The 44,019-nt window shown below is 60.7% G+C and carries 48 protein-coding genes and 1 pseudogene (1 of these 49 only partly in view); 26 read left to right on the top strand and 23 right to left on the bottom strand.

Going from position 1 to position 44,019, the window contains the following annotated elements:
* Positions 1–206: 206 nt before the first annotated feature.
* Positions 207–1,091, top strand: coding sequence for an AAA family ATPase (locus ABD059_RS09860; protein ID WP_343879545.1), 885 nt, complete (start codon positions 207–209; stop codon positions 1,089–1,091).
* Between the two features lie 49 nt (positions 1,092–1,140).
* The gene (locus tag ABD059_RS09855; RefSeq protein WP_343879543.1) at positions 1,141–1,341 is read left to right on the top strand and encodes a hypothetical protein; all 201 of its coding nucleotides are present in this window, start codon (positions 1,141–1,143) and stop codon (positions 1,339–1,341) included.
* A 301-nt stretch (positions 1,342–1,642) separates the two neighbouring features.
* Here the strand turns inward: ABD059_RS09855 and ABD059_RS09850 are convergent, their stop codons facing one another.
* From ABD059_RS09850 to ABD059_RS09840, 3 genes are all read right to left on the bottom strand, one after another.
* Positions 1,643–2,110, bottom strand: a complete 468-nt coding sequence (locus ABD059_RS09850) for a DUF2975 domain-containing protein (RefSeq protein ID WP_343879541.1) — start codon at positions 2,108–2,110, stop codon at positions 1,643–1,645.
* Between the two features lie 134 nt (positions 2,111–2,244).
* Positions 2,245–2,451 carry a helix-turn-helix domain-containing protein gene (locus tag ABD059_RS09845; protein ID WP_343879538.1) on the bottom strand — a complete coding sequence of 69 codons (207 nt, stop codon included), beginning with the start codon at positions 2,449–2,451 and terminating at the stop codon, positions 2,245–2,247.
* A complete protein-coding gene (locus ABD059_RS09840) occupies positions 2,451–2,933 on the bottom strand; it encodes a DUF2975 domain-containing protein (protein WP_343879536.1) in 483 nt (160 codons plus the stop codon). The genes ABD059_RS09845 and ABD059_RS09840 overlap by 1 nt, the downstream gene beginning before the upstream one ends.
* Positions 2,934–3,180: 247 nt before the next feature.
* Between ABD059_RS09840 and ABD059_RS09835 the strand changes: the two genes are divergently transcribed.
* Entirely contained in the window at positions 3,181–3,717 is a 537-nt protein-coding gene (locus ABD059_RS09835) for a GNAT family N-acetyltransferase (RefSeq protein ID WP_343879534.1), read from the top strand.
* Between the two features lie 94 nt (positions 3,718–3,811).
* On the opposite strand, the gene ABD059_RS17760 is transcribed toward ABD059_RS09835, so the two are convergent.
* The 3 genes from ABD059_RS17760 to ABD059_RS09830 all read right to left on the bottom strand — a co-directional run bounded on the left by ABD059_RS17760 (position 3,812) and on the right by ABD059_RS09830 (position 6,831).
* A complete protein-coding gene (locus ABD059_RS17760) occupies positions 3,812–4,273 on the bottom strand; it encodes a GNAT family N-acetyltransferase (RefSeq protein ID WP_377959657.1) in 462 nt (153 codons plus the stop codon).
* 255 nt (positions 4,274–4,528) lie between these two features.
* Positions 4,529–5,863, bottom strand: coding sequence for a DUF6297 family protein (locus tag ABD059_RS17755; protein WP_377959656.1), 1,335 nt, complete (start codon positions 5,861–5,863; stop codon positions 4,529–4,531).
* Positions 5,864–6,132: 269 nt separating this feature from the next.
* Positions 6,133–6,831 carry an ABC transporter ATP-binding protein gene (locus ABD059_RS09830; protein WP_343879532.1) on the bottom strand — a complete coding sequence of 233 codons (699 nt, stop codon included), beginning with the start codon at positions 6,829–6,831 and terminating at the stop codon, positions 6,133–6,135.
* A 378-nt stretch (positions 6,832–7,209) separates the two neighbouring features.
* On the opposite strand from ABD059_RS09830, the pseudogene ABD059_RS09825 reads away from it, so the two are divergent.
* Positions 7,210–8,476 (top strand): annotated as a pseudogene (locus ABD059_RS09825) (IS3 family transposase).
* A gap of 62 nt (positions 8,477–8,538) precedes the next feature.
* On the opposite strand, the gene ABD059_RS09820 reads toward ABD059_RS09825, so the two are convergent.
* The 3 genes from ABD059_RS09820 to ABD059_RS09810 all read right to left on the bottom strand — a co-directional run bounded on the left by ABD059_RS09820 (position 8,539) and on the right by ABD059_RS09810 (position 10,502).
* Positions 8,539–9,051, bottom strand: a complete 513-nt coding sequence (locus ABD059_RS09820; RefSeq protein WP_343879530.1) for a GNAT family N-acetyltransferase — start codon at positions 9,049–9,051, stop codon at positions 8,539–8,541.
* A gap of 111 nt (positions 9,052–9,162) precedes the next feature.
* The gene (locus ABD059_RS09815; RefSeq protein ID WP_343879528.1) at positions 9,163–9,957 is read right to left on the bottom strand and encodes an alpha/beta fold hydrolase; all 795 of its coding nucleotides are present in this window, start codon (positions 9,955–9,957) and stop codon (positions 9,163–9,165) included.
* An 89-nt stretch (positions 9,958–10,046) separates the two neighbouring features.
* Complete coding sequence (locus ABD059_RS09810; protein WP_343879526.1) at positions 10,047–10,502, bottom strand: AAA family ATPase; 456 nt, start codon at positions 10,500–10,502, stop codon at positions 10,047–10,049.
* 185 nt (positions 10,503–10,687) lie between these two features.
* Between ABD059_RS09810 and ABD059_RS09805 the strand changes: the two genes are divergently transcribed.
* Entirely contained in the window at positions 10,688–11,158 is a 471-nt protein-coding gene (locus ABD059_RS09805; protein ID WP_343879524.1) for a hypothetical protein, read from the top strand.
* Positions 11,159–11,237: 79 nt separating this feature from the next.
* Here the strand turns inward: ABD059_RS09805 and ABD059_RS09800 are convergent, their stop codons facing one another.
* From ABD059_RS09800 to ABD059_RS09785, 4 genes are all read right to left on the bottom strand, one after another.
* Positions 11,238–11,660 (bottom strand): NUDIX domain-containing protein, encoded by a 423-nt coding sequence (locus ABD059_RS09800; protein ID WP_343879521.1) that lies wholly within the window; start codon positions 11,658–11,660, stop codon positions 11,238–11,240.
* A 131-nt stretch (positions 11,661–11,791) separates the two neighbouring features.
* Positions 11,792–12,217 carry a VOC family protein gene (locus ABD059_RS09795; RefSeq protein WP_343879519.1) on the bottom strand — a complete coding sequence of 142 codons (426 nt, stop codon included), beginning with the start codon at positions 12,215–12,217 and terminating at the stop codon, positions 11,792–11,794.
* A 239-nt stretch (positions 12,218–12,456) separates the two neighbouring features.
* The gene (locus tag ABD059_RS09790) at positions 12,457–12,966 is read right to left on the bottom strand and encodes a DUF7793 family protein (protein ID WP_343879517.1); all 510 of its coding nucleotides are present in this window, start codon (positions 12,964–12,966) and stop codon (positions 12,457–12,459) included.
* A 287-nt stretch (positions 12,967–13,253) separates the two neighbouring features.
* Entirely contained in the window at positions 13,254–14,093 is an 840-nt protein-coding gene (locus tag ABD059_RS09785; protein ID WP_343879515.1) for a hypothetical protein, read from the bottom strand.
* A 1,031-nt stretch (positions 14,094–15,124) separates the two neighbouring features.
* Here ABD059_RS09785 and ABD059_RS09780 point away from each other — a divergent pair.
* Entirely contained in the window at positions 15,125–16,084 is a 960-nt protein-coding gene (locus ABD059_RS09780; RefSeq protein WP_343879513.1) for a response regulator, read from the top strand.
* A 54-nt stretch (positions 16,085–16,138) separates the two neighbouring features.
* On the opposite strand, the gene ABD059_RS09775 is transcribed toward ABD059_RS09780, so the two are convergent.
* A complete protein-coding gene (locus ABD059_RS09775) occupies positions 16,139–16,726 on the bottom strand; it encodes a TetR/AcrR family transcriptional regulator (RefSeq protein ID WP_343879511.1) in 588 nt (195 codons plus the stop codon).
* Positions 16,727–16,797: 71 nt separating this feature from the next.
* On the opposite strand from ABD059_RS09775, the gene ABD059_RS09770 reads away from it, so the two are divergent.
* Positions 16,798–17,505, top strand: coding sequence for a CPBP family intramembrane glutamic endopeptidase (locus ABD059_RS09770; protein WP_343879509.1), 708 nt, complete (start codon positions 16,798–16,800; stop codon positions 17,503–17,505).
* A gap of 84 nt (positions 17,506–17,589) precedes the next feature.
* Positions 17,590–18,780, top strand: coding sequence for an acyl-CoA dehydrogenase family protein (locus ABD059_RS09765; RefSeq protein ID WP_343879507.1), 1,191 nt, complete (start codon positions 17,590–17,592; stop codon positions 18,778–18,780).
* 69 nt (positions 18,781–18,849) lie between these two features.
* Here the strand turns inward: ABD059_RS09765 and ABD059_RS09760 are convergent, their stop codons facing one another.
* Together ABD059_RS09760 and ABD059_RS09755 are read right to left on the bottom strand one after the other, a co-directional pair.
* On the bottom strand, positions 18,850–19,155 hold the full coding sequence (locus tag ABD059_RS09760; RefSeq protein ID WP_343879505.1) for a peptidoglycan DD-metalloendopeptidase family protein: 306 nt from the start codon (positions 19,153–19,155) through the stop codon (positions 18,850–18,852).
* Positions 19,156–19,162: 7 nt separating this feature from the next.
* Positions 19,163–19,390, bottom strand: a complete 228-nt coding sequence (locus tag ABD059_RS09755) for a hypothetical protein (RefSeq protein ID WP_343879503.1) — start codon at positions 19,388–19,390, stop codon at positions 19,163–19,165.
* Positions 19,391–19,780: 390 nt separating this feature from the next.
* On the opposite strand from ABD059_RS09755, the gene rpsB reads away from it, so the two are divergent.
* The 6 genes from rpsB (at position 19,781) to ABD059_RS09725 (ending at position 24,906) form a co-directional block, all read left to right on the top strand.
* Positions 19,781–20,710 carry a 30S ribosomal protein S2 gene (rpsB, locus tag ABD059_RS09750; RefSeq protein WP_343879501.1) on the top strand — a complete coding sequence of 310 codons (930 nt, stop codon included), beginning with the start codon at positions 19,781–19,783 and terminating at the stop codon, positions 20,708–20,710.
* A 107-nt stretch (positions 20,711–20,817) separates the two neighbouring features.
* Positions 20,818–21,654, top strand: a complete 837-nt coding sequence (tsf, locus tag ABD059_RS09745; protein ID WP_343879499.1) for a translation elongation factor Ts — start codon at positions 20,818–20,820, stop codon at positions 21,652–21,654.
* 165 nt (positions 21,655–21,819) lie between these two features.
* Positions 21,820–22,560, top strand: a complete 741-nt coding sequence (pyrH, locus tag ABD059_RS09740; protein ID WP_343879559.1) for a UMP kinase — start codon at positions 21,820–21,822, stop codon at positions 22,558–22,560.
* A 108-nt stretch (positions 22,561–22,668) separates the two neighbouring features.
* A complete protein-coding gene (gene frr / locus ABD059_RS09735) occupies positions 22,669–23,226 on the top strand; it encodes a ribosome recycling factor (protein ID WP_343879497.1) in 558 nt (185 codons plus the stop codon).
* Positions 23,227–23,369: 143 nt separating this feature from the next.
* On the top strand, positions 23,370–24,293 hold the full coding sequence (locus tag ABD059_RS09730; RefSeq protein WP_377959655.1) for a phosphatidate cytidylyltransferase: 924 nt from the start codon (positions 23,370–23,372) through the stop codon (positions 24,291–24,293).
* Between the two features lie 34 nt (positions 24,294–24,327).
* A complete protein-coding gene (locus tag ABD059_RS09725) occupies positions 24,328–24,906 on the top strand; it encodes a DivIVA domain-containing protein (RefSeq protein WP_343879495.1) in 579 nt (192 codons plus the stop codon).
* A gap of 36 nt (positions 24,907–24,942) precedes the next feature.
* Here ABD059_RS09725 and ABD059_RS09720 read toward each other — a convergent pair whose 3' ends face one another.
* The 4 genes from ABD059_RS09720 to ABD059_RS09705 all read right to left on the bottom strand — a co-directional run bounded on the left by ABD059_RS09720 (position 24,943) and on the right by ABD059_RS09705 (position 28,819).
* Complete coding sequence (locus tag ABD059_RS09720) at positions 24,943–26,418, bottom strand: sodium/solute symporter (RefSeq protein ID WP_343879555.1); 1,476 nt, start codon at positions 26,416–26,418, stop codon at positions 24,943–24,945.
* A gap of 15 nt (positions 26,419–26,433) precedes the next feature.
* The gene (locus tag ABD059_RS09715) at positions 26,434–26,817 is read right to left on the bottom strand and encodes a DUF485 domain-containing protein (RefSeq protein ID WP_343879493.1); all 384 of its coding nucleotides are present in this window, start codon (positions 26,815–26,817) and stop codon (positions 26,434–26,436) included.
* A 10-nt stretch (positions 26,818–26,827) separates the two neighbouring features.
* Positions 26,828–27,562, bottom strand: coding sequence for a LytR/AlgR family response regulator transcription factor (locus ABD059_RS09710; protein WP_343879491.1), 735 nt, complete (start codon positions 27,560–27,562; stop codon positions 26,828–26,830).
* Between the two features lie 69 nt (positions 27,563–27,631).
* Positions 27,632–28,819 carry a sensor histidine kinase gene (locus tag ABD059_RS09705; RefSeq protein ID WP_343879489.1) on the bottom strand — a complete coding sequence of 396 codons (1,188 nt, stop codon included), beginning with the start codon at positions 28,817–28,819 and terminating at the stop codon, positions 27,632–27,634.
* A 236-nt stretch (positions 28,820–29,055) separates the two neighbouring features.
* On the opposite strand from ABD059_RS09705, the gene ABD059_RS09700 reads away from it, so the two are divergent.
* Complete coding sequence (locus tag ABD059_RS09700) at positions 29,056–29,439, top strand: DUF485 domain-containing protein (protein WP_343879487.1); 384 nt, start codon at positions 29,056–29,058, stop codon at positions 29,437–29,439.
* Entirely contained in the window at positions 29,436–31,058 is a 1,623-nt protein-coding gene (locus ABD059_RS09695) for a solute symporter family protein (protein WP_343879485.1), read from the top strand. The genes ABD059_RS09700 and ABD059_RS09695 overlap by 4 nt, the downstream gene beginning before the upstream one ends.
* Before the next feature lie 137 nt (positions 31,059–31,195).
* On the opposite strand, the gene ABD059_RS09690 is transcribed toward ABD059_RS09695, so the two are convergent.
* Entirely contained in the window at positions 31,196–31,675 is a 480-nt protein-coding gene (locus tag ABD059_RS09690; protein WP_343879483.1) for an Lrp/AsnC family transcriptional regulator, read from the bottom strand.
* Between the two features lie 201 nt (positions 31,676–31,876).
* Between ABD059_RS09690 and pdhA the strand changes: the two genes are divergently transcribed.
* Genes pdhA through ABD059_RS09675 form a run of 3 tightly spaced genes read left to right on the top strand, consistent with a single transcriptional unit; the run spans position 31,877 to position 35,504 of the window.
* Complete coding sequence (gene pdhA, locus ABD059_RS09685; protein ID WP_343879481.1) at positions 31,877–33,031, top strand: pyruvate dehydrogenase (acetyl-transferring) E1 component subunit alpha; 1,155 nt, start codon at positions 31,877–31,879, stop codon at positions 33,029–33,031.
* The gene (locus ABD059_RS09680) at positions 33,031–34,038 is read left to right on the top strand and encodes an alpha-ketoacid dehydrogenase subunit beta (protein ID WP_343879479.1); all 1,008 of its coding nucleotides are present in this window, start codon (positions 33,031–33,033) and stop codon (positions 34,036–34,038) included. The genes pdhA and ABD059_RS09680 overlap by 1 nt, the downstream gene beginning before the upstream one ends.
* 8 nt (positions 34,039–34,046) lie before the next feature.
* A complete protein-coding gene (locus tag ABD059_RS09675) occupies positions 34,047–35,504 on the top strand; it encodes a dihydrolipoamide acetyltransferase family protein (protein WP_343879553.1) in 1,458 nt (485 codons plus the stop codon).
* A 5-nt stretch (positions 35,505–35,509) separates the two neighbouring features.
* On the opposite strand, the gene ABD059_RS09670 is transcribed toward ABD059_RS09675, so the two are convergent.
* Positions 35,510–35,977, bottom strand: coding sequence for a GNAT family N-acetyltransferase (locus ABD059_RS09670; RefSeq protein ID WP_019483495.1), 468 nt, complete (start codon positions 35,975–35,977; stop codon positions 35,510–35,512).
* A gap of 50 nt (positions 35,978–36,027) precedes the next feature.
* Positions 36,028–36,636, bottom strand: coding sequence for a TetR/AcrR family transcriptional regulator (locus tag ABD059_RS09665; RefSeq protein ID WP_343879476.1), 609 nt, complete (start codon positions 36,634–36,636; stop codon positions 36,028–36,030).
* 162 nt (positions 36,637–36,798) lie between these two features.
* On the opposite strand from ABD059_RS09665, the gene ABD059_RS09660 reads away from it, so the two are divergent.
* The 7 genes in view from ABD059_RS09660 to ABD059_RS09630 are tightly spaced (at most 34 nt apart) and all read left to right on the top strand, a layout consistent with a single transcriptional unit that may run on beyond the window.
* Positions 36,799–38,403, top strand: a complete 1,605-nt coding sequence (locus ABD059_RS09660) for a carboxyl transferase domain-containing protein (protein ID WP_343879474.1) — start codon at positions 36,799–36,801, stop codon at positions 38,401–38,403.
* 14 nt (positions 38,404–38,417) lie between these two features.
* Positions 38,418–40,508: an acetyl/propionyl/methylcrotonyl-CoA carboxylase subunit alpha gene (locus ABD059_RS09655; RefSeq protein WP_343879472.1), complete on the top strand. Its 2,091-nt coding sequence runs from the start codon at positions 38,418–38,420 to the stop codon at positions 40,506–40,508.
* A gap of 16 nt (positions 40,509–40,524) precedes the next feature.
* A complete protein-coding gene (locus ABD059_RS09650) occupies positions 40,525–41,685 on the top strand; it encodes an acyl-CoA dehydrogenase family protein (RefSeq protein WP_343879470.1) in 1,161 nt (386 codons plus the stop codon).
* Positions 41,686–41,719: 34 nt separating this feature from the next.
* Positions 41,720–42,583, top strand: a complete 864-nt coding sequence (locus tag ABD059_RS09645; protein ID WP_343879468.1) for a CoA transferase subunit A — start codon at positions 41,720–41,722, stop codon at positions 42,581–42,583.
* A 3-nt stretch (positions 42,584–42,586) separates the two neighbouring features.
* Positions 42,587–43,240, top strand: coding sequence for a CoA transferase subunit B (locus ABD059_RS09640; RefSeq protein WP_343879466.1), 654 nt, complete (start codon positions 42,587–42,589; stop codon positions 43,238–43,240).
* Positions 43,233–43,739: a MaoC family dehydratase gene (locus ABD059_RS09635; RefSeq protein ID WP_343879464.1), complete on the top strand. Its 507-nt coding sequence runs from the start codon at positions 43,233–43,235 to the stop codon at positions 43,737–43,739. Before ABD059_RS09640 ends, ABD059_RS09635 begins: the two co-directional genes overlap by 8 nt.
* Positions 43,736–44,019: the start of an HpcH/HpaI aldolase/citrate lyase family protein gene (locus tag ABD059_RS09630; protein ID WP_343879462.1), read on the top strand. Its footprint extends 544 nt past the window's final position; only the first 284 of its 828 coding nucleotides appear in the window; the start codon lies at positions 43,736–43,738; the stop codon falls past the right edge of the window. Before ABD059_RS09635 ends, ABD059_RS09630 begins: the two co-directional genes overlap by 4 nt.

The following is a 44,019-nucleotide window of genomic DNA, read 5'->3' as shown; positions in this document are numbered from 1 at the left end:
TCCACTACAGTTACCAACAGCCAGCCATGGCAGCGTAGAGAAAACCATCAAATCCGCCGTCCGAAATCACCACAGCAGCTCAATCCACACGGTTCCCGACATGGGGCTGAAAGTGTCTCGCCAACGATGGATTCAGGGACACCATCGGTGAGACACATCCAGATGCCGGGAAACGGGTAGCGTCAGCGGCATGATGATCTGGAACTATGGCACCTTCGGGGTGGGGGAAAACGACTGCCGGAACGCTGCTTGCAGAATCGAGGTCTGATCTCAGGTTGTTTGATCCCGAAGTTGTTGGCTACATGCTCACACATATGTTGAAGGACCAGACCTTCACCGATTTTCAGGATCTACCAGCTTGGCGGGCGCTAGTCCCGCCTACTGCCGTGGCGATTCAGCATCAAACCGGGAAGCACCTGGTGGCAGTTCAAACCGTGCTGCGCAAAGACTATTGGGATGAGATAAAGGCGAAGTTTGAAGAGCTGGACGTTCAGCTCATTCAGGTCGTATCGGACGCGGATGAGAGGACCATTCGGGCGCGGGTCGAAAATGATGAGGTCGAAGCATCTGCCAAGCAGTGGAGGCTAGATCACCTAGAACGGTATGCATCGGCGCGGAGTTGGCTGTTCGAAGAAGCTAACCTTGTTATCAACACGTCTAACCTTGACGCTGATGAGGTTGCCGCTCAAATAACTAACCGAGTTCGCGCAGGACTAGGCCAGTACGTGAGGTACCAGGCGACAGAACCCAACGAACGTGGAAAATTCCCGGGTATCTTCGGGTTAGCTAACGGACTTGCCCAGGACGGGGTATTGAGCCCCACCGATTACGCATGGTGGTGCAATGCCAACGACTGGTGCAACGCGACCTACCTGGATCCCAGCAGTGTTGACCCGAGTGTCTACGACAGGGCAACAAACCCTGAAGCGCAAGCTTGGTTCAAAGCTTCGGCGCAGCATCTCATCGGGAAAGTAAAAGGCTACGGATCCCTACTAGATCGCTATGGCGTCGGCTGTGAAGAAATCTGGTCAGAGGATCCAGGAAAGATTCTTTACCAAGACGAGTTGCAAATAGTGGTTGCACCTCATTAGGTGAGGCGCCCCGTCCGCTAACGATCGTTTCCGGGCATAGGCTGAATGTATGGAAACTGAAGCCGAACCGGGCTACCTCGGAATGTCCAAAACTTGGTTCTATCGTGCTCTGATTGCTGGTCTAATCTTCGGCGGAATCTTCGCAGCTGTCGCTCAACAATGGTGGCTAATGCCCATTGCTGTTGTAGTAGCCGTGGCACTCAGTAGCGGCTGGGCTGCTTTGCAACGTCGCCGCGAGTCAGCGGAATAGATGGAGCTGACGGGAACTGTGTGCGGCAACGGTGAGACTGAGGCGTGTCGGATCGCTGCTAGAGGTTACGGTAAATATGATCGGTATCTGGCGGCGTTTTCCTCAGTAGTAGCCAGCGGTTAGGGTGCACATCGCGCATGACCCCGCCATTTACCGTTCACGGAACACCGCCGCTATACGATTAAAACCACGCGTCGTGTCTCACTTGTCGGTGGAACGACATCAACAATCCGCTCCTTTTCACATAAAACCAGTGTAATAAGCGGGACCCCTATCAGCTAACGGGGAACCAACCACTGTGTTAGTTAGCTCTGTGTAAAGTATCGGCCGTTTTCAGCCAGCCCGTCACCCGATGCCTTATGGAAAAAGTCATGAGGATAAGCGCGAGGGAGACGAGGAGTCCGAACAACATTGCTGGGCCGCCGACTCCCGCGATGGACCCCATGTAGAAGAAAACGCCCGCGAAGATCGCTGCCATGAGGATTAGGGATACTGTCATGATTCTGGCCCATTGCCTTGACTGGAGTGTCGACGCCTTCCCCGCCACTGCGATGGCGACTAGCCGCCAGGCAGCCAGTAACGCCACCTCGAAACCAATGAGTGCAATCACAAGTGCGGTGACGGTCGGGGGCGCTAGATACGCTACCTCTGGGTACGCCTTGGCGTAGGTTGCCGCCGTCCGTGGAATAACGACAAGTTGAGCGAGCAAAATCGTGAGGGCAAATACGACGAGGAAAAAATGGAACCGGAAAGCCTTCTGCTTGGTCATATCGTGATCCTCTTCTCATCAATGGTGGGAGTTAGAAGTGTTGAAGTATTTACCTGCTCGACCTGAGTTTTCGGGCACGACTGCGGCTTGGGCTGAACTAAACCGCTGCATTCTAGTGATGTCCCTCGCGGTAATCAGTCATCCTCCCAGAGCAGGATCTCCCCTGGTTGGCAGTCGAGCACTCGGCAGATCGCATCAAGGGTTGAGAACCTGACCGCTCTGGCTCGTCCGTTCTTGAGGACGGCCACATTTGCGGAAGTGATTCCGATCTTCTCTGCAAATTCACCTACCGACATGCCACGTTCGGCTAGGAGCGCGTCGATCATCACTCTGATGGCCATCAGACGACCTCGTCGAGTTCCACCCGCATGAACGCAGCTCTGTGGAGGAGGGAACGAAGCACCAGAAGGAGGAGGGTAAATGTTGCCCCCACAAGTGCACTCCCGAGAAGTAGGAGACCAAGCGCTGGTGGGCCAGGAATGAGAAACAGAGTGCTCACAACAATGACGGTCGCTACAGCAAGGGTGCCCGCCATGATGTCGACTAATCTGAGCGACGAGGAGCCGAAGATACGGCCATCTTGGATATACCCGACAAGGATCCCGGTGATAACAAGAATGACTTGCACGCATACCCCGAATATGACCCCCGCGGTGACGAGGGGGACCTGGAGGTTAGCAAACTCGGGGTAGGTACTCGCAAGTGACTGTGCAGTTATGAAGACAGCTATCTGTCCAACAACGACAGCGATTAGAAGCAAGGCAAGCGCCGCTCGCGTCACCAGGATCGTGGTGGGACCAACGTGTTTTGGTGGGTACTCCATGATCGAAGTATCGATTATCAATCGATTGTTTGTCAATAGGTCAGGTTGAGTTAGCTGCACGATCATGCCACGGATACGCTGAAGGTTATGGGGGCAGACGAGTCGGCGTGTGATCATATTTTTCCTAAACCGAAGTCGCTACTTGACGTCCCGCGTGAAGCCGCGTTGATCGGAGGAAGCGCTGCGGCAGTCCGATAACGATGGATTCAGAGACATCCATGAGACGGCCACATGGAAAGCTGTTGGGATGACAGTTAGTAACCAGCCATGGCGGCACCCAAAGCATGAGGCGTCAGATCTCTCGTTGATTGTTGTTCCAGCACCTGTACTGCACAGCCTGGCTCAGAACGAGGTCCTCCCAGAAGGAATTTCTTTGACGCCCTACCTAGTGGGCGATGAGTGCATTGGTCTCTGGCGAATGAGGAGCCTTCAAGTTCGAAATACGGCGTCAGATATCCCTTGGATCACCCGATTCGTATGCATTACCGGTATTGCCGTGCCTATCGGATTAGCAGGTTTCCATGGAGTGCCGGACGCCGACGGAATGGTCGAGGTCGGATACAGGATTGACCCCAACTACAGAAGAAGAGGTTACGCGCGGCGAGCCCTTGAGATATTGCTTTCGGTTGCCCAAGCTCAATCGGAGGTCCGAACCGTTCGGGCAACCATCAGCCCTGAAAATACTGCGTCCCGCACTCTTATAGAGGACTACGGGTTCCAAGCAGTCGGAGAACAGTGGGATGAAGAAGACGGTTTAGAGATCATCTTTGAGGCTGCCGCTTAGAGTCGTCTCGGCGTCCGCAAAGGATGGTTTATAAGACGCCGCTGGGCCGGTCAGGACTGTTTTGTGGATTTGATCGCTATTTGGCGGCGTTCTGTCAGTGGTAATCAGCGGCTCTCGTGCAACATAAGGCGACGGAGGGATAGAGAGCGGGGCTCGGCGAATCCCAAAGACAGGTAGAGCTCGGTTGCTTGGGGGTGGCGTGCAGATCGACTACCTCAGCGCCTCTAATATCCAGCCATGACAGTCCGGCGGAGACCACTAATCGCGCGTATCCGCGTCCACGATGTGTCGGTTCAACAAACACTGACGACATTGATCCGCTGAGTCCACGGGGAAATCCTGGCCCAGGTAGGCGTTCCTCCAGAGTTGCTATCGCGCACGCAGAGAGCGACCTTCCAGAAGTATTGGCAGAAGACCGGGACGATGGTTCAGCATCGATAACGAAAACACATAGTGTGCCGCTGTTGATCTGGGCGGCGATTGCTTCCTGTGCTTTGGTGTACCACGACGAGTCTTCGATTTCCTCTGGTCGGCCCGCAGCACCAGCGCTGGCCATCGATCGGAACATCGCGTGCCTCATCCTCACCAGCTCGGGGGCGTCTTGTTTGCCTGCACTTCTTACCTTGATCGAATGCGTCACATAAACAGTGTGCCGATTGATTGCCGTTCCGACGTAATCAGGTGCCCGTAGGCGTCGATCCCCTTGTGATCCAATGTGAGGGCGAGACAAACTTCATCGCCCACGGAATGTTGCCAGGTTGGGACGGGGGCTGCCCGATCTCAAGCTTCCTAGTCGCCGATGGCGAGGACTCTAATCCGCCCGTGTTCCCCTCCAGAGGCAGAACGTGCTGAGCGCTGCTTGGGAGGCGAGTAGCCACCCTGAGGGGTCGGGAATGAATAAGGCAAGAAGGGCAGGGAGCATCGCGAGGATGATGAAATCGGGTCCTCGTACAAAACTGGTTTCGACTCCGGCGGGCATCAGCTTGTTGTTGCTACTGCCACCCATGGTGGTCCAGTCGGGGCTAGGTTGAAAAGCACCCCGGATTGTTGCTCCAGCTAATCCGGCACCAGCCACTACCCCAAACACAGGCAGTTCGAAGCTGCTCGGGCCCATGAGTGAGAGAAGGCCAAAGGCAAGTAGACCCCAGAGTGTGAGGCAAAGGAGGGGCACCACAGTATGGGCTCGTCGGGTCTGTGATGGGGTTAGTGGCAGCATCCCGTCTAGTACCGGTCTCTCAGCATGAACACGGGCTACAGCGGCACTCGTCGAAGAGGCTGCCAACCCACAAGCTAACAACACAGCGGCCATCACTAAGGCACTGCCAACACCGCTGATGCAAGCAACGGCTGCTGGGGTGACTGCCCACAGTAGGAGGTGGAGCGCTTTGCCGGGCGTGCGCATGAAAGCAACGAGGTCGGCCCGGACCAAGACGGCAAAAGCCGAGGTGGGACGCCCCTTAGAGATTCCGAATTTCCGACTTGCTCGTCTGTCCTTAAGAGCGAATCCCAGCTCTCTGAAGTCACCAAAGTAGAAGGCTCCGGCCGCGTGTCCAGATATTCCACCCCTGGCTGTCAGCTCCGAAGTCGGCAGACGGTCAAGCGACAAGTACAGAGCCAGAAACCCGGCCACGATAGCGGTTATTGAGAACCATAAGGGCCACATCGAACCCTGCAGGACCGCTAGTGGCCACCCCGAGGGGAGTGAAAGCAGAACCTGAGTGGGCACTCCTCCAAGAATGTCAGAGTCAAGCCTCCCGGCGGTTAGCAGTGGCAGAAGCAAAACCGCCATGCCAACCATGACGACTGCGCTGGCAACGCGGGTCATCAGACCAGTGCATCCGACGACTTGCGCTAAACCGGCAAAGAGAAACAGGCCGACGCCGAGAAGGGCAGCCATAGCGCTGCCCAGCATGACGGAAGCCAGACCATCGGCCGGATTAGACAAAGCTGCAATGGGCACAAAGACTATGCCGACGCCGGCTCCTGTCTTGAGCATCTTCAATGACGCTGGACCGACCAGCGCCCGGCGACGATTGATGGGTAGCCTCAGCCACCAATACCCTTGAGCCGCTGTTGCCGATACTGGGCCGAGCCGAGTTAGTAGTAGAAGACCACTGGCGACCGCGATCAACAGAACGATAGCCATCGCGGTCGCTGAAGGGATCTGCGCGAACCGGTCGGAGACGACTGCTCTGGTGAACACCGAACCCGCGCCAACCAGAAGTTCCTCGCGAACGCCATATAGCAAGCTGCCAATATAGGTCAAAACTACAACGGCTCCGAGAAATGCTTGATATGCCCCGCCTATCGCGCTCCATCGGCTTTCGAGGGGGTGACGCGATGAGACCAAACGGGAAAACGAAGATGGGTTGAAGCGGACACTTCTCTCGATGGGCGCAGTGGATGCCGTCGGGTTCACCTGGAAATCGTTTCGGCCGCGTGACCAGGCGCCACGAAGGCTACCTCGTCGCCATCCAGGAGGGCGCAACGGTCAGCCGCTGCAGAAAGTAGCAACGGATCGTGGGTGGCCATCAGAATTCTTGCTCCGGCCGCGGTGCTCCTGACCATCCGTTCGGCCAGACGATGCCGCATCGTTTGGTCGAGCCGCTGCTCCGGTTCGTCAAGGACCAGGAAGGAAAACGGTCGTACGAAAGCCGAAGCAAGTAACAACCGGCGTCGTTGTCCGGATGAAAGAGAGTGAGGAAAAGCTTCAGCGTGATTGGTCAGTCCAAAGAAGTGGAGTTCGCTATCGACAGCCGCGGCAGCGTCCACTCGCCCGTGGCCCAGAGCGATCATTAGTAGATGCTCATTGACTGTTAAGGAAGGGAAGAAGGCATCGTCGTCGAAGACAGCGGCAACCCGAAGCCGATAGTTTAGGCTGCGCTCATCGATCGGGGCTTGATCCATACGAACCCGTCCTTTGACCGGCTTCTGGCGGCCACTGAGTGTCCGCAAGAGCGTGGACTTACCGCTTCCATTAGCCCCGGCCAGCGCTAGCGCAGATCCCGAATGCAGCTCGACGTTGAATTCCCCGCAGACCGCTGTGCCATCATAGCCAGCCAACAGCCCTTCGGACTCAAGATGCCAGTTTTGGTCTTGCGGTGCCGAATCCATGTTCCCCCAAAGTTGCTTAGCAAAGCTGCTTCTAAGCTGTCTCAATATCCTTTCAGCCTAACTTGAAGCCGAAACGACCTGTTCCTAGCAACATGATCTGTCAAAACTGTTCCAGCTCAGTGCGGCAGGCTTTCGATATTCCATGCGGCTGGGTTTCGGAAGAACAAGGCGAAAAGTATTCATCCTGAACTCCTTCCAGCTCCATGCCAGGATCCCAAACTAAAAGTTGCCTCTTCCAACCACTAACGCTAGTAAACACACTGTTGAATCACTTCAGCCCAAAGAACGATCTTCGTTCTCCTCCTATCGGCCGATGTGTCGGTGTGAACCGCCCTGGGTTTGTTGGAGACTCCTGATCTTGGAAACGAGAATAGAGTCATGGCAAAGAGTCAGGGATCTGGGAAGTCGACGGCACGTCGGTATTCGCCGGAGGAGAAAGCCGCAGCGGTGCGGATGGTGCGGACCTTGCGGGCGGAGCTGGGTACCGAGCACGGAACGGTGCATCGGGTAGCGTCGCAGCTGGGATACGGGACTGAATCTTTACGGGCGTGGGTGCGGCAGGCAGATGTTGATGATGGCCAGAGCCCCGGGGTGAGTACCTCGGAGGCCAGGCGGGTGCGTGAGCTTGAGCAGGAAAACCGTGAACTGCGGAGGGCGAATGAAATCCTCAAGCGCGCCGCGAGTTTCTTCGGGGCGGAGCTCGACCGCCAACATCGGAAATAGTCTCGTTCATCGACGCGAACAAGGACGACGTCGTTGAGGGACGCCGGCTGAAGAGTCGAGCCCATGTGTACGCTGCTGCAGGTGGCTCCGAGCACCTACTACGCCGCGAAGAACCGCGCACCGTCGGCGCGAGCTGTCAGCGACGCGGTCCTCACCTCGGATCTGATCACCCTGTGGGAAGACAACTATCGTGTCTACGGGGTCCGCAAACTCTGGAAAGCAGCCCGTCGCGCCGGGATCGACATTGGCCGCGATCAGACTGGCAGGCTGATGCGCGCTGCCGGTATCGAGGGTGCGAGGCGTTCGAAGCGTGTGAAGACGACGAGACCGGATCCTGCCGGGAGGAGGCACCCGGATCTGGTGAACCGGGAGTTCACCGCGGTGGCCCTGAACCGGCTCTTAGGTGACTGACCTGACCTTCGTTCCGACGTGGGCGGGTGTTGCGTATGTCTGCTTCATCATTGACGTGTTCAGTCGGATGATCGTCGGGTGGCGGTGCGCTTCGCACATGCGCACGGAGATGGTCCTCGACGCGATCGAGATGGCTCGGTGGGGCCGCGGCGCCCATCACGGTGACTTGCGCTGTCACAGCGATGCGGGCAGTCAATTCACGTCGATTCGCTACGGTGAACGTCTTGCCGAGATTGGTGCGACACCGTCGATCGGGACCGTCGGCGACAGTTACGATAACGCGCTGGCCGAGACTGTGAATGGCTATTTCAAGACCGAACTCGTCCGCGGCCCCGCGCGATCTGGTCCGTGGAAGACGGTTGAGGACCTCGAGCTAGCGACTCTGGGATGGGTTCACTGGCACAACACCGAACGTCTGCATGGCTACCTCGGTGACATTCCGCCCGCAGAATTCGAGCAGGCGTTCTATGCTGGCAAAACCACCATCAATCAACTGGTGGAAATCAAATAACGCGAGTCTCCATCAAACCCAGAGCGGTTCAGTCGGACCTGGTCGAGGGCCGGTAACGATCCCTAATGGGTCTTTGCTGCTAGATCATGTCGGGTCATCCGAACCGACCTCACATCGTCTTCCAATCTTACTGCCCCGTCGGTAACGAACTCATGCTTCCTGTAGAAGGCTTGTGCTCGCGGGTTAGGATCGGCGACCCAGAGCGCAACAGGCGCAGTGCGGTCGATGACTGCATCGAGGAGCGCTGCACCTACCCCCGAACCATGGAACGCGGCGTATACGTAGAGAAGGTACAACTGCTGCGGCTCATCGGGGTCGTCAAGAGATGGGCCCGACATTGCAATTCCTATTACGGCACCTTCATGTGAAGCGACGGCGGCGGTGTTCTGGGCGTATTTCGGATCGGTGAGGGCTGCGGTCCAGAATTTTTCCCGCCAACTTAGAAGAGCGGGATCGTCCAGCACAGCACTGGTCATCAATTCCCGGTAGGTTTCGCGCCAGGTGTCCACGTGAACTTTCGCCATCCTCGGGACGTCCTTGGGTTCAGCAGGACGCACGTCAAAGTTGATTGCCATCGTTCAATGGTATTTGTGCCGGGGTTCTAGAGCTGAGATCGGGCCATAGTAGAACGATGATTTGCGGACATGTAGAGCCGAGAGACCCGGCTCGTGGTATTCCGAAAGCCCCTAACGATCCAACAAGAACTGGAGGACGGGGGCCATGACGTCCGCTGGATGAATGACCGGTTCCAGATGACCGGCGTCAGGAAATTCGATGTAGAGGCTAGCGGGAATAGCAGTCGCTACCTCTTTTGCGCGTGCTTGATATGTGTCGGCGTCCTGCCCAAATCCCACGATAAGGCAAGGTACCGTCATTCGGCTGAGCGGATCTAACCGGTCTTGATATGACCTGATGAAGGTGGCAGATCTCGTTCGAGCTTCAACTGAGGTGGATCGTTTCGAAGCCCACTCAGCTTGAGCGCTAATTAGAGGACCGACGAAGTTATCGGACCCCAGCAGGGCAGCTGGATGGCTTGTGAGGAGTCCCATCGCAAGTCGAACGGAATCCAGCTCCTCCCCGCCTACGGCCAGCACATCCCATGCGTCTTGCAGGACTTTGTCCATGTAGTTCTGTCGGCCATACGTCGCGATGAGAACTGCTGATCGGATGACGCCAGGGTGGGCGAGAGCCGTCTCTTGTGCAATTACTGCGCCTTGTGACCACCCGAGAAGACGAACGCCGTCCAGCCCTAACCCATCGATCAATCGCTTAACATCTTCAACAACACCCTGAGACTCGTAATGTGAGCCTTCATGGACGAAAGTTATGGCTTCAAAACCTGCGTCCACGAGTAGCGTCACGATCTCCGCCGCCCACCAATCAGGGTTGGCCTGAGGGTTACTCAAGATCAGCACAGGCTTGCCTCGACCAAAGCGGCGATACCGGCCCGCACCCTGAATCGCCCCGCAACTCTGCTTCATAGATTCAGGCTATAACCCCTCACCAAACGGATTTTTGACCGTAGTGGATCAAGGGCCCCTGTTGTGTTCGCAAACGACCAGGACATGGACTACGTGGGTGCAAGGTCTTTTGCTAGGCACTGCACCGTGTCGGCCAAAACGTTGCTGGGTAGCCGGCCGTCCAGCTCCTGTGTCGCTCCGAGCCGCAATAGTGGTTCGACGGTGATTACATACGAACGAATCTCGGCTAGTTGTTCAGGGATCTTTCCATACGGGTTGTTGGTCCTCTTTGCGATGCGGTCAAGAAGGACATCTATTGGAACGGAGAGCAGGATGATCTCAGCGAATTTCGGATAGAACCGAGCTTGGTTCTTGACGGTCCCCGATACAACGATGTTTGGCTCTGCTTTTAGGAGATCTTCAATCCTGGGCTCATCCCATGTGCCGTCCGGAGTCGTCCAGCCGTCATAATCTGTATCCACGGTTTGGCAGCCACGGCTTGCAAGTTCGTTGAGGAGCGTTGTTTTTCCTGTTCCGGACATTCCTGTGATTAAAATACGGGTCATCTAGCAAACTTAGACGACCGCAAACGATCGATTGATAGACACCGGAGAGTGAGACGCAGCGTTCGGATCTGATTGCTTATTGACCGCATTATCGGGGACAAGAGCCAAGGTGCCCGTTCGGCAGACTTCGCCGGTCAGCGATCTGTCGCTCTGATCTCCGACGATGCTGTGGGTAGTGTTTAGGCATGAGTGCGGAATCCGTGCTCGTGGTCTTCGCCATCGCCAAGAAGCTTCTACTTCGTAGTGTGGTCATCGGCGCTGTCGTCGGCATCGTTGCCGGAGTTGGGTTATCGGTCGTCTACGTTGTTGATGTCGCATTGCTCCAACAGCAACACGGCAGTTCGGGTCCCGAGGCCGGTTTCGTGATGATTTTTGTTGTTGTGGGCGTGGTCGTCGGTCCCGCATTGGGGTTAGTCAGCGGAGTGGGTGCGGTCCTCCTGATGCGACTGCGCGCAACATTCGACACGCGGGCAGCAATGCACTACCCACGTACGGCAGCATTAGGGGCCGGCGTGGTGACGGCTCTGAGCGCTGGTTTTGCCCTTATCGCTAACGGAGCTAGCCCTCCCATGTTGATGGCGGTAGTTGTCGGTCTTGGTTTGGTCTCGGCAATTATCGCCTTCCACCAAACGAAACGCGTCCTAAACACAGCTTGAGCCGTACCCGATAGCGATTCGTTTTACGGACGTGCGCGGCACTGACCCGAGGCGGGAAGCCTACGTTTTCATCGACCTGTTATGTTGGCCAGCTTGATCTTGGTGGTGCGAGCTCTTTCAGTAGGTCGAGATATAAAGGATGGGCGAGTCGAAGACCGTCGATGTCGCCAGCGGAGACCCATTTCAAATCATCATGCTCATCAGTGGCAATGTTCGCAGCGATACCGCTCCACTTTGAGACAACCCATAAATCGAGCATAAGGCCGTCGGCTTCCTCAGCGTTCTCCAGGATTCGCAGTCGAGGTTCACCCGTCACAACAGCAGTGATGCCAAGTTCCTCGTTCAGCTCGCGGACGAGTGCACTGGTGGGACTTTCGCCGTCCTCAATATGGCCGCCTGGGAAGTCCCAGCAATCCGGGTAATAGCTAAGTTCTTGGCGGCGGTGCATCAAGAGAACACCCTCTGAGCTGACGAGTGCGCCTACAGCGACGTGATGAGCCATTCCTTCAGTCTATTTTCAGGTCATCACTCTTAGGCCTTCACGTGGTATATCGAGCGCTTTGCCCGCCCTAAGCGCCGCCCAACAACCGTTCGCAAACGATGGCTACCGAGATGCCGAGTGGATCGGTCGCCTCAGGGGCCTTCGCTGACCGGGTCAGTGAGTTCGACGGTTTGGCCCATAGGGTCTTTGACGACGTAGCTCCAATAGCCGACCCAGAAGGGCTCAGCGCGGAGGGAGATCGTTTCCGCTTCCTGCAACCGGGTGACGGCGTTTCTGAACTTTTCGGGAGGTAGCGGGATGCTCCAAGACGCACGCGAATGCCTTGGCTTTGGTTCGATGTCTAATCCGAACACCCACCCGGGTTGGAAGGCCCACTCCGTGTCAGTGGTTGCCGTGGGGTCGTCCGTGATGGAGAACTGGACAACGCCTCCGACTACGTAGGCGACGTCGCCTTCTTCGTCCCAGATCTGGTCAAGTCCCACCAAATCTGAGTAGAAGCGGCGAGAGGACGCGACGTCGTTGCTGCGGGTGTAGAGGAAGAACGCGCACGTCGACATTCGGAAAGCTTACGCGGACCCTACTGGTTGAGCCCGGTTCAAACGGGGTCGACGGCCGAAAACGATGGATTCAGAGACGCCGCCGGGTGACACGCGGCATGTAGATCTAGCTGTCATGCCGCGTGTGGTTGCTGGGACCTATCTCGGCAACTTCCGCCTCGTCGACAGACGCTTCACTCAAATGGAACGGGTCATGAAAATCAACGAGTTGAACACCATTACCGAGGTGGCACCAAAATCTACGACGATGATGCGGCACCTGTTGGCTTTCCGCTTCCACGGGTGCCTAAGACCGTCACGTCTGCGGGTGATGAAACTTCCCCGCCCGTCTGCAGGGGTCCAGGTGCTGAGGCGTGTTGTGTGGATCGTTGGTTTTCGAGCCATCGGTGCGCTTCCGCGTGGGTGAGGAAGAAAGACACCGGGTGCTGACAGCTATGAGCGAATGCCCAGGTGACTTCATCGACACGGCTGGCACCGACGAGGGCTGCGGCCGTGAAGCCCTTCGCCTCGCGGAAAATGCGCCGGGCTTCAGGGGTGACTGTGGTCGCGGACAACTCGAACAGCACGCGCCTATTCCCCGACGGTAGGTAGCTTAGGACTAACGCGGCGACGTTGCGGGCATCTTCGGCGTCGATGACGCCGAAGGGTTGCCAGCGGACGTAGAGGACCTCGTTGTCGAGTAAGAGGAAGCGGGCTTTGCCGCTGATGAAATACGCCAGCTCAGTAGTGGTGGTGCGGTGTCTCTCCACGAACGTTCCCTGTTTGGTTGAAAAGTGGCAGTGCATCAAGCAACCACTCCAAAGGGGTAAACGGGGCGAGAGTTCCCGCGGTCATCCGGTAGCGATCCTAATCGTAAGGGTACTGTCTATTTGGGGGGTCTTGTCCAACTTGACGGTTCTCATGGGTGAGCGGGTGATGTGGTGGGTTGTTATCGGTGCAGGTGGTACCGATGGGAAGCGCCAAGCAAACCTTCAGCGGGTCCGTATGACGAAATAGAACGTTATCGGCGTGATCAAGTAGCAACGGTCTAGTGAATCTAATTCCAGCTCGGGGATTGAACGATATCCGTGGCCCAATCAGCAATGCCTTGATCGCTGAAGGCCAGAGTGCCTGGAGGTAGATGTGGCCTGCTTGATGGCAACTGTGGACCTTGAAGCCAGAACCCTGGTCTCGCGACCCGAGGAAATAAGATCGGATGGGTGGCTGGGAGCCCAGCCAAGGATTCAAGCAAAAGTTGATCTGCAGGAGCTACTAGCTGCCAGTGGCCCTTTGCATCGCCAGATGAATCGAGTTCGATCAGCCAAGGCCATTCATCGGTTTTTGGTGCTGCTGCTTCGGTAACATCCCTGACAGCTGCGCAGTGATTTGCGAACAGTTCGAGAAGTAGTTCCCGGTTGAGGACGTCGATCGAGTCCAAGCACCGATAAGTTCCCTGGAGGGTGACTATCAAGTCCGGCCCTCGGACGTCTTTTTGAAGGGTTGCCTTCTGTCTGTCGGACCACTTCGAATATCCCTTCATCTTTTGAGCTTGTAGATGCAGCTCGACGCGAGTTAGGGCGGTGCCTTGGTCGGAGATCTGAATGACGGTAAATGGAACCTCGGCGAAATGCTGTGCGTAGTTTCGAATACCGCGGAACAGATCAAAGTCGTCGCTCGGTTTAGCGAGCGTTTCGACTGCCCCTGTGAAACGTTCCGTGTACTCTCGGCCGTTCTTCTTGGAGCGGTGGGGCCACTGGGATTTTTCACCGTCGATCAAAACTATTGTGACGCCCAGCAAGGCGTGAAGGTCAAGCTGTATATCCTGGCCCATCTGGGAAGTCAGTTTCTGAGTACTGCCCATCAGATTGGAACCGCTAAGTGACGTCATGTGGTTCATCAGTCGCTGGTAACCACGGCAAAACATGTCAAAGGTTGGTGATCGAAAAACTCCCGCGGCAGCTGAGATGCCCTTGGCCGCTGCCGCAGCGTCGCGGCTCTGGATTATTGGTCCCCGCCTCCAAGTACCTTGGACGTTTTTTGATAGCGAATTTCCCAGCTCACGCAATCCCTCGAATCTTTTCAGGCATCAGGTCCGTACGGCTCCTCCTGCACGTCATCAATCTAACCCCTCGGATTCGCGCCCCTTCTGGTCTGGGGTTCCTTCACCGCTGACGAGTCGGCGTGCCCCTTAGCAATCGCCAAAAGCGTCCGTTGAACTTATGCGAACGAATGCTCCACCCCGATCACAGGGGCGTGGCTGGTCTCGGCCAGGGGCCCAAGCATGGCACCGATCATGGGCTTCCTTGCCGGTCTTGCCACGTACTGTGCTGATGGGATCTCATCTGGCGGGGAAGTCCTGTGCGGTATGACGGTGCTGCGCCGCCATCACCCGGTGACGGTGGCGAGTAGGGGTGAGCGAACGCAACGACCTGATGAAGTGCAATACGGGTTCGACGATGCCCCGTGTTTGAGTGCTGCCCAGGATCAGCTCACGGTTGTGGTCCCGGACATGCGGGCGGCGAAGCGGCGGCCCGGGTATCCGCCGGTTTTGTTGGCAAGGTATTGGGTCTGTGGTGTCCGTGCCGTTCCTCATTGAAGGTGGGGTGAGGGCTGCGTTGAAGGTGAACTCGGAAGAACCGGCGTACTTCGAGAAGACAGCGATCGACCTTGTTGAACATGGAGCTGCGGGACCTGGCTGCGCAAACTGCGGTTGCCAGCGGCGGGACGACCAGCACTCACTGCGTGGTACGACGTTCACATAAAGCAACCGGTTGCACGGGGTCAGTGTATCTAGGGTCTTTGGACCCTATGACTGGGTGAGGGCTGGTCGTAGGGTGTGTGGTGGCCGGGGTTTGTTGCAGGGGACGTGACAGGCCCGGTGCTGTACTGGAGGGGGACTTCAGTACGGTTCGTCTTCATCCTGGGGGGATGAGGACGGCGTCTTCGCATGATGACGGGCGGCTTCTGGTCTCGATCGCCGGGACGGATGAATTTTTGATAACCGATGACCTTCGCAGCGTTTCAGATCACAGATCAGCGGATCCAGCCGGTATGCCAGGTTCCTCGGGGGTGTTCATCCTAGATGATCATGAGGTGATCCGGCGGGGTATGCGCCAACTGTCGGGGTCCGATGGCGTGAGCGTGGTGGGTGAGTCTGGGTCAGCGGGGGAGTCGATTCGGCGGATCCCTGCGATACACCCTGATTTAGCAATTCTTGATGATGAGGTGCCGGATGGGACGGGTGCTGGGGTGTGTCGGGCTGTGGGGGCGGTGGACCCGGATATCCGATGTGTGCTGTTGACCGGTGATGCTGAGGAAGCAGCAATGATTGATGCGGTCCTTGCCGGGGCGTGGGGGTGTCTGTCCAAACTGGACGACGGCGTTGAACAGCTCCGCCTGATCCGTAGAGCCCTCGCCGGGTACACCGCCTACAGTTCACGGTTCCATCAAGGCCCCGTGGACAAAGCCTCACTGATCGCAGAGGCAGCCCGACAGGGCACGGCGTTAGCAAGACTCTCCAGGCAGGAAAAGAGCACTGCTTACGGGATAAGTAGAGGCCTGAGTAACTTCCAGATCAGCCAGGGTATGGTCCTGTCCGAAAAGACGGTGAAGAACATGGCGTCTTCGGTGCTGATGAAGCTCGGTATGGAACGAAGGTCTCAGGCGGCTGTGCTGATCAGCGCAATACTGCAGCCATGGGAGGACACCCTGTACGGCAACTACCGGTTTAGCCCGTACCCTGACCAGGTCAACGAGGTGAGTGCCGCGCTGAGAACCTGCACTAGTGAAACAACTACCGTTCGGCCATCGGAGGATGGACGGGCGCGGGATGCTGACCAGTTAGTCACTGCGCTTGATACAGCTTTATCCTCAGTCCTGTTCCTGTAGCCTCAACGCCGCGTGAGATATTGCCCGGGTCTTGAGGCACTCGGAGCGGGCCGGTTACTGAGGGGATTCGAGGATGGTGCGGACTCCGCGGCGGATTTGTGACTCTTGTGGTGATGGTCCTGTTGCGGCTGCTTGAGCTGCACCATTGAGGAGCCAGGAAACCCATCGGGCAAGCTCGTGTGCTGGGAAGTCTCCGCGGACGTGTCCATGGCGTTGACCCGCTTCGATATTCCTGATGAGAAAGTCGCTGACGAGGTGGGTTTCCACGTTGAGTGCCGCCGCGACCGACGTTTCTGACTCGACACCTGCGAGACCGGCGATGAAGACGGGGTAGGACTTCTCACCGATTTCCGTTTCAAGTATGTCCGTGTAGCTCATCACCGCCGCAAGTCCCGGTGCGTCCTGCTCTGCCTGGGCGAGGCGGTCCTGAAGATCCTTACAGCCTGAATCGAGGACGGCGACTAGTGCATCGAGCTTGCTCGGGAAGTAATGGAAGAACGTGCCCGAGGAGACACCAGCTGCGCGACAGATCCCGGCAGTGGTCGAGCGTTGATACCCATGCGTTGCGAACTGGATCGAGGCCGCGCTGAGGATAGCCGAGCGTTTCGCTTCGTACTTCTCACGATCAACGGGACGAGACATGTCCTGAAGTTTACCGCTTTATTCGAGTGCCTGCTCTAGATCAAGCGCTCTAGAGTGGATACTCTACGAATATGGACCCTGAATTCGCTGATCCTGTACCTAGACCTCAAGACGCTGATACTCGACGTCCCTGGATGCTGTGGGTAATTGTGCCGGTGGGCCTGACACTCTCGTACTCGCCGACGTGGCTGTCGAGGTTGAGTGACGCTTTCGGCGTCGACACCGGGCTGACCGGTCCCGCAGCATCAATCCTCTGGAACGCACTCGCTGTTCTCATGCTCGTCGCTTACATGGTCTTCATCGAACGTCGCCACCCATTCGCCTCCATCGGCCTGCGAAAGCCATCGCAGAAGCATGTCGAGTGGGCTCTCTACCTGTTCGGGATCTATATGGCGTGGCAGTGGATCGTCCTTACCTTCTTCCCGCCGCCGGCAGATTCGGGGACCGAGACCATCACCTCCCTGTCCATTGCAGCTGTCCTTGCGCTCATCGTCTCAGCAGCGGTGTTTGAGGAGGTCCTGTACCGGGGCTACCCGATCGAGCGTCTGGCTGAGCTGACTGGGCACCGATGGATCGCTTTTCTCGTCACCGTCCCGCTGTTCATGGCACCCCACGTCGTCTTCTTCGGTCCGCAATGGCTGTGGACCCAAGGAATCGGGGCGATCGCACTTTTCGTCCTCTACGCAAAAACGAGGAATCTACCCGCTTGTATGCTCCTGCACCTCTGCATCAACTTGCCCATCCTCATTCCCACGATCGCCCACCATCTCGGAACATGACCTCCGCAACAGATGATTGGCAAGGAAGTTACTCATGGGTAACATAGATCGAAAGAACCGCTGGACGACGCAAAGGACACCCGCATGAGCAAGCCAGTCATCGATGTAAACAACCTCCCCTATGCCGACGGCGACTTCTACTCTTTTGAGGCGCTCCTGAGCCAGAAGGAACGGGATCGGCTTGAGGAGATCCGCCAGTTCCTGCGGACCGAGGTGAAGCCGCACGCCACCGGGTGGTGGAACGATTCGACCTTCCCGAAAGATCTCATTCCCAAACTTGCCGAACTGGATGTGATGAGCCCGGTCCGCCGGCAGGGTTACTCCAACCTGTTCGCCGGGCTGATGCACGCCGAGTTCACCCGCGCCGACACCTCAATTGCCACCTTCATGGGTGTCCACGACGGGTTGTTCACCGGGTCAATTGAGGAACTTGCCTCGCCGGAACAGCAGGAAGCCTGGCTGCCCGATATCTACTCGATGAAGAAGATCGGCGCTTTCGGGCTGACCGAACCCCTGGGCGGATCCGATGTCGCAGGCGGCACCCGCACCACGGCTCGCCGGGAAGGCGACAGCTGGATCATCAACGGCGCCAAACGGTGGATTGGCAACGCCACATTCTCTGACTGGGTGGTCATCTATGCTCGTGACCTCGCCGACAACCAGGTCAAAGGCTTCCTCGTTGACACCACTCTGAAGGGCTATAGCGCCACCAAGATCGAGAATAAGATTGCGCTGCGCACCGTTGAGAACGCCGACATCACACTCGAAAACCTGGTGGTCCATGATGACTTCCATCTCAAAGGTGCCAACAGCTTCAAGGACACCAACAAGGTACTGAAGGTGACTCGACTCTCGGTTGCGTGGCAAGCGGTAGGCCAGCAGCTCGCGGCATTTGATGTGGCACGGCGATATGCGGTCGAACGTCACCAGTTTGGGCGGCCGCTAGCCTCCTTCCAGCTGGTCCAGCAACAACTCGTTGAAATGCTGGGTAACACGGTTAGCTCACTGGGCATGATGGTCCGGCTGGCTCAGCTCGAGGACGAAGGGCAGGCCAAGGATGAGCAGTCGGCACTGGCCAAGGCTTTCACCACGGCGCGGATGCGCGAAACCGTCGCCATGGGCCGCAGTCTCCTGGGCGGAAACGGTATCGTCACGGACTATGAAATGGCCAAGATCTTCTCCGACGCCGAAGCGGTGTACTCCTATGAGGGCACCCACGAAATCAACACCCTGGTGACCGGGCGTGCCATTACGGGCATCGCCGCGTTCGTCTAGGCTGCCCGACGATCACCGGGCCGGAGTCGTGCTCTCGCCTGTCCCGTAGCGAGCGACTGAAGCGAGACGTCACGGACCATGCAGCGGCAGCAGGACTGACGGCCTGCGGTCCAGTACATAATGGAGCGGATTGACGTACTCGCCGTTGAGTCGCACGCCCCAGTGCAGGCATCCCTCGCGGCAGTGTGACCCTGACGTCAGCGAAGCGACCGTACCCAGGGGCTGGCCCTCCTCGACCGCCTCACCCCGGTCGAGGAGGGCGGTGACCGGCTCAAAGCTGCTCAACAGCCCACCGCCATGGTCGATGGTCACCACCGGACGATCGACAACCCACCCGGCGAAGACCACCCTGCCTTGCGCTGGACTGATCACCACCGCCCCGTCAGTAGCAGCCAGATCGGCCCCCCCGGTGTCCCGGCAGCCATCGCTGCGCGGGCGGATCGAAGTGCCTCAGCACTATCGGGGTAGGGGTGAGCGGCCAGCCCCACGGAGGATCGTAAGTGGTCACCGGAGCTGCTGACCCGGTCGCCGCGGATCCAGTGCTGCCCAGCGCTGTGACCAGCAGGACCCCGAGGGTGACCGCTCGCTGGCGGAAGGATCTTGTCCTCATGCAGCAAGTGTCCTGCGGTTTCATCCCGGGCGGGTCGCCGTCTGCGCTTATGTGGGTAACGGCACTCGCCAGACCACCCAGGACCCCGATTCCCCGTCCCGACCGACACCGGCCATGTAGTAGACTCGCTATAGCAGTTTGCTGCGATGCCGCGTGCCCGGAGACCGTTTCTGGCACACATCGGTCCGTTGCATCTGACTACGCGTACCTCGACCTTAGCTACCTCACGGATAGCGAAGGGCATGGGTCCAACGGTCCGGATAGTTTCCGGTGATGGACTCCATGGGTGAAAACCAACCGGTACCAGGAGTGACGTTCAACCGAACGGAACACTAGTAACCGTCAACAGGCAGAACCGCGCCACGCGCCCTGCCGATAGAAAGGAACGACATGCCAGTCGTTACCATGCGCCAGCTGCTCGACAGCGGCGTACATTTTGGCCACCAGACCCGTCGCTGGAACCCGAAGATGAAGCGCTTCATCTTCACCGAGCGCAACGGCATCTACATCATCGACCTGCAGCAGTCACTGTCTTACATTGACCGCGCATACGAGTTCATCAAGGCCACCGTTGCACACGGCGGCACTGTCCTCTTCGTCGGAACGAAGAAGCAGGCACAGGAAGCCATTGCCGAGCAGGCTACCCGTGTTGGTCAGCCCTACGTCAACCAGCGCTGGCTCGGTGGCATGCTCACCAACTTCCAGACTGTGTCCAAGCGTATCCAGCGCATGAAAGAGCTCGAGGAAATCGACTTCGACGATGTAGCCGGCTCCGGTCACACCAAGAAGGAACTCCTCCTCCTCCGCCGCGAACTGACCAAGCTGGAAACCAACCTCGGTGGTATCCGCAACCTGACCAAGGCTCCTTCAGTTGTGTGGATCGTTGACACAAAGAAGGAACACCTGGCTATCGACGAAGCCAAGAAGCTCGGTATCCCAGTGGTTGCGATCCTCGACACCAACTGTGACCCTGACGAGGTTGACTTCCCGATCCCCGGCAATGACGACGCCATCCGCGCCGTCCACCTGCTCACCCGCGTGGTAGCGGATGCAGTGGCAGAGGGCCTGATCGCCCGTCACAACCGCTCCGGTGGAAATGACGCCGAAGCAGCAGCCGAGCCAATGGCCGAGTGGGAGCGCGAACTGCTTGGCGATAGCGCCACACCAGCAGCCGAGGAAGCCGCACCAGCAGCCGACGCTGCGCCTGCAGAGGCAGCAGCCGAGGAAGCCCCAGCAGCAACAGAAGCAGCCGATGCTGCTCCCGCCGCCGAGGAAGCCCCGGCAGCCGCAGAAGCTCCAGTAGCAGACGACAGCAAGTAACTGGATTCGGGGGTGCGGGTGAAAATCCGCGCCCCCTTCTCCATGTGCCCAGGCGTCACCGCCTGCAGGCATAGCTCTTCTTAGACACAACATACCTAGGAGTTCAGATGGCGAACTACACCGCCGCCGATATTAAGGCACTGCGCGAGCGCACTGGCGCTGGCATGATGGACGTAAAGAAAGCCCTCGACGAGGCTGACGGCGATGCCGGCAAGGCCATGGAGCTCATCCGCATCAAGGGCTTGAAGGGCGCAACCAAGCGCGAAGGCCGCTCAACCGCTGAAGGCCTGGTGGCTGCCAAGGTCGACGGCAACGTCGGCGTCATGGTCGAGGTCAACTGCGAGACCGACTTCGTCGCCAAGGCTGGCCCCTTCGTTGAATTTTCCAACAAGGTCCTCGCTGCAGCGATTGAATCCGGCGCAGCCGACGTCGATTCCCTCCTCGCGTACACGGTGGACGGCAAGCCCGTCTCCGAGCACGTCATCGAGGCTGGCGCCCTGCTGGGCGAAAAGGTAGCAATCCGCCGCCTTGCGCGCATTGAGGGTGGCATTGTTGACGCCTACCTCCACAAGACCTCCAAGGATCTTCCCGCACAGGTCGGCGTGCTCTTCGCAGTCGAGGGCGAAGGCGACGCAGCCAAGGAAGCCGCTCACGACATCGCGGTTCACATTGCTGCCTACTCGCCGACGTACCTGGTGCGCGACGACGTACCAGCGGAGCTCGTTGAAACCGAACGCCGCATTGCCGACGAAACGGCACGCGCCGAAGGCAAGCCAGAGGCCGCATTGACCAAGATCGTTGAAGGTCGCCTCACCGGATTCTTCAAAGAGGGAGTGCTGGTGGACCAGGCGTTCGCGAAGGATGCCAAGAAATCAGTCGCTCAGGTGTTGACTGAAGCCAACGCTAAGCCGAGCGCATTCGCCCGTTTCCGGGTCGGTGCCTAGGCTCGTTAGGACAGAGTAAGACAGCGGAGAAGGGGTGGTCGCCACGGTGACTACCCCTTTTTCCTGCCCAAGTGACCTGCCCGCCCTTCCTGCTGGGGACCAAACCCGCCAGCACCCCAACGTATTCTTTTAGCAATGAACCCCACAACCGCCCTGGGAGGCACCATGGATAACTCTGATTTGGGCACGCAAGGCGGGGACACCCGCCGACGTCGGGTGCTCCTCAAGCTCTCCGGCGAAGTTTTTGGTGGCGGCAAGCTCGGTGTCGACCCGGAGACCGTGCGATCCGTCGCTAAACAGATCGCAGCGACGGTCGACCAGGTCGAGGTCGCGATCGTGGTCGGCGGGGGCAACTTCTTCCGTGGCGCCGAACTCTCGCAAAGCGGCATGGACCGGTCCCGGGCTGACTACATGGGGATGCTGGGGACGGTGATGAATTGCCTCGCCCTGCAGGATTTCTTGGAACAGGCGGGGGTCGAAACCCGAGTGCAGAGTGCGATCACGATGGGACAGGTAGCCGAGGCCTACATCCCGCGCCGCGCTATTCGCCACCTCGAAAAGGGCCGCGTGGTCATCTTCGGCGCCGGCGCTGGACTCCCGTACTTCTCCACGGACACGGTGGCGGCCCAGCGAGCGCTTGAAGTGCACGCAGACCTGGTCCTGATGGCCAAAAGCGGTGTTGACGGTGTCTACACCGCGGACCCGCACAAGGATCCCACCGCTGAGAAGCTCGAGACGTTGTCCTACGATGACGCGCTGCGCCAGGACATCCGCGTCATGGACCAGACGGCCATGACCATGTGCAAGGACAACGACCTCTCGATGGTTGTCTTTGGTATGGAGGGGGAGGGGAACGTCACCCGCGCAATCCTTGGGGAAAAGATTGGAACGACAGTAACCACCTAGGCACGTCCTGGGCCTTCCCCGGAGGGGTGGCTCAGGTGAACTAGGATTGAAAACTGAACCGGACGACGCGCGGCTGTTGCTCAGCTGACGCACAGCTTAGGAGTTACAGTGATCGACGAGACATTGCTAGAAGCCACCCAGAAGATGGACAAGGCTGTGGAAGCGGCGAAGGAAGACTTCGCCACCATCCGGACGGGGCGTGCAAACGCCTCGCTGTTTTCCAAGGTGATGGTCAACTACTACGGTGCCCCAACTCCTCTGCAGCAGCTGGCATCATTCCAGAACCCTGAGGCACGCACGCTCCTGATCACCCCCTTCGACAGGGCAGCACTGAACGATATCGAGAGGGCCCTGCGCGATTCGGACCTTGGCGCCAACCCCTCCAACGATGGCAACATCATCCGGGTGGTCCTCCCCGAACTGACCGAGGAACGCCGCAAGGAATACGTGAAGCTGGTGAAGACCAAGGCTGAAGACGCCAAGATCGCTATCCGCAATATCCGGCGGAAGGCGAAGGACGGTATCGACAAGTCGGTCAAGGATGGCGACGCCGGCGAAGACGAGGGTGCGCGCGGCGAGAAAGAACTCGATCTGCGGACCAAGTCCCACACGGACATCATTGACGAGCTGCTCAAGCGCAAGGAAACCGAGCTGCTTGAGGTCTAATGAGCGACACCCATCACTCAGCTAGCACTGAGGGACGGCCAGTCTCGCAGGGGGACGTAGGTTCCGTGCCAGGTGAAGACGTACCCCAAGCCGGGGAAGAGACAGAGCCCGACCGCGCGACGTCGCCGGAAGCCGGTCGGCCCGTGGTTGGCGTTGTTGCTGCCAGCAGTGGCCGGCGCGCCCAACGTGCGCCGGGCACACGCTGGGTGCGTCGCCGACCAGCCTCCAGAAGCGCGGGGGCGCCCAAGGCTCCTTCGCGGGCGGGACGGAACCTGCCCGCGGCAACGGCAGTCGGCGTCGCCCTCCTTGGATCGGTACTGGGCGGAATCCTGTACCTCCCGATAGCTTTCGTGGCGATCACCACCGCGTTCGCGCTGGTGGGTGTTTGGGAAATATCCCGGGCCCTCGAGGTGCGTCAGATTCGACTGCCCCTGGTGCCCACTATTGTCGCGACAGTCGCTCTTCCGTTCGCCGCCTACTTGGGCGGACCGGAAGCGCTGGCCTACGCCGTCGTTCTTTCCACAACAGCCCTGGCGCTCTGGCGGAGTTTCGACCCGGCGCCCGATGCTGCCAGATCCATCACGGCCGGTATTTTCGTGGTGCTCTGGGTGCCCCTCATGCTCAGCTTCGCCATGCTGCTCCTGCAGGAACCATCAGGCAAGCTGCTGGTGGCGACGCTGCTCTTGCTGGTCGTTGCCAATGACACCTTCGGCTATCTGGTCGGTGCGTTCTTCGGCAAGCACGCCATGGCGCCCAAGATCAGTCCGAAGAAGTCGTGGGAAGGGTTTGCCGGATCAGTCGGTGGCGCCGTACTGGTGGGAGTTCTCGCTACGGTGTTCCTGCTGGACCGGCCCTGGTGGTTCGGCCTCGTCCTGGCGGTGGCGACCGTCTCCGCGGCGACCGCCGGCGACCTTGCGGAATCGATGATTAAGCGTGAGCTCGGGGTGAAGGACATGGGCAACATTTTGCCCGGGCACGGCGGGATGATGGACCGGCTCGACTCCATCGTGTTCGCCTCCCCGGTTGCGTTCTTGCTGTCAGTTACATTGGTACCGGGATTTCTCTAGCTCGCAGCCGTCAACCCAAAGGATTCAGGACACCATGGACGAAGCTCGACAGAGCACCTCTCCCTTTGCGCGCGTGGGCCGCCGGGAGTATGGGTACAACCTTCGGCAGGTGGATAGCTTCCTGACCCGGGCGCGAGCCTACTACAACACGGAGGATTCCGCCGGTGGCGCCGTGACCAGCGCCGACGTGCGATCCATGGCGTTTGACCCGGCGAAGGGCGGATACGAGCCGCGGGCTGTGGATGCTGCCCTCGACCGTCTGGAAGACGTTTTTGCCCAGCGGGAACGTGACCGACTGATCGAATCGAAGGGCGAGGACTCGTGGTTGATGCAGATTGGCCGGTCCTCGGCGGTGCTGCGGAGCAGGCTGCACCGGGCCCCGGGCGAACGGTTCAGGCGCCCCACTAAACGCAAGGCCGCCAGCTACAACGTCGACGACGTCGACGCCCTCTGCAATGAACTTCTCGGCTACTTCGAAAGTGACGTTCCGCTGAGCGTTGACGTGGTGCGACGGTCAGTGTTCCGAGAAGCTGTGGGCGCCGACGGGTACGAGGAGACCCAGGTTGATGCCTTCCTGGACCGGGTGGTCGAACTGATGGCGGCTATCGACTAGTTCAGGTCCTCGCCCGCCAGCGCGGGCTGATGCAGCCTACTGCTGCCGTTGTACTGGTTCGGGGGTGTGCAGTCGCGCCAGCACCCGCGACACACTACCCGGGGTGCGGCGGGGGGTAAGCCGTGACACCAGGATGGTCACGGCAAACGCCGCTGGCACCGTCCACAACGCGGGCTGTTGCAGCCACTCATAGCGAGCCGACGCCGGGCCGAGCACCGCGGCGGCAAGAATCGACCCGCCGCACAGCACAGCTCCTGCCAGCATCCCCGCCACCGCTCCTACATCGGTCAGGCCCCGCCACCAGATTCCGAGGAGGAGCAGCGGGCAAATGGTTGACGCTGTGAAGGCGAACACCATGCTCACGCTGCCTGCCAATGCCAGTGTGTTGGTGGCCAGGGCCAACAACAACGGGATGAGCGCCGAGATCACTGCGGCCCGTCTGAATCCCTTCACACTGCCCTGGAAGAATTCCTGGCTGACTACCCCGGCCAGGGACACCACCAGTCCGCTGGTCGTCGACAGGAACGCGGCAAACGCACCTGCTGTCACCAGCGCCGACAGCAGGTCACCCACGGCCCCGTCGAAGATGCGGCTGGGAAGCAGCAACACGGTGGCGTCAGCTGCCCCGTCCGCGGCAAGATCGGGCGTATAAATCCGGCCGAGGATGCCATACATGGTGGGGAACAGGTAAAACACCGAGAGTAAACCCAGCACAATGAGCGTGGTCCGGCGAGCCGACGCACCGTCAGGATTGGTGTAGAAGCGAACCAGCACATGGGGCAGACCCAGCGTGCCGAACAGCAAGGCAATGACCAGCGATATATTGCGGTAGAGCGAGGCGTCACCGCCAATGTTCAACTCGGCGGCGAAGACGGCGCCGGCGTCAGTGATCGGGCTACCGGTCGATGACAGGCGCAGCAGGATGAACACGATCGGCACTGCCAGGGCGGTGAGCTTGAGCCAATACTGGAACGCCTGCACAAAGGTGATGGACCGCATCCCGCCGGTGACCACGCTGAGGCAGACCACCACCACCACCGCCACCGCCCCCACCCACGGGGGCAGCCCGGTGGTGATCTGAACGGTGAGGGCCGCTCCGTGCAGCTGCGGCACAATGTACAGCCATCCGACGACGACGACGAGCAGGCTGGTCACCCGCCGGACCATCAGTGATTCGAGCCGGGCTTCAGCGAAGTCCGGGATGGTATAGGCGCCGGATCGTCGCAGGGGAGCGGCAACAAACAAAAGCAGCATCAGGTATCCCGCGGTATAGCCGATCGGAAACCACAGGGCGTCAACGCCGGAGAGCAGAATCAGCCCGGCGACACCGAGGAAACTGGCCGCGGACAGATATTCCCCGCCGATTGCCGAAGCATTCCACCACGGCCGTACAGTCCGGGAAGCGACATAGAAATCACCCGTGGTGCGGGAGATGCGTAGCCCGTAGATGCCAATCAACACGGTGCTCAGGGAGACCAGGATCAGCGCAACATAGCCAACCACCGGGTTCAGCTCGGCGTTCACAACCTACCCCTCATCGATCAGGTCCCGGAACCGCATCTCGTTGCGGGAAGCGCTCCGTACATACAGCGCGGCGCAACTAATGACCAACGGGTAGACGCCCAGTCCCAGCAGCAGCCACGGCACCGGAACCGTGAAAACGGACAACTCCCCGATCTGCGGGAAGACGGCCAGCAGCACCGGAATGCCGATCAGGATGACCAGGAAACCAGCCGCCACCACTACGGCAAGCCGGAGCTGGGAACGGATCAGGGAACGGACGAACAGTTCACCGACCTCGGACTGTTCAGCCATTTCCCGGGCAACCGGGTAGGACCCGGGCGCCGGTCTGCTGGTGCTTCGCGGCGCAGTGACCCGGACGCGTTGGGGAGGATCGTCAGGGGGATTCACCGGGGATGCCTCACTGCTGTCGGGGTCGGAGACGGGTTGCCTCCAGCTTGTCCCGGACCACGGGTAGATGCCTGCGGCTGACCGGTAGCTCCGCGCCGCCCACCATCAGGGATGCCCGCCCTGCCCCGATTTTGACCTGCTGGACCTGGCTCATCGCCACCAAATAGGACCGATGAATCCGCAGGAAACCGGCGTCGGCCCACTGACGTTCAAGATCGTTCAGGGGAATCCGGATCAGGTAGCTCGATTCGGCCGTGTGTAGCCGCGCGTAGTCGCCCTGGGCCTGGACATAGCGAATCTCATCGCGTCTGATCATCCGGCTGATCCCGCCCTGGTCAACGGTGATGACCTCGGGCGGGGCCGCTGTCCCATCCTGACCGCTCTCCATCAGTTCGCAGATCCGCCGCACCGACTCGGCCAGGCGTTCCATCCGCACCGGCTTGAGGAGGTAATCCACCGCGCGAAGGTCGAAGGCCTCCAACGCGCGGTCCTCGTCAGCGGTGACGAAGACCACCGCAGGTGGCCTGCTGAACCGTGAGATTACCCGGGCGATGTCCAGGCCCGAAAGGGCCGGCATGTGAATGTCGAGGAACAATGCGTCGACGTCGTGGGTCTCGAGGGCACGCAGAGCCTCAGCCCCACTGGAGGCGCGGTGGATTGTTTCGATCCTTGCATCCTTCGCGAGGAGAAAGGCCAGTTCCTCGACTGCGGGGAGCTCATCGTCGGCGATGACAACATTGACCATGTGGTCCAGATTACGCGCATCATCGCGGTGCGAGGTGACCCGGCCGTCTCCTCGTCCTGTCAGGGACCGCTATGTCTGGTGATCCGGCTGTGACTTGGGGATCCGCAGGGTGATCATTGTGCCAGCGCCGACTGCGGTGTCAATCATGAGCCCATGATCCTCGCCGTACACCTGGCGCAGGCGCTGGTCGACGTTCCTGAGGCCCACATGAACCCCGTCGGTGTGACCGGCCAGGACCGAGCGCAGGTAGTCGGGTTCAATGCCGACGCCGTCGTCTTCGATCGTCACCTCGGCGTACGCACCGGCGTCGTGGGCGGTGATGGTGATGTGCCCTGACCCATCAGTGGATTCGAGCCCATGTCTGACGGCGTTCTCCACCAGGGGTTGGAGGCTCAGAAACGGGATCACAGTACTCAGCACTTCGGGCCCGATCTCCAGGGTGACTTTCAGACGCTCACCGAACCGGGCACGCTCCAGCAGCAGGTAGCGGTCAATCGACTGCAACTCCTCGGCGACCGTAGTGAAATCACCGTGTCGCCGGAACGAGTATCTGGTGAAATCAGCGAACTCCACCACCAGTTCCCGGGCACGTGCCGGGTCGGTGTTGATGAAGGAGGCAATGGCGTTGAGGGAGTTGTAGATGAAATGCGGACTGATCTGGGCGCGCAGGGCGCGCACCTCGGCCTCCATCAGCAAGGTCCTCGACGAGTCGAGTTCGGCGAGTTCCACCTGGGTTGCCACCCAGCCAGCGACCTCGTTGGCGGCGCGCACCAGGCCGGCGTTGACGTGCGGGCCGAACGCTCCCACGGTGCCGACCACCCGCTTGTCGACGCGGATGGGGGAGATGACCACCTGCCCGCTGCCGGGGACGCCCGTGGGGCCCAGTTGTGCTTCCCTGAAGATCTGGGTGCGCCCACTGGTCAGGACTTGTTGGACCAGCTCCATCACCGGTTCGGGCATTTCGCGCCCACCGTCCCAGGCGAGCACGGCATTCTCGTCGGTGATCAGCAGGGTGTCACAGCGGAGCAGGCTCCGCAGATGCTTGCTGGCCTTCGATGCGCCGGTGGGCGTCAGCCCGGCCCGAAGGTGCTCCGAGGCGAGCGCCGCGGTATGCAGCGTGGCATAGGTGGCGCGGTCGGCGTCGGACCCAAGATCGCGGTAGGAACGCGACAGCTTGAACCCGAGGGCGGCAACCACCGCGATCGTGATCACCACGATGGCGCCCACCAGGGCAGTGTCGACGGCGGTGCTGAACATGGGTCAACAGTAACCGTCCGCGCCGGCCCTTCGAGGTTGCGGTTGGTCCCATTCGACGCAGGAGGGGGCCGCTCACCGCAACTGAGTGTCCACTGGGCGATACACAGTGCTGCGGCACTGGAGAACCACGCCCGTAGGACGCAAGGTGATGGGAGTCACATCTTTACGTGCCTGATGTTGCTTCCGACCCTTCGGAGTTGGCCCGGCGCGGAAGACGTTCTCAACGAGGAGGAATCATGGCTACCGAGTCATCGCCGCCGGATGCAGGCACAGCAGCGCCCGTCGACTTCACCGCATATCAGCAGAACCCCCAATTTAAGGAACTGCGCAAACGCCACCGTAGCTTCGTTTTCCCCATGGCAGTCTTTTTCCTGCTCTGGTATTTCCTGTACGTGCTGCTGGCGTCCTACGCCACCGACTTCATGTCCACCCCGGTGTGGGGGAACATCAATATCGGACTCATCATGGGTCTACTGCAGTTCGTCACCACATTCGCCATCACTATGGGCTACGTCACCTACGCCAACCGGAAGCTTGACCCGATCGCCGCGGACATCCGCCACGAGCTTGAGGCCACCGCACCGGAGGTCTTCACCGAAAAGCCAGGAGCTACCAAATGATGCCCCTCTCCCTGCCGATGCAGACGGTCGAAAGCACCCAGGTTGGTGAACCGTGGCTCAACATGACCATTTTCGGATTGTTCGTGGCCGTCACCCTCGTGATCGTGCTCCGGGCAAGCCGTAACACCAAAACCGCGGCCGACTACTACGCCGCGGGCCGGTCCTTCAGCGGACCGCAAAACGGTACCGCCATCGCCGGCGACTACCTCTCGGCCGCTTCGTTCCTCGGAATCGTCGGCGCCATTGCCATCAACGGCTACGACGGGTTTCTCTACTCGATCGGCTTCCTTGTCGCCTGGCTGGTAGCCCTGCTGCTCGTGGCTGAACTACTCCGCAATACCGGCAAGTTCACCATGGCCGATGTCCTCTCCTTCCGGTTGCGCCAGCGTCCCGTGCGGATCGCCGCAGCCATCACCACCCTGGCAGTCTGCTTCTTCTACCTTCTTGCGCAGATGGCTGGCGCAGGCGGGCTTGTGTCCCTCCTGCTGGGCATTGACGACCGGATCGGCCAGTCCCTGGTCATCACCGTCGTCGGCGGGTTGATGATCCTTTACGTACTAATCGGCGGCATGAAGGGCACCACCTGGGTGCAGATCATCAAGGCGGTCATGCTGATCACCGGTGCGTTCGTGATGACCATCTGGGTTCTCGCTATCCACAACTTCAACTTGTCCACCCTGCTCGGTGCCGCCATGGAGACCGCAGGAAACCCTGAGATCATCAACCCTGGGCTGCAGTACGGTATCAGCTCGACCTCGCAGTTGGACTTCGTCTCCCTCGCGCTGGCGCTGGTCCTGGGTACCGCGGCCCTGCCGCATGTGCTGATGCGCTTCTACACGGTTCCGACTGCCAAGGAAGCCCGCCGCTCAGTGGTCTGGGCCATCTGGCTGATCGGTGGGTTCTACCTGTTCACCCTGGTCCTCGGTTACGGCGCTGGTGCCCTCATCGGTGCCGATCGCATCACCGCAGCCCCGGGTGGCGTCAACTCGGCAGCGCCGCTGCTGGCGTTTGAGTTGGGCGGGCCAATCCTGCTCGGGGTCATTTCGGCAGTCGCGTTCGCCACCATCCTCGCGGTGGTTGCTGGTCTGACGATCACCGCGGCAGCATCGTTTGCCCATGACATCTACGCAAACGTGATCCGCAAGGGCAACCTCGACCCTGACGGCGAGGTGAAGGTTGCACGGCGCACCGTCGTCGTCATTGGCATCCTGTCCATCCTCGGCGGCATCGGCGCGCAGGGGCAGAACATTGCCTTCCTGGTGGCGCTCGCCTTCGCAGTTGCAGCAAGCGCCAACCTGCCAACCATTCTCTACTCGCTCTTCTGGAAGCGCTTCAACACCCAGGGTGCAATCTGGAGCATGTACGGCGGGCTCGGTTCCGCAATGTTGCTCATCGCCTTCTCACCTGTTGTTTCGGGCCGGGAAACCTCGATGATCCAGGGCGCCGACTTTGTCCTGTTCCCACTGAACAACCCGGGCATCGTCTCCATCCCGCTGGCGTTCTTCCTCGGCTGGCTTGGAAGCGTCCTCGCCAAGACCACCGAGGATCCGCAGAAGCAGGCGGAAATGGAAGTCCGGTCCCTGACCGGAGTTGGTGCGGAAAAGGCAACAGAACACTAACCCTTCGCTTCGACACCGATGGTCAACGGCAACAGGCCGGCCCGAGTCCGGGCCGGCCTGTTGGCATGTGAGGGGGTTGTTCCGGAAGGGGCGTGCCGTGCACGGGGTTGGGATTCCGGTGTTACGTGTACCCGCCCTCACCCACCCGGCTGCCGGGGCCCACGTTCCAGGAGGGGCTCCACCCGGAAAGGGACCAGTTCGCCCATAGCCAGGGAGGTGTCACAGCGTTCCACTCCGTCGCAACCGAGGATCTTCCCATTGATTCGGAAGAGGTCCTCAGCATCGGCGCAGACCACGCGGACCAGAATATCGGCCTGGCCGGTCAGACCATATGCTTCGAGCACCTCGGGGATACCCGCGAGTTGCTCGGTGATCGCCGCAAGTTTCTGCTGCTGCACATGCACATGAATGAAGGCCATCAGCGGGTAGCCGAGAGCAACCGGATTGATCCGCCGCTCAAAGGACAGGAACACTGACTTTTTCTCCAGCTGTGCCATCCTGGCCTGCACCGTGTTGCGGGACAGCCCTAGTTTCTGGGCCAGCGCGACGACGGTGCGTCGGGGGTCTTTAGCGAGGGCCATCAGCAGACGGGTGTCAGTGGAATCCAGGGGGTGCATAATGCGCAATGCTAACACGGTGCGGTCTGCCTGAATTGGGCATGGTGCTCAGTCAAACGGGGATCGGTTGTGCTCCTTGGACCCTGTGAGTAGGGTCACAGTATCTTTGGGTAAAGACGCCCGAAGGTCAAGGTCCGACGACGCGACCGGATCAGAGTGATTCGTTGGCGGGTCGGTGCACTCAATGAAGGTTGTGTAATTGTGCCCCTGAATGACACCGCTTCCGCTGGAGAAGACTCACTGATCCAGCTGCTGACCCCCGCGGGTGTTCGACAGTCCAGCGGAGACTACGACAGGTGGGTTGCCGACGTCGACGGCCCGGCGTTGCAGGCACTCTATGAGGACATGGTGGTGGTCCGCCGGATCGACGCCGAGGCGACCGCGCTCCAGCGGCAGGGCGAACTCGCCCTCTGGCCGCCTCTGCTGGGACAGGAAGCGGCTCAGATCGGCTCAGGCAGGGCGCTCCGAGAGGACGACTTTGTTTTCTCCAGCTACCGTGAAAATGCGGTGGCGTACTGCCGCGGTGTCGATTTCACCGATATTCTCCGGGTGTGGCGAGGCAACGCCTCCTCCGGCTGGGACCCCTTCTCGATCAACATGGCCACCCCACAGGTCATTATCGGTGCGCAAACCCTGCATGCCACCGGGTACGCGATGGGCATCCAGAACGACGGCGCCGATTCCGTGGCCGTCACCTACTTCGGCGACGGTGCCACCAGCCAGGGTGACGTCAACGAGGCGATGGTCTTCGCCGCCAGCTACCAGGCGCCGGTCATCTTCTTCTGCCAGAACAACCACTGGGCCATTTCGGAGCCGGTAGGCCTGCAGGCTCATGTCCCGATTGCCAACCGTGCGCCAGGCTTCGGGATCCCATCCGTCAGGGTGGACGGCAACGACGTTCTGGCCTGCCTGGCGGTGACCCGAGAGGCGCTCGACCGGGCGCGGTCTGGCGGCGGGCCAAGCTTCATCGAAGCTGTCACCTACCGGATGGGGCCCCACACCACAGCTGACGACCCCACCAAATACCGCGACGCGAACGAACTCGAGGACTGGGCAGCGAAGGACCCGATCTCCCGGCTGTCTGTGCTCCTGGATTCGCTCGGGTTACTGACACCGGATTTCCTCGCCGCGGTGAACGCGAAGGCCAACGACGTCGCCGCCAGACTCCGTGCCGGGTGCATTGAAATGCCGGAGCCCGCTCCCATGGACGTCTTCAAGCACGTTTACAGCACCCCCAACTCCTGGCTGGACCGCCAGCAGGAGAACTACGGCCGCTACCTCGCCTCCTTCGACTCCGGGCCTGTTGAATCCGAGTCGCAGAAGAGCAGTGGAACAGCCACGGAAGGAAGCCTCTAATGTCCACCATGACCTTTGGCCGCGCTATCAACGCCGGCATGCGCCGGGCCATGGAAAACGACCCGAAGGTGATCCTCATGGGTGAGGACATCGGCAAGCTCGGCGGTGTATTCAGGATTACCGAGGGCCTCCAGAAGGACTTCGGGGAACACCGTGTGCTGGACACCCCGTTGGCGGAGTCCGCCATTATGGGGACCGCCGTCGGCATGGCGTACCGCGGGTACCGGCCCGTGGTGGAGATCCAGTTCGACGGATTCATTTACCCCGCTTTTGACCAGATCGTCTGCCAGGTCGCCAAACTGCACTACCGGACCCAGGGCGCCGTCAAAATGCCAATCACGATCAGGGTGCCGTTCGGGGGCGGCATCGGTTCGCCCGAGCACCACTCGGAGTCGCCCGAAGCCTATTTCACCCACACCTCGGGCTTGCGGGTGGTCAGCGTTTCCAACCCCCAAGACGCCTACACGATGATCCAGCAGGCCATCGCCTGTGACGACCCGGTCCTGTACTTCGAGCCGAAACGGCGCTACCACGTCAAGGGCGAGGTGGATGAGTCGATCGACCTCGCAGCGTCATCGATGGAGGACGCACAGGTGGTCGCCGAGGGTGACGAAGTGACTCTGGTGACCTACGGTCCGCTGGTTCCAACTGCCCGTGACGCCGCAATCGCGGCGTCGGACGAGGGTATCTCCGTCGAGGTCATCGACTTGCGGTCGCTGGCTCCCATCGACTTCGCTACGATCGAGACATCGGTGCGTAAAACCGGGCGGCTAGTCATCACTCACGAGGCTGCACAGTCGGGTGGGCTGGGTGCGGAGATCGCTGCCAGCATCACTGAACGCTGCTTCAACTATCTCGAGCACGCACCGGTCCGGGTCACCGGCTTCGACATCCCCTACCCGTACTCCAAACTTGAATTCCATCACCTGCCCGACCTGGACCGGATTCTTGACGGCGTTGACCGCGTCATGGGACGAACCAATTCACTGAGCGGGATCGAAAGGTAGTGGCAACCGTGATTAAGGAATTCAGACTCCCGGATCTTGGCGAAGGTCTGACCGAGTCGGAAATTGTCAGTTGGCATGTAGCCGAGGGCGACGTCGTTGAACTCAACCAGATCATTGCCGATGTGGAGACCGCCAAGGCGGTAGTAGAGCTGCCGTCCCCCTACGCGGGGGTGGTGGCGCGGCTGCATGAGCAGCCTGGCACCGTGGTGGAGGTCGGCGCACCGATCATTTCCTTCGATGTTCCGTCAGCTGGTGGCTCCGATGGCGGGGGCGCAGGCACCGGCGGCCCGGCCGCAGCTGACTCCGACGGTGCGGGCGGCGACGGTGCGGGTGGTGACGGTGCGGGTGGCGCCGATGGCGTCCCGGCCAAACGTGAGCCCAACCTCGTGGGCTATGGTGCCGCGGTGGAAAAGGGTGGACGGCCTGCCCGGCGTCCCCGCGGAGGGGCAGCCGGTGCCGCGCCGGTGCCCGCTGCGCCACGATTGGCGCCTGAGCAGGTGGCCGAACCTGAGCCGGCGTCAGTTGTCACGCCGATGGCGCCGATAACGCCTGAAACTCCCGCGTCGGGCGAGAGGCCCCGCTCCACGCCGCCGGTGCGGAAACTAGCGCGTGATCTTCGGGTCGAGCTGGAATCGGTTACCGGGACCGGGCCGAACGGCCTGATCACCCGTGAGGATGTTCTGGCTGCCGCGGACAATGCCCTCGGAGAGACCCCAGGGGTTGTCGGATCCGTGGAAGCGAGCCAGACGCCTGCACCCAGTGGGCAACGTGAGACCAGGACGCCGATCAAGGGCATGCGCAAACACACCGCAGCTGCGATGGTCGCCAGCGCCTTCACCGCGCCGCATGTCACCGAGTTCCTGACCCTTGACGTCACCCCGACCATGGACCTGGTGGCACGCCTGAAGACCACCAGGGCTTTCGCTGACGTGAAGATCACTCCGCTGACCCTCGTGGCCAAGGCGTTGTGCATTGCCGTGGACCGCAATCCGACGATCAACACCCGCTGGGATGAAGCGACCGCCGAGATCGTGCAGCACCACTATGTGAACCTGGGGATTGCCGCGGCCACGCCGCGCGGGCTGATGGTGCCCAACCTCAAGGACGCGGACCGGATCTCCCTGCTGGACCTTGCCCGGGCGCTGGGCATGCTGACCGAGACAGCCCGTGCCGGGAAAACCACCCCGGCCGATCTCTCGGGCGGCACCATCTCCATCACCAACGTCGGAGTATTCGGGATCGATGCGGGGACTCCGATCCTCAATCCGGGGGAGGCGGCCATCCTCGCGATGGGCGCGGTCCGCCGGACGCCGTGGGAGTATCAGGGCGATATTGCCTTGCGGTCGGTGATGACGCTCAGCCTGTCATTCGACCATCGCCTGGTGGACGGCGAGCAGGGATCGCGGTTCCTCGCCGACATCGGCACGATCCTGTCCGATCCTGGGATGGTCCTGACAATGATCTAGCGTGGCTAGCGGAGTTCGAGGACCAGTTCCTTGACGACGGCGCCGCGGGCATTGGCGAATCCCTGGACCTCGCCAATGTGCTCGAAACCGTAGCGTTCGAGGATCCGGATGGAGTTGACGTTGTCGACGACGGCGCGGGCACGGATCGGCCGATCGGTGAACTCCTCCAGGAACAGTCCCACGGCGTCAGTGGTGATGCCCTGGCCCCAGCTGGCCTTGTCGATCCAGTAGCTGATCTCGGGGGTCTCATCGTTGCGGTAGGCGAGGATGCTGCCCACCACTGCGCCGTCGTGAAGGATGGTGCGCACGGTGATCTGGGGATCGTTCAGGATGTTCTGCCAGTGATGGTTGAACACCCCGCGGTCCGCTGGGTTCTTGGCCGTGAAGGCGGCCATGTGGTTGGCACTGGGATCGAGTTGATGGGTGAAAAACTCGTCCAGGTCGGAGGGTTCAACGGCGCGTAGTGAAGTCACATCGAACTTTCGGCTAGATGGCGGGTAGGAACAGGTTACTAGGCAATGAGCTACGCATTAAGCGCCGACCATGCCATCTTCTCCAGCAGGAGCCGCAGATCGGCAATGTCGGAGCTGCTTTTCCGGCGGGGAGTTGTGTGCGGAGTCGAGTTGATCAGTCCGAAGGCTGCATGCGCCTTCCGGCGGAGTTGGGCGGGGTCGTCGTCGGGCAGGAGTTTGGCCATGACATCCACCCACACTTCCACATATTGGCGCTGCAGGAACCGCACGGTGTGCGCATCTTCGGGGGTCAGGCTGTTCAGGTCCCGGTCCTGCACCCTGATCACATTGGCATTGCGCAGGGCGAAGTCCACCTGGAACTCGATCAGCCCTCGGAGCGCCGATGCCGGGTCCGGGGCGTTCGTCACCACCGCGTTGCTGCCGTTGAGCAGGTCTTCACTGACCCCGGCCAGGAGCGCACCAAGGACTGCTGGCTTATTGCTGAAGTGGCGGTACACGGCCGGACCGCTGACGCCGGCGGCTGCGCCAAGGTCTTCGATGGAAACGCCGTTGTAGCCGCGATCGGCAAACAACTGGGCGGCGGCATCGAGCAGTGCGGCGCGGCGGGAGGCCTTCGCCATGCTGCGGCCGGTGATCCGGCTCGGAGCAGAAGCTTCCATTGATGCCCCCATCTCGTGCGGTCTGGTAGACCGCTCATTCCATTTTGGTGGACAAGTCGGTTATTAGCTACTAACCTAAACTCAGTTAGTACATACTAACTGAAAACGCTTCCAAACAGACGGTCCGCTCGCCGACGAGCAACCAGTCAGGGAAAGACCCCAATGCAGACGCTGACATCCCAGGTAGATCCCACTAGCCCCGGCTTCCGCGAGAACGACACTGCACAGCGGCAACTGGTCACCGAATTGCGCGAACGCCTTGCAGAGGCTGCCCTCGGCGGACCGCAGCGGTCGCGTGAACGTCATGTGGCCCGCGGGAAGCTCCTGCCGCGGGAGCGCATTGACCAGCTGCTCGACGACGGCAGCCCCTTCCTGGAGATCGCGCCGCTGGCTGCCAATGGACTCTACGACGACGAGTGCCCCGGGGCAGGGGTGATCGCTGGTGTCGGACTGGTCCACGGGCGGCACGTGCTGGTGATCTCCAACGACGCAACCGTCAAGGGCGGCACCTACTACCCCCTGACCGTGAAGAAGCATTTGCGAGCCCAGGAAATTGCGCTGGAAAACAACCTGCCCTGTGTCTATCTGGTGGACTCCGGCGGGGCGTTTTTGCCCAAACAGGACGAGGTGTTTCCGGACAAGGAGCACTTCGGCCGGATATTCTTCAACCAGGCCACCATGTCTTCCCGGAAGATCCCGCAGATTGCCGCGGTGATGGGGTCGTGTACCGCCGGCGGAGCGTACGTTCCGGCGATGAGCGACGAGACGGTGATCGTCCGTAACCAGGGCACCATCTTCCTCGGTGGCCCGCCCCTGGTGAAGGCAGCAATCGGCGAGATCGTCACCGCCGAGGAGCTGGGTGGGGGAGACGTCCACTCGAAGATCTCCGGGGTCACCGACCACCTGGCGGAAAACGACACCCATGCGCTGGAGATCGTGCGTGACATCATCTCCACCCTGCCGCGGAACCCGCAAGCCTGGGAGATCACGGACTCCACTGAACCAGCGGTCGACCCCACAGAGGTCTACGGAGCGGTCCCCACCGACGTCAACGCCTCCTATGATGCCCGCGAGGTGATTGCCCGGCTCGTCGACGGCAGCCTGTTTCACGAATTCAAGAAGGAATACGGCGCCACCCTGGTCACTGGTTTCGCCACCCTGCACGGCCATCAGGTGGGCATCGTCGCCAATAACGGTGTCCTGTTCAGCGAGTCAGCCCTCAAAGGCGCCCACTTCATCGAGCTCTGCGACCAGCGTGGGATTCCGCTGATCTTCCTGCAGAATCTGTCAGGGTTCATGGTCGGCCGCGACTACGAGGCAGGGGGGATCGCCAAGAACGGCGCCAAGATGGTGACGGCGGTCGCCACCTGCCGGGTCCCCAAACTGACGGTCGTCGTCGGCGGGTCCTTCGGTGCTGGCAACTATTCGATGTGCGGGAGGGCGTATTCGCCGCGGTTCCTGTGGATGTGGCCCTCCAGCCGGATCTCGGTGATGGGCGGTAACCAGGCCTCGGCGGTGCTGGGCACAGTGAAGCGGGATCAGCTGGAGGGTCGCGGCGAAGAGTGGAGCGCCGAGGACGAAGAGGCATTCAAAGCCCCGATCCGCGACCAGTACGAGGAGCAGGGAAGCCCCTACTACTCGACCGCCCGACTCTGGGATGACGGCATTATTGACCCCGCGGATACCCGCACGGTGCTCGGCCTCGCCTTGGATGTTTGTGCCAACGCGCCGGTCCGGGACACCTCCTTCGGCCTCTTCCGGATGTGAGCGAGATATTACCCATGGAACCAACTACTGACACTGCACTGTTCGACACTGCCCTCTTCGACACCGTGCTGGTCGCCAACCGCGGGGAGATCGCCTGCCGGGTGATCCGCTCGCTCCGGGCGCTGGGTATCCGCTCGGTCGCGGTCTATAGCGACGCCGACGCCGGTGCCCTCCACGTGCGTGAAGCCGATGTGGCGGTGCGGATCGGGCCAGCGTCACCGGCCCAGAGTTACCTCTCCATCGACGCGATCCTCGACGCTTGCCAACGCACCGGCGCGCAGGCGGTTCATCCGGGCTATGGCTTCCTCAGCGAAAACCAGGCCTTCGCCCAGGCGCTCGGTGACGCTGGCCTTGCCTTCATTGGCCCCTCTGTGCATGCGCTGAATGTCATGGGAGACAAGATCAGGTCCAAGAATCATGTGACGGATTACGGCGTGCCGGTGGTGCCCGGCATCGCCCGGCCCGGCCTGACCGATCAGCAGTTGCTGAGCGCTGCAGCCGATGTCGGGTACCCGTTGTTGATCAAACCCTCGGCCGGCGGTGGCGGCAAGGGAATGCATGTTGTTGAACGTGAGGAGGACCTCGCCGGCACCCTGCCGACCGCGCGCCGCGTTGCCGCCTCAGCCTTCGGCGACGACACCCTGTTCCTGGAACGGCTGATCCTTACGCCGCGACATATCGAGGTCCAGATCCTCGCCGACAATCACGGGAACGTGATTCATCTGGGTGAGCGTGAGTGCTCGCTGCAGCGCCGGCACCAAAAGGTCATCGAAGAGGCTCCGTCGCCGTTGCTTGATGAGGCAACCCGGGCCCGGATCGGCGAAGCTGCCTGCAACGCGGCCCGCAGTGTTGACTACAGCGGAGCGGGAACCGTCGAGTTCCTCGTGTCGGCAGATGCGCCCGATGAGTTCTTCTTCATGGAGATGAATACGCGTCTCCAGGTGGAACACCCTGTCACCGAGATGGTTACCGGCGTCGACCTGGTGCAGTGGCAGGTACGGATCGCGGCCGGTGAGAAACTCACCCTGTCCCAGGACGACGTCGTACTCACTGGTCACGCGGTCGAAGCGCGGGTCTACGCCGAGGACCCCGAAGCCGAGTTCCTGCCGTCGACCGGCGTCGTCAGCCAGCTCGCCGAACCCCACTGCGAGGGGATCCGCGTTGACAGTTCCCTGCTCAGAGGGCTGGAAATTTCGGCCAGCTACGACCCGATGCTGTCCAAGATCATCGCCTGGGGAAGCAACCGCACTGAAGCCCTGAACCGTCTCGATCGGGCGCTCGCCGACACCGTGGTGGTGGGAGTCAAGACCAACATTGAGTACCTCAGGCTGCTGATCAACGACGACGACGTCCGCGCCGGCCGTCTCGACACCACCATGATCGAGCGCAAGCTGCCCGGACTGGTGTTCCGCCGCCTTTCCGACGAGGAAATCGCAATCCTCGCAGCAGCCGAAGCCGGCAACTCGACGTCCGAACCGGCCAGTTTCCACCCCGTCGGCTCGCCCTGGGCCCGTCGGGACGGGTGGCGGATTGGGACCCCCCGACCTCTGACACTGCATCTCGCCGTGTCGCCCGGTGATGTGCGGGAAGTGCTCGTCCAGCCCAGCGGTGCTGGGTATGACGTTCGTTTCGGCGAAGGTCCAGCTCGGTCGGTGAGTATTGACCGAGCACGGGGCGCTGCGACGGTGGATGGCATCCGGCGTCGGGCAGTAGTCGAACGTTTTGCGTCAACCGACCACCACGGCAGCACCCTCTGGTATTCCGACGCCGGATGGTCGACGTCGGTACGGATCCTGAACCGGACCGAGCGGCTCGAAACCCAGCTTTCGCGGCTCGCCCGCGCTGAGGGGGCGGCTGACCCCGAAGTCCGGTCCACCATGCCCGGGACGGTCACCTCGGTATCGGTTGCCGACGGTGACACGGTCGAGTCCGGCCAGACGTTGCTCAGCGTCGAGGCCATGAAGATGGAACACCAGCTGACCGCCTCGGTTGCCGGAACCGTATCGATCCACCTCCAACCCGGCGACCTGGTCAAAGCCAACCAGATCGTTGCACGCATCCACGCGACCGAAACTCAGCCCGACGCCGCAGGTACACCCGAATGAAAGAAGAACTCACGTCATGAACTTTGAACTCAGCGAGGAATACCAGGATCTGGTAGACACCGTCCGCGATTTCGCCGACGAGGTTGTTGCGCCGGTATCGGCCAAGCATGACGAGGAACACAGCTTCCCGTACGCCGTCGTCGACCAGATGGCCGAGATGGGTCTGTTCGGGCTGCCCTTCCCCGAGGAATACGGCGGCATGGGTGGGGACTACTTCGCCCTGTGCCTCGCCCTGGAGCAGCTCGCCCGGGTGGACCAGTCAGTGGCCATCACCCTTGAGGCGGGTGTCTCCCTCGGCGCGATGCCGGTCTACCGGTTCGGTACCGAGGAGCAGAAACGCGAGTGGCTGCCGCTGCTGGCCAGCGGCAAGGCGCTCGGCGGTTTCGGCCTGACTGAGTCCGAGGCCGGTTCGGATGCGTCAGGGACCAAGACGACGGCGAAACTGGTGAACGGTGAATGGGTGATCAACGGCACCAAGGAGTTCATCACCAACTCCGGCACCGATATCACCCGGCTGGTCACCGTCACCGCGGTTACCGACACCACCACCCGTGATGATGGTTCGGTGAAGAAGGAGATCTCGACCATCCTGGTGCCGACCAACACGCCTGGCTTCAAGGCCGAGAAGGCCTACAACAAGGTGGGGTGGAACGCCTCGGACACCCACCCGCTCACACTGACCGATGTCCACGTTCCCGAAGCGAATCTGCTGGGTACCCGCGGCCGCGGGTACGCGAATTTTCTGCAGATCCTCGATGAGGGACGCATTGCGATTGCAGCACTGGCCACCGGCGCCGCCCAGGGCTGTGTCGAAGAGTCAATCAAGTACGCCAAGGAGCGTCAGGCTTTCGGCACCAACATTGGATCCTTCCAGTCGATCCAGTTCAAGATTGCGCGGATGCAGGCGCGTGCGCACACCGCCCGGTTGGCCTACTACGACGCCGCCTCGCGCATGCTCGCTGGCAAACCGTTCAAGACTCAGGCTTCCATCGCTAAGCTGGTGGCTGGTGAGGCTGCAATGGACAACGCCCGCGATGCCACCCAGATTTTCGGTGGATACGGGTTCATCAACGAGTTCACCGTGTCACGTCACTACCGCGACTCGAAGATTCTCGAGGTGGGCGAGGGCACGACCGAGGTTCAGCTGATGCTGATCGCTCGGGAACTCGGTCTTTAGCAGCACGCCCCACGCCAGTACCTAAGGAGTTACAGTGATCGACAAAGTTGTTGCGACCGCCGCCGAGGCAGTGGCCGATATCCCCGATGGTGCATCGCTGGCCGTGGGCGGGTTTGGGCTCTGCGGGATTCCGGTGGCACTGATCAACGCGCTTCACCAGCAGGGCACCACCGATCTCGAAACGATCAGCAACAACTGTGGGGTGGACGACTGGGGCCTCGGCGTCCTGCTGTTCGACGGACGGATCCGTCGCACCATCAGCTCCTATGTCGGGGAGAACAAGGAGTTCGCCCGCCAGTACCTTTCAGGTGAGCTCGAGGTCGAGTTGACTCCGCAGGGCACGCTGGCCGAGCGGCTGCGCGCTGGTGGCGCCGGGATTCCAGCCTTCTACACTCCGGCCGGCGTTGGCACGCAGGTGAGCGAAGGTGGCTTGCCACAGAAGTACGACGACGCCGGTAACGTCACCGTCGCCTCGGCACCCAAAGAGGTGCGCACCTTCGGCGGACAGGACTATGTGCTTGAGGAGTCGGTCAACCCCGACTTCGCTTTGGTTCATGCCTGGAAGGGTGACCGGCACGGCAACCTCGTGTTCCATGCCACAGCCATGAACTTCAATCCGCTCTGCGCCCAGGCCGGAAAGATCACCATCGCTGAGGTCGAGGAGTTGGTTGAACCCGGCGAACTCGACCCCGCGCAGGTGCACATCCCCGGAATCTTCGTCCAACGCGTGGTGCTCGCAGCCAATCCGGAGAAGCGGATCGAGAAGCGCACGGTGTCCCTGGCGGCTGAGCAGGCAGAGCCTTCCGGTCCGGCACAGCCTTCCGATCCGGCACAGTCTTCCGAGCAGGTGCTGTTCTCCGAAGCATCCGATAGTTCCAACCCGGCGAAGGCGGTCTGAGACATGGCACTGACACGAAACGAACTGGCAGCGCGCGTTGCCCAGGAACTTGAGAACGGGCAGTACGTCAATCTGGGTATCGGCATGCCGACCCTGATTCCCAACTACATCCCCGCAGGAGTAGAGGTGGTGCTCCACTCCGAGAACGGCATTCTCGGCGTCGGGCCCTATCCCACCGAAGCGCAACTCGACCCGGATCTGATCAACGCCGGCAAGGAAACCGTGACCGTCAACGCCGGGGCTGCCTTCTTCGACTCGGCTGCGTCCTTCGGGATGATCCGGGGTGGGCACGTCGACGTGGCTGTGCTCGGTGCCATGGAAGTAGCGGCGAACGGTGACCTCGCGAACTGGATGATTCCAGGAAAGATGGTCAAGGGCATGGGCGGAGCCATGGACCTGGTTTTTGGTGCGAAGCGGGTCATCGTGATGATGGAGCATGTTGACCGCAGCGGCAAGCCCAAGATTGTCAGCTCCTGCTCGCTTCCGCTGACCGGAAAGGGGTGCGTCAACCGGATCATCACCGATCTCGCGGTGATCGACGTCGACCCCGACCGCAACGGCGGCACCCTGGTGCTGCGTGAAACGGCGCCCGGAGTGAGCGTCGAAGAGGTCATCGCCGCCACTGGTGCCCCACTGGAGGTCGACCTGAATGGCTGAGCAGCCGGCGGACCCGCAGCGGACCGTCGTTGAACAGCGCGGACTGTACTTCGACGAGCTCGACACCGAAGTGATCTATTCGCACAAGCCGGGGCGGACACTGACCGAGGCCGACAACGTTCTGTTCACCACCATGACGATGAACACCCAGGCTCTCCACCTCGATGCGGCGTGGAGTGAATCCCAGCCCTTTGGACAGCGGCTGATGAATTCGATGCTGACACTGGCAACAGTTGTCGGCCAGTCGGTTCCGCAGCTGACTCAGGGGACCATCGTCGCGCAGCTTGGCATGACCAATGTGCGTTTCCCCCATCCGTTGTTCCACGGCGACACCCTGTACACGGAGACCGTGGTGGTCGAGAAGCGGTTGTCGTCGTCCAGACCGGGGCAAGGCATCGTCACGATGGAGCATACCGGCCGTAATCAGGACGGTGCCGTCGTCGCGACGCTGACCCGGAGCGTGCTGATGTGGACCAAGGAAGGACACTCGGATTCATGACCAGTTTCACCATGGGACCAGCCCTTTTGTTCTGTCCAGCGGACCGTCCGGAGCGATTCGGTAAAGCAGCAGACCGGGCAAGTGCGGTCATTCTTGACCTTGAGGATGCGGTGGCCCCGGCGGATAAGGCAGCGGCACGACAGGCGGTGGCCGCCAGCCGGCTCGATCCACGCCGAACGATCGTGCGGGTCAACCCAGCCTCGACGGCAGACTTCGCACTGGACATCGAGATGCTGAAGCACACCGCCTACCGCACGGTGATGTTGGCGAAAGCCGAAGC

Origin of the sequence: Arthrobacter flavus (assembly GCF_039526005.1) — a bacterium.
GTDB classification, from domain to species: domain Bacteria; phylum Actinomycetota; class Actinomycetes; order Actinomycetales; family Micrococcaceae; genus Arthrobacter_D; species Arthrobacter_D flavus.
This window is presented reverse-complemented; position numbering and strand designations above follow the sequence as displayed.

Coding starts and splice junctions, on each gene's coding strand:
- ABD059_RS09860 (WP_343879545.1), top strand. CDS start 207: ATGGCACCTTCGGGGTGGGGGAAAACGACTGCCGGAACGCTGCTTGCA.
- ABD059_RS09855 (WP_343879543.1), top strand. CDS start 1,141: ATGGAAACTGAAGCCGAACCGGGCTACCTCGGAATGTCCAAAACTTGG.
- ABD059_RS09850 (WP_343879541.1), bottom strand. CDS start 2,110: ATGACCAAGCAGAAGGCTTTCCGGTTCCATTTTTTCCTCGTCGTATTT.
- ABD059_RS09845 (WP_343879538.1), bottom strand. CDS start 2,451: ATGGCCATCAGAGTGATGATCGACGCGCTCCTAGCCGAACGTGGCATG.
- ABD059_RS09840 (WP_343879536.1), bottom strand. CDS start 2,933: ATGGAGTACCCACCAAAACACGTTGGTCCCACCACGATCCTGGTGACG.
- ABD059_RS09835 (WP_343879534.1), top strand. CDS start 3,181: ATGACAGTTAGTAACCAGCCATGGCGGCACCCAAAGCATGAGGCGTCA.
- ABD059_RS17760 (WP_377959657.1), bottom strand. CDS start 4,273: ATGGCCAGCGCTGGTGCTGCGGGCCGACCAGAGGAAATCGAAGACTCG.
- ABD059_RS17755 (WP_377959656.1), bottom strand. CDS start 5,863: ATGGCTATCGTTCTGTTGATCGCGGTCGCCAGTGGTCTTCTACTACTA.
- ABD059_RS09830 (WP_343879532.1), bottom strand. CDS start 6,831: ATGGATTCGGCACCGCAAGACCAAAACTGGCATCTTGAGTCCGAAGGG.
- ABD059_RS09820 (WP_343879530.1), bottom strand. CDS start 9,051: ATGGCAATCAACTTTGACGTGCGTCCTGCTGAACCCAAGGACGTCCCG.
- ABD059_RS09815 (WP_343879528.1), bottom strand. CDS start 9,957: ATGAAGCAGAGTTGCGGGGCGATTCAGGGTGCGGGCCGGTATCGCCGC.
- ABD059_RS09810 (WP_343879526.1), bottom strand. CDS start 10,502: ATGACCCGTATTTTAATCACAGGAATGTCCGGAACAGGAAAAACAACG.
- ABD059_RS09805 (WP_343879524.1), top strand. CDS start 10,688: ATGAGTGCGGAATCCGTGCTCGTGGTCTTCGCCATCGCCAAGAAGCTT.
- ABD059_RS09800 (WP_343879521.1), bottom strand. CDS start 11,660: ATGGCTCATCACGTCGCTGTAGGCGCACTCGTCAGCTCAGAGGGTGTT.
- ABD059_RS09795 (WP_343879519.1), bottom strand. CDS start 12,217: ATGTCGACGTGCGCGTTCTTCCTCTACACCCGCAGCAACGACGTCGCG.
- ABD059_RS09785 (WP_343879515.1), bottom strand. CDS start 14,093: ATGAACCACATGACGTCACTTAGCGGTTCCAATCTGATGGGCAGTACT.
- ABD059_RS09780 (WP_343879513.1), top strand. CDS start 15,125: ATGAGGACGGCGTCTTCGCATGATGACGGGCGGCTTCTGGTCTCGATC.
- ABD059_RS09775 (WP_343879511.1), bottom strand. CDS start 16,726: ATGTCTCGTCCCGTTGATCGTGAGAAGTACGAAGCGAAACGCTCGGCT.
- ABD059_RS09770 (WP_343879509.1), top strand. CDS start 16,798: ATGGACCCTGAATTCGCTGATCCTGTACCTAGACCTCAAGACGCTGAT.
- ABD059_RS09765 (WP_343879507.1), top strand. CDS start 17,590: ATGAGCAAGCCAGTCATCGATGTAAACAACCTCCCCTATGCCGACGGC.
- ABD059_RS09755 (WP_343879503.1), bottom strand. CDS start 19,390: ATGAGGACAAGATCCTTCCGCCAGCGAGCGGTCACCCTCGGGGTCCTG.
- rpsB (WP_343879501.1), top strand. CDS start 19,781: ATGCCAGTCGTTACCATGCGCCAGCTGCTCGACAGCGGCGTACATTTT.
- tsf (WP_343879499.1), top strand. CDS start 20,818: ATGGCGAACTACACCGCCGCCGATATTAAGGCACTGCGCGAGCGCACT.
- pyrH (WP_343879559.1), top strand. CDS start 21,820: ATGGATAACTCTGATTTGGGCACGCAAGGCGGGGACACCCGCCGACGT.
- ABD059_RS09725 (WP_343879495.1), top strand. CDS start 24,328: ATGGACGAAGCTCGACAGAGCACCTCTCCCTTTGCGCGCGTGGGCCGC.
- ABD059_RS09710 (WP_343879491.1), bottom strand. CDS start 27,562: ATGGTCAATGTTGTCATCGCCGACGATGAGCTCCCCGCAGTCGAGGAA.
- ABD059_RS09705 (WP_343879489.1), bottom strand. CDS start 28,819: ATGTTCAGCACCGCCGTCGACACTGCCCTGGTGGGCGCCATCGTGGTG.
- ABD059_RS09700 (WP_343879487.1), top strand. CDS start 29,056: ATGGCTACCGAGTCATCGCCGCCGGATGCAGGCACAGCAGCGCCCGTC.
- ABD059_RS09695 (WP_343879485.1), top strand. CDS start 29,436: ATGATGCCCCTCTCCCTGCCGATGCAGACGGTCGAAAGCACCCAGGTT.
- ABD059_RS09690 (WP_343879483.1), bottom strand. CDS start 31,675: ATGCACCCCCTGGATTCCACTGACACCCGTCTGCTGATGGCCCTCGCT.
- ABD059_RS09680 (WP_343879479.1), top strand. CDS start 33,031: ATGTCCACCATGACCTTTGGCCGCGCTATCAACGCCGGCATGCGCCGG.
- ABD059_RS09665 (WP_343879476.1), bottom strand. CDS start 36,636: ATGGAAGCTTCTGCTCCGAGCCGGATCACCGGCCGCAGCATGGCGAAG.
- ABD059_RS09660 (WP_343879474.1), top strand. CDS start 36,799: ATGCAGACGCTGACATCCCAGGTAGATCCCACTAGCCCCGGCTTCCGC.
- ABD059_RS09655 (WP_343879472.1), top strand. CDS start 38,418: ATGGAACCAACTACTGACACTGCACTGTTCGACACTGCCCTCTTCGAC.
- ABD059_RS09650 (WP_343879470.1), top strand. CDS start 40,525: ATGAACTTTGAACTCAGCGAGGAATACCAGGATCTGGTAGACACCGTC.
- ABD059_RS09640 (WP_343879466.1), top strand. CDS start 42,587: ATGGCACTGACACGAAACGAACTGGCAGCGCGCGTTGCCCAGGAACTT.
- ABD059_RS09635 (WP_343879464.1), top strand. CDS start 43,233: ATGGCTGAGCAGCCGGCGGACCCGCAGCGGACCGTCGTTGAACAGCGC.